We start from the raw sequence: 55,670 nt of genomic DNA, 5'->3' as shown, positions 1-55,670 counted from the left end.
TCCCAACTCCATGCGGCTGATCTTCGATTCAGAAGCGCGGATCGAGTAGCCCGCCGCCTCGCGGGTGATGCCCCGCGACTCCCTCAGGCGCCTCAGTTGCGAGCCCAGCAGGATGCGCCGTACCACCGAGCCGCTCGACTCCCCAGCGGTCACTTCGCTCAGTCCTCCCCAAGGTGTGAGACCCGCAGTCTGCCATTAAACGCTTCAGGCCGTACTCGTTCGGTTACGGAAAGGGAAAGCCTCCGGAAGGTCTGCACAAGAAGTCGTAGGAAGAAATGGGCAAGAAGCAGCCTAGGAACGGTCAAGTCCGGCGCGTGCACGTGCATCTGCCCTTGCATCTGCTGTACGCATTCGGAACCATGGTCCGCGCGTCACCGCTGCGCCATCGCTGTGCCGCCCGGCTGTACCGACCGCGCCACCGCTTCATCGCTTTGTACCGCGAACCGCGAAAACCGGGGAGTGCCTCGCATGGGGACGAATGGATCGACCATGCTCGAGCCGTTACGGCAGGGCCTTCCTCCGCTCGACCCCTCCGCGGTCTCCAGTGCGGCCTCCTGCGCTCTTCCCGCCCGGTACGAAGCCGTGGGCAGCGCCCGGCAGTTCACCCGCAAGACGCTGGTGTCCTGGGAGCTGGAGGAGCGGTTCGACGACATCGCGCTCGTCGTCTCCGAACTCGTCACCAACGCCCTTCGGCACGCCCTGCCCGCGGACACCCCGCGGGCCGCGTGTCCGGTCGGCGCCACCGAGGACGCGCCCGTGCGGCTGCACATGATGCGCTGGACCTCACGGCTCGTGTGCGCGGTGCGGGACCCCAGCGACGACAGTCCGGTCGCGCGCGAGGAGGCGGAGGACGACTTCTCCGCGGAGTCGGGCCGCGGGCTCTTCCTGGTGGACTCCTTCAGCGACGGCTGGGGCTGGCACCCGCTCGCGGGCGCGCTGAACGGCAAGGTGGTGTGGGCGCTGTTCCAGCTGGCGTAGTGCCAGGGGAACAGCCCACCCCCGTTTCTCTCCCGCGATCCGTCACGGTGTCCTGTACAGCGGGGTCGAGCCGCTGAGCAGGACCACCGGCGGTGGTCAGCCGCCGATCAGGCCGTCGAACTCGCCGTCCTTCATGCCGAGCAGCATGGCCTCGATCTCGGCGCGCGTGTAGACGAGTGCGGGTCCCTCGGGAAACCGCGAGTTGCGGACGGCCACGTCGCCGCCCGGCAGCCTCGCGAACTCCACGCAGGCGCCCTGCGAGTTGCTGTGCCTGCTCTTCTGCCAGACCACCCCGTGAAGATCCGTGGCCGCCATGCCGTTGAACACGTGGTGCACAGGTCGCTCCCCGGTGGTGCCGTGGCTGTCGTTGTAGCCGTCAACTGTCCCGGATCATAGCCGTGTTCATGTGCCGATGCATGGGCAGATGCACGTGCACGCGCCGTGGTGAGCTGGTTACAGCCCTCCCGCCGCTTCCCCAGTGCCCGCACGACATGCGAACGACGGCCCCCGTCCATGATCTTCCGCGCCAAGTTCCGCGCCGGGTTGTCCGGATCGAATACCTCGTGCACTTGGTACAGACGCCGTGGGAAGCGAAACGGCTGCGTTTTTGGCCGAAGACGCGGTGAGTACGTGTGCAAACGGGGGCGAAAGGGCGCGCTTCAACGGGAGGCGGGCGGAAGCAGCGCCATCTCGCGGGCGTTCTTGATGGCCTTGGCGAGCTGCCGTTGCTGCCGCACAGTCACCCGGGTGACCCGACGGCTGCGGATCTTGCCCCGGTCGGAGACGAACTTCCGCAGCAGATCGGTGTCCTTGTAGTCGATGTACGTGATTCCGGCCTGATCCAGTGGGTTGGGGCGGGACTTGAGCGGCTTGCCGCGGTCGGTGCGGCGCGCGGACGGCGAGGGGGACGAAGGGGACACGGTCAGACCTCCAGGAGGGCGTCGAAAGCGGGGGTGAGGGTCTTCCAGGCGGCGCGCCCCGCGGCGTACTCCTCGTCCGTGAGCAGGCAGGACTCCAGGACCTGGGCGAGCCCGTCGCGGTCGAGGCCGGGCGAGGTGAAGACCAGGTGCTGGCAGCAGTCCCCGTGCTCGGGGTGCCAGTCGAGGGCGGCGGCGGCCCGGCGCACCGGCGGCACCATCTCCCAGGCCGCGTCGGGCAGCGAGGCCAGCCACGGCCCCGCGTTCTCCACGCACAGCGCACCGCCCGCCGCGTCCCAGGCGAGCAGTGTGTCGGGCCGGTCGGCGAGCCAGAAGCGGCCGCGGCTGCGGGCGGCGGCGCAGGTCAGGTCCTCCAGGGCGGCGAAAAGCCGCTCCGGGTGGAAGGGCCGTTCGCGGTGCCACACGAACGTGCCCACCCCGCTCTCGTCGGCCTCGGTCGGCAGCAGCGCGCAGGCGGGGTGCTGGGCCGCGGCCGCCGCCTGCACGTCGAAGCCGCCGAGTGCGGCGCCCACCCCCAAGCTCTCAAGGAGCAGGGAGGTACCCCCGTGGTCACCGTGGCCGATCGGGACCTGGCGGGCTGTCGGGTGGAGCTGCGCCAGCAGGGCCCGGTCCTCTTCATCGGCGACCTCGGACTCCAGGACGGCGAGCACGGGCGGGTATTCGAGCTGGCGCGCCCAGGTGTCGGCGACGGTGCGCTGGTCGGAGGCGGCCGCGGCGATCCCGGCGTCGGCGAGGTCGTCGCCGTTGGCGAGGCAGGGCAGCAGCAGGCTGGGGTCGACGGCGGTGACGACGCCGCTCAGGCGCAGCGCGTCGGAGCCGTGCGCGGCGATGACCTCGGCCATCGCCTTCGGCTCGACGGAGTCCCACAGTTCGACGACGGCGAGCCGGGTGAGCCCGCTCTCGGCGAGCCGCTCCAGCTCGGGCACCAGGTCCTCGCGAAGGGCGCAGCAGGCGCAGTCGTTGACCAGCGGCGCCTCACCGGTGGAGAGGATTCCGCTCGCGTCGCGCAGGGTCCGCGTGACGGTGCCGTGCGCGGCGGTGGACAGGTCGTGGTGCAGGGCGACGCTGTCCGGCACGGTGGCGAGCAGCCGGTCGACGGTGGCGGCGCGGGCGTCGGTGTGCATCCCCGCGACGACGGCGACGTCCATACGGCCGGGGGTGCCGTAGGGGCGGCCGGGGCCGTGGGGGCCGCCGGATCCTCGGGCGCCCATCAGCGCCCGCCCCCGTACCGCCGCTCGAACCGCTCCACGCGGCCCGCGGTGTCGAGGACGCGCTGCTGCCCCGTGTAGAAGGGGTGGCTCGCGGAAGAGACCTCGACGTCGATGACGGGGTAGGTGTTGCCGTCCTCCCACTCGACGGTCTTGTCACTGGTCGCGGTGGAGCGCGTGAGGAAGGCGAAGTTCGCGGCCTTGTCGCGGAAGACGACGGGCCCGTACGGCGGGTGGATTCCGGGTCGCATGGGTCAGCGCTCCTCTCGGAAGTCGACGTGGCGGCCGGCCACCGGGTCGTACTTGCGCAGGGTCAGGCGGTCGGGGTCGTTCCGGCGGTTCTTGCGGGTCACGTACGTGTATCCCGTTCCGGCCGTGGACCGGAGCTTGATGACGGGGCGGAGTTCATTGCGAGCCATGAGGGCTAGTATATGAAAATGAATCCCGTTTCCAAATGGACGGGGCGAATCCGACCGAGAGGTGCGTCACCATGTCCGCCCACTGCCAGCTCACCGGCGCCAAGCCCGGGTTCGGCAACCACATCTCGCACTCGCACCGGCGCACCCCGCGCCGCTTCGACGCGAACATCCAGCGCAAGCGCTACTGGCTGCCCAGCGAGGGCAGGTACGTGCGCCTTCGGCTGAGCGCCAAGGGCATCAAGACCGTCGACACCATCGGGATCGAGGCCGCCGTGGCCAGGATCCGTGCGCGTGGGGTGAAGGTCTGATGGCCAAGAAGAGCAAGATCGCGAAGAACGAGAAGCGGCGCGAGATCGTCGCGCGGTACGCGGCCCGGCGGGCCGAGCTGAAGGAGATCATCCGGCGCCCCGGCACCCCGGACGCCGAACGGCTCGCCGCCCGGCGGGAATTGGAACGCCAGCCCCGGGACGCGAGCGCCACACGCGTGCGCAACCGCGACAGCGTGGACGGGCGTCCCCGCGGATACGTAGGCACGTTCGGGCTCTCCAGGGTGCGGCTCCGCGCGCAGGCCCACGCGGGATTCCTGCCCGGCGTCCGCAAATCCTCCTGGTAGCTTGGCGCGCGATTCGACGGGCCACGGCCCGGAACAGCGCTCCACATAGGGGGACTTCAGTGCAGACCCGTGTCCGCAGCACGACGATCGGCGCCGCGGTGGCCGCGCTCGCCGCCGCCCTCGTCCTGACCGGTTGCAGCAGCGACGGCGACGACAAGGCCGACGGCGACAAGGGCAAGGACAAGGGGGCGTCGGACAGCGCCTCCAAGACGCCGGGCGACTCCGGCTCCGACGACGGCGCCGACTCCGACGGCGCGGGCGCCTCGGGCAAGGACCTGGAGGGCAGCTGGGTCGCCACGACCGGCGGCAAGCCGGTCGCCCTGGTGATCACCAAGAACCGCGCGACGCTGGTCGGCGAGCACGTCTGCAACGGCTTCGCCGCGGTCGGCGGGGACCGGACGATCAAGCTGAAGTGCGCCGACGGGGACATGGACCGCACGAAGGGTCGCATCGACTCCGTCGACGGCAAGACGCTGAAGATCACCTGGGAGGGCTTCGGGAAGGACGAGTTCCTTCGGACGAAGGGCGGGAAGCTGCCGGAGGGGTTGCCGACGGCGGACATTCCGCAGTCCTAGCGCAGGTACGCCGGGGCACCGGCTCATCGGGTCGTGGGGTCCTCCGGGCCCTGCGGCCCGTCGGCTTTTCCCGTCCGTACGTTCGTGTCCGTGCCGTCGACCAGCATCGGTGCGGCCGCCGTGTCCAGGGCGTCGGAGAGGTCGGCGAGGGCGCGCAGGAGGAGGGTGCCGCCGCGACGGACGACGCGGTCGGGGGCCTCGCCAGGATCCCAGGCGTCGAGGGCGTCGCGGACCGCGTCCCACTCGGGTACGCGGCGCTCGCGCACGGCCTGCGCTCCGCGCTCGGTGGCGGTGCGCAGGGCGTCCGCGAGGGCCGCGGCGGCCGGGACCGGGGGTGTGCCGCGGTCCGGGAGGTGGGCCTCCAGGAGCATGGCGACACGGCCCAGTTGGGACAGGGCCTGCCCGGCGTCGGCGGCCGCGGCGCGGGAGAGGCCGCGGTGGCGTACGGGTTCGTGCTCGGCGCGTTCCAGGGCCTCCTGCCAGGAGGCGCGGGCGGTGCGGGCGGCGAGGAGGGCCGTGCGGACGTCGGGGCAGTTCCTGCCCGCGGGGTCGGCGTAGTGGGCGACGACGGCCGCGGCGTAACGGCCGTTCGCGGCGAGCCAGTCGGCGAGGCGGGTGCGCAGGCGCGGGGTCTCCCAGGCGGGGTACAGGGCGTACGCCGCCATGGCGAGGATGCCGCCGATGAGGGTGAGGACGACGCGTTCCGGGACCGTCTGGGTCCACTGTTCGCCGCCCATGCCGAGGAGGAAGACCACGTACGCGGCGACGCAGGCCTGGGCGGCGAACTGGCCCGTGCGCATCAGGAGGTACATCAGGCCCGCGCTCGCCGCGGCGAGGGCGCCCGAGAGGTAGGTGCCCGGGTGGGCCAGCTGGACCAGGGCGGTGGCCAGGGCCACGCCCACGAGGGTGCCGCCGAAGCGGGCGACCGCGCGGGCGTAGGTCTGGGAGAAGTCGGGGCGCATGACCATGACGGCGGCCATGGGGGCCCAGTAGCCGTGGCCCAGGGGGAGGAGGGTGCCGGCGGCGTAGCCCGTGACGGTGACCGTCGTGACGCGCAGGGCGTGGCGGGTCACCGGGGAGCGGGGGTTCAGGTCGGTGCGGATTGCCTTCGAGGCGGCGGGGACCAGGGCGGTCAGGCCTGGGCGGACGAGGTTGCCCTGGGGCGGGGTGGGGGGCCGGGGGCGCCCCTCACCCGACGTCACGGCACCGTCGAACGGGGCTGTGCCCACAGAGGGGGGCGGACGGTGGCCGTCGGCCACGGCTGAGGTGGCCGGGGAAGTCGGGGTGGGTGGAGAGGTGGGGGCGCCTGTTGCCACCTCTACTACGTCTCTGAGGAGGGTGCCCAGGCGGGTTGCTGCCCGGTGGGGTGGGCCCTTGAGGAGGGCGCCGGTGTCGGGGGTGCGGAAGGTGGAGATCGCCGCCGGGGGGAGGTCGACCGGGGTGCCGTGGCGGACGGCGCGGGCGGCCGCGTCGAGGATGGCGCCCGCGGCGGCGAGGAGTTCGCGGACCCGGTCGCGTTCGGGGCCCTCCGCCGGGGCGCCGAGGGCCGGGTCGGCGAGGGACGCGAGGACGGGGCGGATGCGTTCGGCGAGGCCGCGCGCGCCGTGGAGTTCGGCGGGGCGGGTGCGGGCCTGGCGCGGGGTGATGTGGGCGGCCGCGCGGGCCGTCATCAGCGGGGCCGGGTCGAAGGGCGCCACCGGGTCGTGGCGCAGGCGGCGGGCGTAGTCGGCCTCGGCGGCCAGGGCGTCGGCGAGGGCGTCGCGGTGGGCGCCCCAGCGGCGTACCGGGAAGACGATCACCAGGGCGGCCTGGACGGCGCCGCCCACGACCATCATCGCGGCGTGCCCGGCCGCGGCGGCGACGGACGTCGGCAGGGTGATCGTGACCAGCATGATCGCCACGTTGGAGGTGGCGATGAGGCCGATGGTCGGGCCCGCGGACCAACTCAGGCCCGCGAGGAAGGTCCACAGGGCGAGGAGGGCGAGGAAGAGCAGGAGGTGGCTGCCGGTGAGGTAGCCGAGGAAGGTGGAGATCGCGAGGCTGGTGCCGGAGGCGATGGCGAGTTCGGGGCGGGGGCGCCAGCTGCGCTGGAAGGTGGCGATGGCGGCCTGGAACGCGCCGAAGGCCGAGCTGGCGGCGACGGCGGGGCCGAACAGGGCGAGGCTCACCCCGATCACGATCGCCAGACCGGCGGCTCCGCGCAGGGCGACCAGCGGTTCGAGGCGCGTGCGCTCCACGGCAAGCCCCGAGCGCGTGGTCTGTCGCAGCGCTCGCCACCAGGTCACGGTGTGATCGTACGGGTGGGGCCGGGGGTGCGCCGCGTCCGACAGCACGGGGCGGGTGGGTGGGAGAGGCCGCCGCGGAGCGGCGGGCCGGGGAGGGCGCAGGGGGCCGCGCGGACGAGGGCGCGGTGGGGCGGGCAGGGCGCCCGGCCCGAGGCAGGACGGGCAGAGGGCGCCGACGGGCCGAGGGTCGGGCGGGTCAGGCGGGCTGGTCCAGGCGGGCGCGGACCGCGTCGAGGTATTCGATGATCGCGTCCCGGTTCCGGGTCAGACATTCCACCCGCCGCGTCATGCTGTCCCGCTCCCGCTCCAACGTGGCCAGCATCTCCGGCGTGGCGTCCGGGAAGTGGATGACCCGGGGCTTGTCCAGGCACGGCAGGATCTGCTTGATGAGCCGCGTGGGCAGGCCCGCGTCGAGGAGCCCCCGGATCTGCAGGACCCGGTCGACGCACGCCTCGTCGTACACGCGGTACCCGTTGGCCGCCCGATCGGCGACGATCAGCCCCTGCTCCTCGTAGTAGCGCAGCAGCCTGCGCGGTGTGCCGGTGCGTTCCGAAAGCTCCCCGATGCGCATCCGCGTACTCACCCCTGAACCCCCTCCTCCGCTCACCCTTGCCTCACCCCTGCCTCACCCTTCCCGCCCGGAAAGCCTCACACGCGTGTGCAGGCTGGCGTTCGTGGCCGCCGCGGCCCCCTCGGCCCAGCCCGCGCCGTCCCGCACGCCGCGTACCCGCGTGGTCGTCGTCTCCGGGAACATCCGCTCCGCCCGGTCGGTGACGGCGACGTCCCGCGCGGCGAGGACCGGAAGCAGCGCCCCGCCCCCACCGGCCTCCTCGTGGGTGACGGGCGCGGCGGCGGCCTCCAGGCGGGCACCGACGCGCTGGGCGTACGCCATCCAGAAGGCCTGCCGGAACGTCTTGGTGCGCTTGCGCCCGCCCGCGCGCTGCCCGGCCTCCGCCGTCGTCATGGCGGCGAGGCCCTGCACGAGCAGGGAGGTGTGCAGCAGCTCCACCACCTCCAGGTCGGCCTCGAAGCCGACGACCGTGCTGAAGCCGAACGCCTCGTTCCACACCGCGCGGCAGCGGTTCGCCCCGGCGACGGCGTCGAGGAGGATCGCCTTGGCGGTCTCGTACGGGGCGTCGACACCGATGCGGCAGGCCCCTGGCGCGTCCGGGCGGTGCGTACGGGCGGCGAGCAGCGCCTCGTCGACGCTGTGCCGCGCCATCAGCTCCTGCGCCTTCGCCGTGAGCGCCTCCGCCTCCTGCGGATAGCCGGTCGCCTCGGCCTTGGCGAGCAGCGCCCGGATGCGGGTGAGGGCGCGCGGCTCGTCGTCGCGGTGCGGCGGCGGTACGTGCAGGGGCGTGCCGGGCGCCGGGCCGACGGGCTCGATCGGGGGCAGCCTCAGCAGGAGCCGGTAGAGGGCGAGCACGGCGGTGGCGTGCGTGAACCGGTCGGGCCCCCGCCAGGGCTCGTGGGCGTCGAGGGCGTCGAGCTGCGCGGGCCAGCGGGCGGGCAGCAGGCCGGGGGCGTAGCGGAGGGTCTCGGTACGGATCAGGGCGGCGGCGAGGCGTACGTGGGGCTCGTCGAGGTCGCGCCGGACCAGGCGCAGGACGTCGGCGGGCTGCCAGCCGCGCTCCCAGGCCCGCCGCAGCAACTCCTCGCCCCGCGCGGCGAGTTCGGCGTCGGCGGTGGGGTCGGCGGCGAGGAGGGAGGCGCCGGTGTCGAGGCCCTCGTCGGCGTGCGCGTGGCGGCCGGCCCCCGCGTCCGCCCCGTACAGCGCCGCCGCGAACGCCCTGTCGATCACCGAATCCATACCCCTAAGGGTAGGCCTGGCCCTACCTTCGACCGGCCCGCCAGTGGTCGTGAGCGCGCGGCCCCGGGGCGGTTGGCTCAAGGCATGGTTCTTGCGTCACTACGGGCCCGGTGGGCCGGATTCCTGGGTGCCTTCGCCGCCGTCGCCCTCGGCGTGGCCCTGATCGCCGCGACAGGGGTGGGGCTCGCGGCGAGCGTGCGCGCGCCGGAGCGGGAGCCGGTGCGGTTCGCCGACTCGCCGGTGGTGGTGACGGGCCGGGACACGCTGACGGTGCCGGTGCTACGCGGGCCCGAGACCCGTCACGTCACGAAGCGGCTCGCTCATCCACACCCTGTGGACAACGAACTGCTGCGCGAACTCCGCCGCCTCGGCCCGCTCAGCCCCGGCCGGACCCACCCCGCCCAGACCCGTACAGACCGTACGGCACCGGACGCCGTCGGCCTCGACGCGCCCGCCGCCCGGGTGCGCGCCGTCGTCGCCGCGTCCGGCACCGGCGCCCGCGTCCTGACCGGCGCCGACCGCCGCCGGGTCGACCCGGACACCGAACGGGACGCGCGGGCGCTGGTCGCCGTGAACGCGTTCCTGGGCACGGCGGGCGGGGTCGCCGCGTTCGTGTCGGTGTTCGTGACCGCGTCGACGTTCGCGTTCGTGGTGGCGCTGCGGCGGCGCGAGTTCGGGCTGCTGCGGGCGGCCGGGGCGAGCCGGGGGCAGGTGCGGCGGTGGCTGCTCGCCGAGGCCCTCGCGGTGGGCGCGGTCGCCTCGGCGGCCGGGTGCGCGGGCGGGGCGTGGGCGGCGCCCGGCCTCGCGCGGGCTCTGGTCGACGCGGAGGTGGCGCCGCCGTGGTTCACCGTCGACGGCGGTCCCTCCGGCTTCGCCTGGACCTGGTGGCCGTACCAGCTCGCCTTCTGGACCGGACTGCTCGTCGCCCTCGCCGGATCGTGGAGCGCGGCGCGCCGGGCGGGCCGGGTGAGCCCCGTGGAGGCGCTGCGCGAGGCGTCGCTCGACACCGGCGTGATGCCGCTAGGCCGCCGGGTCGTGGGCGCGGTGCTGATCGCGGGCGGGGTGGGGCTGCTCGCGTGGACGCTGTGGACGGAGCCGTCGGAGCTGCTCAAGCGCAAGACGTACACGACGCAGCCGATGATCCTTTCGACGGGGGTGGCGGCCCTTTCTCCTCTCCTCGTACGACATGTGGTCGCCGCGTTCCGCCGTCCGGCGTTCTTGGTGCGGCGCCCGGCGTTCTTGGCTGGCCGTCCGGCGTTCCTGGCGCAGCGCCCCGCGTTCGTGGCCCACCACCCGGCGGCCCCGCCCCGCCGCCCCTCCCCCCTGAAGCGCCGCCCCGCCGCAGCCCTCACCCTCGCCCGCCTCGCCCGCGCCAACGCCGCCGGCTCCGTGCGCCGTACCGCCGCCGTCGCCGCCCCCGTCCTCGTCACCGTCGCCACCGCGGGCTGCCTGCTCGGCTCCGCCGCGACGGTGGGCGCGGCGAAGGCGACCGAGGCGAGGGACCGTACCGCCGCCCAACTGGTCGTCACCGGCGACGACTTGAGGCAGCCGGAGCGGATCCCCGGCGCGACGGTCGCCGCGTCGGCGAGCACCGCCGTCTTCGTGCGCGAGGACGACGACACCGCGCTCCTGCGGGCCGAGGCGCGCGCCGTGACCGACCCGGCGGCGTTCGCGGCGACGCACCGGCTGCCCGTGGTCGCCGGTGACGTACGCCGGCTCGACGACCGCTCGATCGTCGTCAACGAGGAGTGGCAGCGGCACCGCGTCGGCGAGCACGTCGACGTGTGGCTCGGCGACGGCCGCCGGGCACGGCTGCGGATCGCGGCGGTCCTCGCGCGCGGCACGGGCGACAACGGGGCGTACGTGACGGCCCGCAACGCCCCCGCCGCCCCGCTCGACCGCGTCGACGTGCGCCTGCGGGACGGCGCCGACCCCGCGGCCGTCGCGGCGGCGCTGCGGACGACCGGCGGGCAGGTGCGCACGGCCGGGGAGTGGCTGGCCGCCGAGTACCCCGGCATGAAGCACCAGACGCGCCTCGGCCTGCACATGCTGCTCGCGCTCTGCCTCGCGTACACGGCGATCTCACTCGCGAGCACCCAGCTGATGACGGCCCCCGTACGCGCCCCCGAGCTGCGCTCCCTGCGCCTCCTCGGCGCCGCGCCCGGCCAGATACGGCTCGTCGTGGCCGCCGAGGCGGTCCTCGCGGTGACGGTGGGCGCCGTACTCGGCCTCGCGGTGACGCTGGTCGGCCTCGGCGGCCTGAGCGCGGGGCTCGCGCGGCTCTCCGCACCGGCGGGGGTGGTGGTGCCGTGGGACGTGATGGGGGTGTGCGTGGGGGTGCTCGCGGTGGTGGCGGTGGGGGCGGGGGTGATGGGGTGCCGGAGGCCGGCGGCTTGAGGGCGCGCCCTGGTCGGCGTGAGCGTCCCCCTCCCCGGCGCAGGAGTCCCCACCTCCCCGGGCAGGAGTCCCCACCTCCCCGGCGCAGGAGTCCCCCGCCTCCCAGGCCAGGGAGTCCCGCCTCCCGGCCTAGGAGTCCCCGCCCTCGTCGATCAGCCGCCGGACCTCCCGGTCGACGAGGCCGAGGCGGGCCTCGGCGACGAGGGGCACCATGCGGCGCTGACGGCGGGCCTCATGGACGTCGATGTCGACGGTGACCAGTGCCTGTTCCCACTTCGGGGCCTGTGCGACGACCGTGCCGCGCGGGTCGACCACCCGCGAACCGCCCCAGAACGTGGCGCCGTTCTCGTTGCCGACACGGTTCACGAAGACGACCCAGCACTGGAGCATGCGGGCGGTGTACGACAGCAAGGTGTCCCAGTACAGGCCCGTGTCCATCGCCTCCGGGTCGAGGCTCGCGGCGCTGTTCGTCGGTACGACGATGACCTCGGCGCCGTCCTGCACGGCGAGCCAGGGCAGGACCGGCTGCCAGGCGTCGTTGCAGACGAGGGTGGCGGCGCGGCCGTGGTTGCCGGGCAGGTCGTACGCGCGCAGGTGCTGGCCCGGGCTGACGTGCTTGCGCTCCTCCCAGGCCAGGTAGTTGGGCAGGTACAGCTTGCGGTGGGCGTGCAGGAGGGAGCCGCCCGCGTAGTAGGCGGCGGTGTTGTACGCGCGCAGGCTGGTGTGCTCGTGCAGCCCGACCAGGACGTCGGGGCCGTCGGGGCCGTGCAGGGACAGGCCCAGGAGGCGGGGGTCGTCGACCGCGAGGGAGGTGTCCCTGCGCAGGGCGCCCAGGTGGTACCCGTGCAGGCTCAGCTCCGGGAACACGACCAGGTCGGCGCCCTGAGCACCGGCCTGCGCCACCTGCTCCCGGGCCACCTCGAGATTCTCGTCCACCTCACCCAGCACACAGTCCGTCTGCGCCAACGCCACTCGCATGCACTGAGCCTGGCAGCGGGGGCCCTGGGCGGCATGCGGACGGGGGCCACCTGGGTTCGCGTCGTGTGGGGGCGTTGTCAGTGGTGGGTGGCATCGTCGGGGGTATGAGTGGTGGGCGGTGGGCGGTGGCCGAGGCGGGTGGAGGGGTGAGCCTTGCCGTGCCTGTGGGTGAGGACGGGGGGCCCGTCGGCGCGGTCGAGCGGTTCGGCGGTGTCGCCGAGGCCGTGCTCGCGCACCCGGAGGTGGAGCGGTGGGTGTGGCAGTCCACGGCGACCAGCTATCCGCGGGTCCTCGCGGCGGGCGCCCGCGTGGAGCGGTGCTACGACGTGGAGGCGGCGGAGCTGCTGCTCCTCGGCCACGAGGGCCGCCTCGGCGAGCCCCGTTCGGCCGCCGCCGCCTGGGCCCGCCTGCACCGAAGACCCGTACCGCCCGATCCCCCGCCCCGCGCCGCCGAGCCGGGCTCCCAGGACTCCCTCTTCGAGCCGGTCCCGGCCCCGCCCCTGCCCCTGGAAGCCCTCCTGGAGGTGTACGCCGACCAGCTCCGGCGGCACGACGCCACCGCCCACCCGGGCCGCATGCGCCTGCTGACGGCCGCCGAGTCGGCGGGCATGCTCGTGGCCGCCGAGATGAACGCCGCGGGCCTGCCCTGGCGCGCCGACGTGCACAAGGACGTCCTGCGCGAGCTCCTCGGCGAGCGGTACGGCGGCAGCGGCGAGCCCCGCAGGCTCGCCGAGCTCGCGGACGAGGTGTCCGCCGCGTTCGGCCACCGCGTGCGCCCCGACCTGCCCGCCGAGGTCGTGAAGGCGTTCGCCCGCGCCGGGATCCGGGTCAAGTCGACGCGGAAGTGGGAGCTGGAGGAGATCGACCACCCCGCGGTCGGGCCCCTCCTGCAGTACAAGACGCTGTACCGCATCTGGACGGCCCACGGCTGGTCCTGGCTCCAGGACTGGGTCCACGACGGCCGCTTCCGCCCCGAGTACACGCCGGGCGGCACCGTCTCGGGCCGCTGGACCACGAACGGCGGCGGCGCCCTGCAGATCCCCAAGGTCATCCGGCGTGCCGTCGTCGCCGATCCGGGCTGGCGCCTGGTCGTCGCCGACGCCGACCAGATGGAGCCGCGCGTCCTCGCCGCGATCTCCCGCGACCGGGGCCTGATGGACGTGGCGGGCAGCGAGGAGGACCTGTACACCCGCCTCTCCGACCGCGCGTTCTCCGGCGACCGCGAGCACGCCAAGCTGGCGCTGCTCGGCGCGGTGTACGGCCAGACGTCCGGCGACGGCCTGAAGAACCTCGCGGCGCTGCGCCGCCGCTTCCCGCTGGCCGTCGCGTACGTCGACGACGCCGCGAAGGCCGGCGAGGAGGGCCGCCTCGTACGGACCTGGCTCGGCCGCACCAGCCCCCCGGCCGTCGGGGCGGCGGACGACGACGGCGGCGAGGCGGGCATCCCCCAGGAGCAGGAGAGCCTCCAGCAGGCCTCCCAGGACAACGAGTTCACCCCCGGGTACGCCTCCACCGACTCCCGCGCCCGCGGCCGCTTCACCCGCAACTTCGTCGTCCAGGGCAGCGCCGCCGACTGGGCCCTCCTCATGCTCGCCGCCCTGCGCAGGGCCACCGCCGGGATGCGCGCCGAGCTGGTCTTCTTCCAGCACGACGAGGTGGTCGTGCACTGCCCCGAGGAGGAGGCCGATGCCGTCGCCGCGGCGGTGCGGGACGCGGGGGACCTGGCGGGCCGGATCGCGTTCGGCGAGACGCCGGTGCGGTTCCCGTTCACGGTGGCCGTGGTGGAGTGCTACGCCGACGCCAAGTGACGCCCCGGTCCCGGGCAGTTCACGCCAGCCGTTCCTTGAGCTCCGCGACCACCTTGGCGTTGACGCCGTCCAGGGATGCGAGGGCGGCGAGGGCCGCCTCCCACTGCGCGTACGCCTCCCGCGTGCGGCCCTCGGCGTGCAGCAGCAGCCCGTGCTGGTGGCGGGCGAGCCCGGCCATGTGCGTGTCGCCGCGGTGCTCGGCGCGGTCCAGGAGCAGGGCGCACTCGCGTGCGGCGTCGGGCGCGCGGGCGAGTTCGCGCAGGGCGCGGACCAGGCCGAGGCGGGACTGGGACTCGCCGTGCCAGTCCTGGTACTCGCCGTGCAGCCGCAGCGCCTCCTCGAAGTGGCCGCGCGCGGCGGCGGGTTCGCCGAGGGTGAGCCGGGCGTAGCCGATGTTGCAGTGGGCGGACTGGCGCACCACGAGGTGGCCGATGCGTTCGCCGATGGCGAGGCTGCGCTCGTGGTGGGTGATGGCGGCGCGCGCGTCCGTGTGCTCGTACAGATTCCCGAGATGGCTGTACGTGATGGCCTCGCTCAGCGGGTCGTCGAGCCCCCGGGCCAGGTCGAGGGCCTGCCGCAGGGCGGCCGCGGACTCGGCGTGCCGGCCGAGGCCTTCGAGGAGCAGCCCCCGGTGGTTCAGGGCCCGCCGCACGGAGGAGGTGTCGCCGAGGGCCCGCCACAGGTCGAGGGCCTCGTCGTTGAGCGCCAGGGCCTCACCGGCGCGCCCCGCCATGAAACGGTGCCCCGCGAGGTCGGACAGCGCCTGCGCACGGGCCCCCGGCTCCCCGCGCCGCCGCGCGGCCCCCACGGCGAGGCCACACAGCCGGTCCAACTCGGTGAGCCTGCCCCGGCGTTGCAGATACGGAAACAGGTACCGGACGAGCCGCGGCACGAGCCCGCTGCCGTCCCCGGCGTGTCGCTCGACGAGCCTGACGACGTTCCCCAACTCCTGATCGGCCCAGGCGAAGGCCTGGTCGGGGGTGGGGAAGGTGAGGGTGTGCGGGTCGGGTTCGGCGCTTGCCCCGGCGTCGCTGCGGGCGTCGGCTTCGGTGCCTGGCTCGGCACGGCCGAGGGCGCCGGCTTCGGTGTGCGGCCCGGCGCGGCCGATGGTGTCGTCGTCGGCCGAGGCATCGGCGTGCGCGGCGAGGGTGCCGGACGCGTGGGGGTGAGCAGAGGCGGCTGCGGCGTCGGCGGGCGTTCCGGGGGTGGGTGCGGGGCGGGGATCGGGTGGGCCGAGGCGGTCCGTCTTGTCCTGGCCGTCGGGCATGATCGTGAGGAGGGCGTTGCGGGCCGTGGCCGTGTACCAGGCGAGGGCCGCGCGGTCGGCCGACTCCGGGGGCGGGGAAGCGTGTTCGCGGGCGAAGTCGCGGACCAGGTCGTGGGGCGCGTAGCGGCCGTACGCGGTCTCGTCGAGCAGGGCGACGTCGACGAGGCGGTCCAGGGCCGACTGGGCGCGGCGGCGGGGCAGGGCGAGCAGGCGGGCCAGCAGCGGGGCGCCGTACTCCGGCAGGTCCAGGGCGCCGACGGCGCACAGGGCGCGGGCCGCGTCCCGGTCGCCCTCGCGGTCGGACGTGCGCAGCGAGGCCAGGGCCACGTCCAGGGAGCGGCGTACGCTCAAGTCGTCGTGTTCCAGGTGGTGCAGCCGGTCCCCGCACTCGGCGAGGAGCCCCGCCAGCGCGTCCGGCGTGAGCGCGCTGCGCGCGGCGAGCCGGGCCGCGACGATGCGCAGCGCCAGCGGCAGGCGGCCCGCGAGCGCCACCAGCGGGTGGTCGGCGGCGAGCCCCTCCCTGCCGGACGCGGCCCGCAGCAGCGCCGCGCTGTCCGCGTCCGACAGCGGCCCCAGCGGGAAGCGTGCCGCGCCGTCGAGGGCCGTCAGCTGCGAACGGCTCGTCACGATGACCGCGCAACCGGGCCCGCCGGGCAGCAACGGCCGCACCTGCGCGGCGCTCGCGGCGTCGTCCAGGACCAGCAGTGTCCGGGTCGGCGCGAGCAGCGACCGCAGCAACGCGGCCGCCGCGTCCGGGTCTTCGGGCGCGTGCCGCGCCTCCGCGCCGAGGTCCCGCAGGAGCGCGGCCAGGGCCTGGCCGGGCGGCAGCGGGGGCATGCCGGGGGTGGCGCCGTGCAGGTTGAGGTAGAGCTGGCCGTCGGGGAAGTCGGCGCGCAGCTCGTGCGCGGTGTGGACGGCGAGCGCGCTCTTGCCCACGCCTGCCATTCCGGCGAGTACGGCCACTCGGGGGCGGCCTTCGCGTGCCGCGGGCCGGGGGCGGGCCTCGGCCTCCGCTCCGGCGTCGGCTTCGACTCCGGCTCCCGCTCCGGCTTCTACTTCGGCTCCCGCTCCGGCTCCGGGTACGTCGTGGTCTGCCGTCAGCAGTTCCCGGAGCCTTCGGGACTCGGATGTGCGGCCGGTGAAGTGGGGTGGTTTGGGCGGGAGTTGGGCGGGGCGGGGCAGGCGGGTGGGGGCGGAGGCGGTTTGTCGGCCGCCTGCCAGGAGGGCCCGGGGCGGTCCCGGGGGCTGTTTCGCCGTCGAGGGGGACGGCTGGGGCGGCTCGGGCTGGTGGGGGCTCCGGCTCTGCTGGGGTTTCCGGGGCGGGGTCTCCGGGTGCGGCTTCCGGGGCGGAGTCCCCGGGCGGGGCGGTGGCTGTCGCTCGGGGGCGGTCCGCGCGGCGGGCTCGGCGTGCGGGTGCGGTCGGTCGGGGGGCGGGGTGGCGCCCGTACGCAGCGGGGCCGCACCCGTACGCAGCGGGTTCGCGTCGTCCGGCGCGGCGCCCCCGGCCGCCTCCCCCCGGAGCACCTCCCCGTGCGCCTCCCGCACCGCCTCCCCCGGCTCCACGCCCAACTCCTCCACGAGGCGGCGGCGGAGCGCGCGGTGGACGGCGAGGGCCTCCGCCTGGCGGCCGGTGCGGTGCAGCAGGAGCATCAGCTGGCGGTGGAAGGTCTCGCGGAGCGGGTGCTCGGCGACGAGGGAGGCGAGTTCCGGGGTGCGGAAGGCGAGTTCGGCGAGGTGGCGGCCGGGTGCGCCGGCGGCGGCTTCGAGGAGCGCGTCGTAACGGCACTCCAGGAGCAGGAGGCGGGACTCCTCCAGGCGTTGTACGAGGGCGTGGCCCGCGGTGGCCGTCGGCAGGCCGGACAGCGGGGTGCCGCGCCAGAGCGCGAGGGCCGCGCGGGCGGCCTCCTCGACGGCGGGCCAGTCCCTTTCGGCGTGCGCGGCGCGGGCCTGCGCGAAGCGGCGTTCGAAGACGCGTACGTCGAGTTCGCCGTCGTCGACGCGGAGGCGGTAGCCGGAAGGGACGGCCCGCAGGCGGTCCGGGTCGTCCAGGAGGCGGCGCAGGCGGGTCACGTGGTTCTGCAGGGAGGCGTGCGCGGAGGCGGGCGGGCCCTCGGCCCACAGCGCGTCCTTCAGGGCGTCGGCGGAGACCGCGCGGTCGGGTTCGAGGAGGAGCGCGGTGAGGAGGGCGCGGGCCTTGGGGCTGCGGACGGGGTGCGGTTCGCCTGCGGCGTCGTACACCGCGGGCACGCCGATGAGACCGAACCGCAGTTCGTTCGCCATGCTCGCCCAACTCCCCGTTGCCGCCGGTCCGGCCACCTGCCGGATTCCGGCCCGCCGCGCCTTCCGAACGGCCGTTGGGCACATGTTAGCGATCTGTTGGCGGTGCCTGATGGGATCACTACATCGGACCTGGCCCCGCCGGTGCGTGCGCTAAGCGCGTGGCTCGGGGGAGTGTCGCCGGCGCGGTCGGGTCCGCCCAAGCTGGCCTCTGGCCTTGGGGGACGTCCCACTTGCTGTGGGACGGGGCTGGGTTGCCCCGTCGGCCCCTTCTGGTGGGACAGCCTCCGCCGGATCGCGCTCCGCGCTCGTCCTCAAACGCCGGACGGGCTGGAATGCCCCCGTCGTTCGCCTCGGGTGGGACCAAGCAGCCCCGATCGGCCTGCGGCCTCGTCCTCAAACTCCCCCAAGCTCTTAAGGAGCAGGGGGGACCTCCACGACGGGCTGGAATGCCTGGCGGGAGCCCCTGGGTCATCGGCGGCTATGTCACCGGCAGCCTCACCGTGAACACGGCACCCTTGCCCCGTTCGCTCTCCACCTCCACCGTTCCGCCGTGGGCCTGGACGAGGTTGCGGACTATGGCGAGGCCCAGGCCGCTGCCGCCGGTGGCGCGGGTGCGGGACTTGTCGGCTCGCCAGAAGCGGTCGAAGACGTGGGGGAGGTCGCCGGGGGCGATGCCGGTGCCGGTGTCGGCGACCTCGATCAGGACGCCCGCGTCGCGCCCGGTGTCGTCGGGGGTGTTCCGGCAGAGGACCGTCACCTCGCCGCCCGCGGGGGTGTGGCGGATCGCGTTGGAGACGAGGTTGCCGATGGCCTGGCGGAGGCGGAGGGGGTCGGCGGTGAGCCAGGGGTCGCCGGTGGCGCGGGCGGTGAGGCGGACGCCGGCCGCGTCGGCGCGGGCCTGGTGGGCGGCGACGACCTGGTCGGCGAGTTCCACGGCGCGGACGGGCTCGCGGTGCAGGCGCAGGGTGCCCGCGTCGGCGGCGGCGAGGTCCTGGAGGTCGTTGACGATGTGCTGGAGGAGCAGGGCTTCTTCAAGGAGCGAGGTGACGAGTTCCGGGTCGGTCGCGACGACGCCGTCCTCCGCGGCCTCCAGCCAGCCGCGGATGTTGGACAGCGGTGTCCGCAGCTCGTGCGCGACGTCGCTGACCATCGCCTTGCGCTGCTCCTCCAGGGCCTTGCGGTGCGCGGCCATGTCGTTGAACGCGGCGGCGAGCTGGCTGATCTCCCCGGCGGAGCGTGCGGGTACGGGCTCGGTGGCCTCGCCGGTCTTCATGCGCTGCGTCGCCGTGGTGAGGGCCCGCAGCGGCCGGGTGAGCCGGGTCGCGGCGAACGCGGTGGCGGCCACGGTGACGGCGAGGATCGCGGCGGCGAGCCCGACCAGGCGGGTGGTGTTGGCGCCGGACAGCTGGAAGCCGCTGTCGGAGGGGCGGGAGCCGTCCGGGCTGGTGATGAACAGGAGCGCGGGCGAGGACACGTACGGGCCGAGCTGCTCGCGGCGGGCGCTGTCGACGCAGTTGGCGGCGAGCGCCTCCTCGGCCTGCTCGGCCTCGCTGCGGGGCCACTTGGCCTTGCGGGCGAGGTCCTCCTCGCGGCGCAGGGACTCCGCGGCCTTGTCCGTGGGCGGGGGCGGCGCGCCGGTGGGAGCGGACGGCGTCGGCTCGGGCTTCACCATCGGGATGCTCGCCAGGTAGAGGCGCGGGGTGCCGCCGCGGCCGATGGTGAGGCCGAACTTCACCGGCTCGGAGCCCTTGCGGCGCATGCAGGCCCAGGCCAGCTTGTTGACCTTGTCGAGCGCCTTGCGTTCGGTCGCGGTGATGTTGATCAGGTCATGGGGGCCGCACCTGTACTCCGAGACGCGGCTGTCGGCGTCCTCGGGCACCTGCACCTGCGGGCGCCCGCTCGGCCCGATGACGAGCTTGGCGTCGACGCCCTCGTCCCGCAGGCAGGCCACGTTCTTGTCGGCGATGGCGCGCAGCGTGCGACGCTCACCGGCGGGCAGCCGGAAGGGGCCGACGGCACGCGGGTCGATGCGGTCGACGGCGCCGGTCCCGGTGCCGAGGCCCGCGCCGGTGCCGAGGCCGCTGCCGCCGACGTCGCCGCCCACGTCGCCGCCGGTGCCGAACCCGGTGCCCCCGCCGACGCTGTCGCCGACGGCCCCGTCGGCGCCCGGCGCCCGCACGTCCTGCTTCGACGGCTCGCTGGGCACGGGCGCGGGGTCGGGCTCGGGGGTGGCGCCGGTGCCCGAGCCCGAGACCTCGTCCTTCCGGCCCGCCGCCAGCGTCGAGTCGACGGCGAGCGGGTCCACGACGGCGGAGGCGCGCGCCGGGAGCCGCGCCCCGCGCTCGCCGCCCGGCCCGGCGGAGTCGGCGATGACCTTGCGGTTCTCGGTGGTGAGGGCGATGCGGCGGCCGGTGTCGGCGGCGAGGCGGCGGACCGTGCGGTCGGCGTCGCGCCAGTTGGGGCGGGTCGCGGCGAGGCCGAGGAGCTTGTCGTAGATCCGGGCGTCGTCGGCGAGGACCTGCCCCTGCTCCTGCCGGATCGCCCCGGAGGTGGTCTGCGCGGCGAGCCAGGCGGTGGCGGCGATCGACATCACGGAGACGAGGACGGAGACGGCGAGCAGCCGGGTCAGCAGGCTCTTGCGGACGGGGACGCGGGTACGGGCGGCGCCGCCGGTGTCGGACCCTGCGCCGGTGCCGGTGCCGGTGCCGGTGCCGGACCCGGGCCCGGGCCCGGTGCCCATGCCGGTGTCGGTACCGGAGGCCCCCCTCTTACGCCTCATGCCGGGCCGCCGCCCCGCCGTGCCCCTCGGCCCCGGCCCCGCCGTGCCCCGCCTCGTGGTGCGCCACGAGCTTGTACCCGACGCCGAACACCGTCACGAGCCGCCGCGGCGCCCGCGGGTTCGCCTCGATCTTCTTGCGCAGGTTCAGTACGTGCACGTCGACGGTCCGCGCGGATATGTACCCCGACGAGCCGTGGATCCGGTCCAGGAGCTGCGGCCGTGTGAACACCCGCTCCGGTTCGGCGGCCATCGCGGCGAGCAGTTCGAACTCGCCGGGCGTGCACTCGACCCGGCGCTCGTCCACGGTCACCTCGTGCCGCCGCTCGTCCACGACGAGGCCCCCGGCCCGCAGCACCCGGGCGTCCGGGTCGGGCGGCGGCAGATGGGCGGTGCCCCCGGCGCGCCGCAGCAGGGTGCGGACGCGGGCCATCAGCTCGCGGGGGCTGTAGGGCTTGGTGAGGTAGTCGTCGGCGCCCAGGTCGAGGCCGAGGAGCAGGTCGTCCTCGGTGGAGCGGGCGGTGAGCATGAGGATGGGCAGGGTGCTGGCGCCGGGGGCCGCGCCGAGCCCCGGGTGCTCCCCGGGCCTGGGCCCCGCCCGCAGCACGCGGGTGACGCCGAGCCCGTCGACCTCCGGCATCATCACGTCGAGGATGAGCAGGTCGGGGGCGTGCCGCCGGACCTGTTCGAGCGCGGCCCGGCCGTCGTGGACGACGCCGACCGTGTGCCCCTCGCGCTCCAGATAGCGGCGGATGAGGTCGGCCTGTTTCTCGTCGTCCTCCGCGACCAGGACAAAAGCGCACATGCGCCCGAGCATAAGTGGACCTCCCCGGTCCACGGCCGTCCCGGGAACGCCCTGACAGGAATCACACAACTCGGCCCGCGCCGGAGCCCGGCCGCCGCGCACGGCCCGGCAGGCGAGCCGAATCCTCCGCCCCACCCCCGCCGACGGCGCCCTCCGTCCCCTCCCCACCCCCCGGTTATCCTGGGCTCTTTCCGTCGGAAGAGGTCGCACCAGTGGAGTTCCGGCTGCTCGGAGCGGTGTCCGTCGCCACCGAGGCCGGTGAGGTGCCGCTGGGTCCCGCGAAGCGCCGCAGCCTGCTCGCCACCCTGCTCCTGCGCCCCAACTACCCCGTCTCCGTGCAGCGCCTCACCGAGGCCCTGTGGGACGACGAGCCGCCCGCCCGCGCCCGCGGCGTCATCCAGGGCCATGTGTCGCGGCTGCGCACGCTGCTGGTCGCCGCCGACGCGGAGATGTACGGCGTGGAGCTGGTCACCCAGGGCACGGCGTATCTCCTGCGGATGCCCGAGACCCTGATCGACTCCCACCGCTTCGAGGAACTGGTGACGCTGGCCCGCGGGCAGCGCACGGTGGCCGACGCGGTGACGATGTACGAGGAGGCGCTCGCGCTGTGGCAGGGCCCGGCGCTGACCGGGGTGCACCCGAGCCCGTCCCTCCAGGCGGCGGCGCAGGCCCTTGAGGAGACCCGGCTCGCGTCGGTGGAACACCTGGCCGCCGGGTACGGGCAGCTGGGCGAGCACGCCCGCGCCGCCGCCCTGCTGCGCGCGGAGGCGACGGCCCACCCGCTGCGGGAGTCCCTGTCGGCGGCGCTTGTCACGGCGTTGCGGCGGGCCGGCCGCCGCTCGGAGGCCCTGGACTGGTTCCACCGCGCCCGGCGGCTGCTCGCGGACGAGCTGGGCCTGGACCCGGGCCCGGAGCTGGCGGACGCGTACGCGCTCGCGCTGCGGGGCGAGTGCGAGGAGCCGGTGCCCGCGAGGGCCCGCCCCGGTTCCCCGCCGCGCCCGACGACACCCGCGCCCCCGCCGGACACCCGCGACACGGCAGTCCCCCTCACCACCACCGCCCCGACACCCTCACAGCCCCAGCCGCATCCCCAACCCCAGCCGCACCCACACGCACATCCCCACCCCCAGGCCCCCCTCGCACCCCCCACCCCCATCGACCTCCTCCCCCGAGCCCCCCGCGGCTTCCACGGACGCGCGGCCGAGTTCACCGCGCTGTCCCGGGCGGCCGCGGGCGAGGCCCCGGTGTGCCTGGTCACGGGCCCCGCGGGCGTCGGCAAGACCGCGGTCGTGGTGCAGTGGGCGCACCGCAACCGCGCGGCCTTCCCCGACGGCCGTCTCTACGCCGACCTGCGCGGCTTCGCGGACACGGGCGAACCGTCCGTCCTCGACGTCCTGCGGGAGTTCCTGCCCGCCCTCGGCGTGCCGCCGCGCCGGATACCGGAGTCGGCGAACGGCGCGGCCGCGCTGTTCCGCTCCCTCGCCGCCGAGCGCCAACTCCTCGTCGTACTCGACAACGTACGAGATTCCGAGCAGGTCAGACCGCTGCTTCCGGGCGGTGCCCGGTGCGTCACCGTCGTCACGAGCCGGAGCCGGCTGCGCGGCCTGATCGCCAGTGACGCGGCCCGGCCGCTGCCCGTGGACGTCCTCGGGCCGGAGGACGGCACGGCGCTGCTCGCCGGGGTGCTCGGCCAGGAGCGGGTGCTCGCGGAGCCGGTGGCCGCGCGCCGCCTCGCGGAGCTGTGCGGCGGTCTTCCGCTCGCGCTGCGGGTGGTGGCGGCGCGGCTCGCGGACCACCCGCAGTGGACGCTGGCGGCGATGGCCGCCGAACTGTCCGACGAGTCGCGGCGCTCGGTGCTCCTGGACGTGGAGGACACCGGTGTGCGGGCGGCGCTGCGGCTGACGCTGCGGCAGCTCCCCGAGGCCGTCGGGCACCACTTCGCGCAGCTCGGCCGCCACCCGGGCACCCACCTGGACCGGTACGCGGCGGCGGCGCTCGCGGGCACGGACCCGGACACCGCCGAGGCCGCCCTGGAGCGGATGGCCGGGGCCCACCTCCTGACCCGGACCGCGCCGGACCGCTGGACCCTGCACGACCTGGTGCGGCTGTACGCCCGCGGCCTGGACGCGGACCCCGAGGCGCTGCCGCGCGTCCTCGACCACTGGGTCGCCACGGCGCTCGCGGCAGCCCAAGCTGCCGAGCCCAGCGACGAGCCGTGCTTCGCGCTCCCGGACGACTTCCGGGAGCCGCGCGCGGTACGGGAGTTCGCGGACCGGGCCGCCGCCATGGACTGGTACGCGGCCGAGCGCGAGGACCTGGCGCTCGCGGCGGGCGCGGCGGACGCGGCCGGTCTGCACGACCGGACCTGGCGGATCGTGCTCGCGCTGTGGCCGCTCGTGGTGTGGCGGGTGCGGGACGGCTGGGCGCCGCTCCTGCAGACGGCGCTGCGGGCGGCCCGCGCCGCCGACGACCCGTACGCGCAGGCGCGGGTCCTCGCGCTGCTCGGCTGGGTCCTCACGGAGGAGGGCCGCACGGCCGAGGCCCTGGCCCACCTGGAGGCGGCACCGCCGCTCGCGGCACGGGCGGGGGACCCGCGCGGCGAGGCGACGGCGCTGGTGAACCTGTCCCTCGCGCAGGCGGCCCTCGGCGGCACGGACGAGGCCGTGCAGGGCTGCCTGCGGGCGGCGGAGCTGGCCCGCACGGCCGGTGACGGCAACACCGAACGCCTCGCCCTGCACCACCTGGCCCGCCTCCAACTGGACGCGCGGGACTGGCAGTCGGCCCTGGACACGGCGCACGCGGCCCTGGCCCTCACGCCCCCGCGGGAGGACCCGAGCGCGGGCCGGGTCCTCCTCGTCACGGCCGCGGGCGAGGCGCTGCTCGGCCTCGGCGACGAGGCGGAGGGCATCCGCCGCCTGGACGCGGCGGCGCGCGAGGCGGAGTCGAGCGGCTTCGACGAGGGCGCGGTGCGGGCCCTGGAGGCGCTGCTCCGGGTGTCGGCGCAGGATGGTTTCCGGGAGCGGCACGGGGCGGCGGCGCGGCGGCTTGCGGCGGCCGCGGATCCGGGCTGACCAGCCGGTTCGCCCCCGTCCGCGCGACGTGAGCGGGACGGCAGCGGCGCGTGAGCGGAACGAAAGCGGCCGGGCCCAGTCTGGTGTCAACGGCGGGAACGACCGCCAGGACCGCACCACCCCAGGGGGAGCACCATCATGCGTACGTCTCGGATCCGCACCGCCGCACTCGCCGCCACCACCGCCGCGCTGGCCCTCGCCACACTGACCGCCTGCGGCAACTCGGACGGCGGCGACGACGCGAAGGGCGCGGGCAAGAGCGGGGGCGCCGTCGTCTCGGAGAAGGCGAGCGGAGGGAAGTCCGGCGCGGCCGAGGGCGGCACGGGCACCGGGGGCGCGACCGTCGACGCGGCCAAGGGCACGGACGCCGGGTCGTCCTCGACGGAGGGCGCGACGGTCAACGCCCGCAAGGGCTCCGGGTCACAGGCCTCCGGCTCGAAGGGCTCCGGCTCGCAGGCCTCCGCCGCCGGGATCCGGGCGTGCGACGGCCAGGAGATCTCGTACTCCGTCACGCACCGCTTCGCGAAGCAGCGCGGCGAGCACCTGCTCATCACCGCCACCAACGCGGACTCCAAGGCGTGCTACGTCACGTCGTTCCCGTCGGTGATGCTCGGCGACACCGCGAACGTCCTGCCCCACTCCGCGAAGGACACCCCCGGCGGCGGCAAGGCCCTCACGATCAAGCCCGGCGGCAAGGTCTACGCGGCCGTGAACCTGTTCACCGACAGCGCGCGGACCCACACCGCCACCGGCCTCAGCATCGCCCTGACGGACCACACCGGCGACACCGGCCCCGGCGTCGACCAGGAGGCCTTCGCCAAGGGCGTGCCGTCGAAGTTCACGTGGTCGACGGCCGACGTCACGAACTGGAACACGGCGAAGCCCTACAACTTCTGACCTCCCGGCACTCCTGCCCTCCGGCACTCCTGCCCTCCCGGTACTTCTGATCGGCCGACTCCCCCAGAAGGCGATCAGTCGCAGGAACGCCCCCTGTCGCGCGTGTGCGCGGCGGGGGGCGTTCTGGTTCCCGGCCTCGCGGGAGACGGGGGCTACGCGGCCTCGTGCGGTACGACGACGACCTGCACGTCGTCCTCGTACACGATGCGGCCGGGGTCGGCCGAGCGGACCGTGCGGCAGGGGACGCCGTGGGCGGCGAGGATGTCCAGGTAGCCGGGGACGCGCTCGATGAGGTGGGTGGCGGTCGCCTTGAACCAGGCGACCGCGCCGGGGTTCGCCTCGCGGTCGTAGGCGTCGGACGGCGTGGTGTACGCGGCGTCGTACCAGTCGTTGTTGGCGCGCCAGAAGCCGCGCTGCTCAGGGGTGAGCTTCCCTTCCCGGGCGAGGCTGTTCACCAGGAAGAACACGCCCGGGTGCACCCCGCGTTCGTGCAGGGTCGGGGACTCGAAGCGGATGTACGCCGTCTCTGTGGCGGCCCTCGCGGCCGTACTCGTCTCGTCGGTCACCGGCGCATCCTCGCATCGGCGGCGGCGAGCCAGTGGGGCGCCCCGGCCCGCTCGGCGAGGACGCGCGCCTGCCGGTGGTGCCGGGCGGCGGCGTCCGGCCGCCCGAGGGCGGCGGCGAGGTCACCGAGGTAGAGGGCGACGGGCTCCAGGGTCAGGACGCCGCTCCCGGCCCCGGCCAACTCGCCGCCTGCGGGCAGCAGTTCGCGATACAGGCCGTCGAGGACGTCCGGCGGGGCGGTGCCGGAGCGGAGGGCGGCGCGGGCGCGGAGACAGAGGCGGGCTTCGAGGAGTTGGTCGTGGGGGTCCGCGCCCGCCGGGCCCACCACCACACCGACCTCGCCGACCTCGCCGTCCTCGCCGTCCTCGCCGTCCTCGCCGACCCCGCCTTCCTCGCCTCCGCTCTGCACGCGCAGACACAGCAGGGCCAGCTCAAGGAGCCCCGCACTGCCGCCCTCGCCCGCCTCTCCGACTCCACCCACCCCCTCCCCCTCCATCCCGCTCATCCCCCCGCCCCGCATCCGCGCCGCAGCCGCCCGGCACCCGGCCTCCGCCTCCGGCACCCGTCCGGCGACGGCGGCACGCAGCGCCGCGTACCACTCCGTGAACACCCCGGCCAGCGGCAGCCCGTGCCGTTCGGCGAGGCGGTCGACGGCGGCGGCGTGGCCGTCCGCGCGGCCGAAGTCGGCGAGCGCGGAGTGGGCCTGGAGCAGCATCAGGTGGCCGAGGACTTCGAAGGCGACGAGGTCGTGGCGGGCGGCGAGGGTGGTCAGCTCCTCGCCGATGCGGGCGCGTTCGGGGGCGAGTCCGGGGCGGTGGAAGGTGTGCAGGTAGCGGGCGTTGAGGGCGAAGGAGAGGAGCGCGGCGGAGTCGGCGCCGCCGCGCGGGGCAGCCTCGACGGCTGCGGTTCCCGCTGCCGGGTCGGCTTCCTCACCGGCACCGGCATGGGCACGGGACTGGGACTGGGCACCGGCCCGGGACTGCGCACCGGCCCGGGACTGGGCACGGGCCCGGGACTGCGCACCGGCCCCGAATTGGGCACGGGCGCCTGCGCCGACAACCGCCCCGGCGCCGAACTCGCCCGCTCCGGCGGCCTCCCCGACCGCCCGCGCCAGCCTCTCCGCCTCCCGGGCCGCCTCAGCGCCGCGTTCCGTGCGGGAACCGCGCGTCTCCATGCCGACGGTGCTGAGCAGTCGGCTGCGGGTGGCCCGGCGGGCCGGGGTGCCGTCGTCCGGGAGGGCGTCGAGGGCGCGCAGGGCGGCGGCGACGATGCGGCGGGAGAGGGCTTCGTCGTCGTTGCGGGCCCAGATGCCCGGTACGTCGAAGGCGCCGATGACGCGGGCGGTCAGCTCGGGGTCGCCGGTCTTCTCGGCGGCGGCGAGGGCTTCGGCGCGGTACCGGCGGGCCTCGGCGAGTCTGCCGGTGACGGCGAGGTTCCGCACGAGCCCCATGACGATCCCGAGCCGCGCCCGGCCCCCGGCCGGATCACCCGACCGCCCCTGCCCCTCGGCCGAGGCGACCGACCTCCCCTGACCCTCGACCGACTCCCCACCCCCACCCCGGTCGTACGCCTCCAACGCCGCCCCCCACAGCCGCACCGCCTCGTGCGGCGCGAACGCGTTCTCGGCGCGGCGGGCCGCCCGCGCGGCGAAGTCGGCGGCGCGGGCGGCGACTTCGCGGGTGCCCGCGCCGAGGTAGTGGTGGGCGATGGCTTCGACGGAGTCGGGCCGCAGGTCTTCCAGGAGTTCCGCGACGGCGGTGTGCAGCCGGGCGCGGCGGGGCGCGGACAGGTCCCGGTACAGGGTCTCCCGTACGAGCGCGTGCGCGAACTCGACCCGCTCGCCCTCGCTCTCGCCCTCCCGCTCGCCCGCTCCGTGCCCTTCCTGGGCTTCCCCGACGAGGAACCCCGCCGCCACCCCGGCATCGACCGCCTCCAGGACGGCGTCCTCGTCCCCGGTGAGCGCGGTCAGCACGTCCAGGTCGACGGCGGGCCCGATCAGCGCGGCGCGCAGCAGCACCGCGCGGGCCCCGGCGGGCAGCGCGCCCAGCCTGCGGCGCACGATGTCCCGTACGCCCGCCGGGACTTGGGAGAGGGCGGCGGCCCCTTCGGCGGCGTACAGGCGGACGATCTCGCGTACGAAGAAGGGGTTGCCGCCGCTGCGCCGGTGCACGGTGCGGAGGGTGGCGGCGTCGAGGGGGCGGGGTGAGACGGTCCGCGCGAGGTCGGCCACGGCGGGCTCGGCCAGCGGTCCGACCCGCACCCGCGTGGGCTCGGCGCGGGCCACGCGGCCCAGCAACTCCCGCATCCCGTCAGCCACTTCTCCGTCCCGGTACGTCGCCACGACCAGCACGGGCCGCTCAAGGGGCCGCTCCACCAGCGAGGCCAGCAGTTCCAGCGTGCCGTCGTCGGCCCAGTGCAGGTCGTCGAGTACGAGCAGCAGGGGGTGGCGGTCGGCCGCCCCGGTGATCAGCTCCCCCACCCGCCGGTACCACGAGAACCGGTCCCCGCCCGCGTCGCCCTCGTCGGAGACCCCCAGTTCCCCCAGCACCTCGGCCCAAGGCCACCCGGCGGGGACCCCGCCCTGCTCCGAGGCCCGCCCCCAAGCGGCGACCCACCCTTCTTCCGAGAGACGCCCCGCCAACTCCCGCACCAGAGCGGTCTTCCCGACGCCGGCGTCTCCGGAGACCAGGGCCAGAAGGAGCCGCCCTTCCCGCACAACGCCACGAGCGGAAGCCTCCAGGTCGCCCAACTCCGCCTCACGCCCGACGAGCTCGCTCCCCCGCCCGGCAGGGGAACCGTCGAACCGGGCTGTGCCCACAGCAGGTGGCGGCATGGACCACGGTGCCGGAGCTGCGGCTGACGCCGAGCGTGCGCACGGTGTGACGCCAGTCCCCGCCCCGAGGGCACCCCCACCCCGCTGCCCCAGAATCTCTCCCTCCAGCCTCCGCAACCCCTCCCCCGGTTCCACCCCCAGCTCCCCCACAAGCCGCTCCCGAGCCCTCCGCAACACCCCCAGGGCATCCCCCTGCCGCCCCGCCCGGTAGAGGGCGACAGCCAGCAGCTCCCAGGCCTCCTCCCGCCAGGGATGCCCCTCGACGTGCGCCTCCAGGTCGAGCACGGCCTCCCCGGCCCGCCCCAGAGCCAGCGCGGCGGACGCCCGTCGCTCCACGGCGAGCAACCGCAGCCCCTCCAGCCGGGCAGCCTCCCCCCGAGCCCACTCCTCGGAGGCCCACTCCGCGTACGCGGGCCCCCGCCAAGCCGAGAGCGCCTCGTCGAGAACCCCCAGGGCCACCCCGGCACCTCCGCCGGACAGCGACCTCGCGGCCTCCCCCACAGCCCCCTCGAACCGCCAGGCGTCCACCGCCCCACCGCCCGCGAGCAGCGCGTACCCGGGCCCGGACGTCACCAGGAGCCGTGCGGGCGCCCGCCGGGCCCGCCCCGGCTCAAGGACCTTCCGCAGGTCACCGACGAACGTCCGGATCGCCCCGACGGCCCTCGGCGGCGGCTCGTCCCAGAAGTCGTCGACCATCCAGTCCACGGGAACGGTCCGCCGCCGGGCGATGAGGAGGCGGGCGAGGACGGCACGGTGCCGGGGCCCCTTGAGGTCGAGGGGGCGCCCGTCCGCGTCCCGGGCGGCAAGGGCCCCGAGGACCTGGAACGTCACGTCACCGGCCCCCGGCCCGGCGCTCTCCTCCTGCGGCACCCCTTCAACGTACCGCCCGTCACCTGCATGGACCCGCTGCTGATCGGTTGCTGATCCGGGCCGCGCAGGCTGAACCCATGGCACCCAAGACACCCGGGACACCCGGGACACCCGGGACACAGACCGCATCCCGCCCCGAGCCCCGCATCGAGGGCTTCAGCTACGACCGGATCCCGGTCGGCGACGGCGGCGTCCACCTGAACGCCGCCGTCGGCGGCGACCCCGACCGCACGCCCGTCGTGCTCCTGCACGGCTTCCCCCAGACCCACCTCATGTGGCGCCACGTGGCGGCGGACCTCGCGGCGGACCACCACGTGATCTGCCCGGACCTGCGGGGCTACGGCGCGAGCGACAAGCCGCCGGAGGCGGCGGACGGCCAGACGTACGCCAAGCGGACGATGGCGGCGGACGTGGTCGCGCTGGCGCGGGCCCTCGGGCACGAGCGGTTCGCGCTGGCGGGCCACGACCGGGGCGCTCTCGTCGCGATCCGCGCGGGTCTGGACCACCCGGACGCGGTCACGCACCTGGCGTCCCTGGACGTGCTGCCGACGCTGGACATGTGGGACGTCATGCGCGGCACGTCCGCCGCGATCGGCTTCCACCTGTATCTGATGGCGCAGCCGCCGGGCCTGCCGGAGCGGATGATCTCGGCGGACCCGGACGGGTTCTTCGGCCACTTCCTGGACGTGTGGTCGGCGTCGCCGGGCGCCGTGCCGCCGGACGTGCGGGCCGCGTACCTGCGGGCGTGCCGCGAGGCGGTCCCCTCGATCGTCGCGGACGTCCGGGCGTCGGCGTTCGCGGACGTCGAGCACGACACGGCGGACCGCGTCGCGGGCAACGCGCTGCGGATGCCGGTCGCGGTCCTCCAGCAGGACTGGGGCGCGGCCCTCGGCTTCGACGCGGCGGACCTGTGGCGCAGGTGGGCCCCGGACCTCACGCACCGGACGGTGTCGTGCGGCCACTTCATGGCGGAGGAGGCCCCGAAGGAGGTCACGGCGGCCCTGCGGGACCTCTTCGCCCGCTGAGGACGGGGGCTCCGGCCGGCCGGGGGTGGATCTAGCCTGACCCCATGCCAACGAACCGGCTCAGCAACGGAATCCAGCTCTCGTACGACGACCACGGCGGCCACGGCGATCACGACGGCCGCCCGGGCCGGGGCGTCCCCCTCGTCCTGGTCCACGGCCACCCCTTCGACCGCTCCCTCTGGGACCCCCAGGTCAGCGCCCTCTCCGGCACACACCGCGTGATCACCTTCGACCTGCGCGGCTACGGCGCCTCCGCCGCCCCCTCGGGCGAGGCCAACGCCCCCGTCACCGACTTCGGCGACTTCGCCCGCGACCTCCTGGCCCTCCTTGACCACCTGGGCGTGGCGCGCTGCGCGCTGGGCGGGGTGTCGATGGGCGGCCAGATCGTGATGGACGCCTGGGCCCGCTTCCCGGAGCGGATAGCGGGGGTTCTGCTCGCCGACACGTCCCCGGCGACGGACACGGAGGCGGGGAAGGCGTTCCGCAGGGAGACGGCGGAGCGGCTTCTGGCGGAGGGCATGAAGGGGTACGCGGAGGAGGTGCTGCACAAGATGGCGGCGCCGTACAACGAGGAGGCCGCCGCGCACGTGCTCCGCATGATGCTGGCGGCGTCCCCGGAGGGCGCGGCGGCGGCCCTGCGCGCCCGCGCCGAGCGCCCCGACTACCGGCCGGTGCTTCCGGGCGTCACGGTCCCCGCCCTGGTGGTCGTGGGCAGGGACGACACCTACACTCCGGTCGCGGACGCGGAGGCGATGCACGCGGCGCTGCCCGACGCGCGCCTGTGCGTGATCGAGCGGGCGGCGCACCTGCCGAACCTGGAGCGGCCGGAGGAGTTCAACGCGGCGGTGCGGGACTGGCTGGCGCGCGTCGCCTAGGCGGGCGTCCCCGGGGCGCCGACACCCCCGGCACCCCCGACGCCGACAGCACCGGCGCCCCCGCCCGCCAGCCGCGCCGCGATCTCCTCGGCCGTCAGGACGAGCGCGAACCCCTTCCGCAGCACGGCGAGTTCCGGCTCCTGCCGGGACTCGTCGTCGGTGGCGGTGACGTCGCCACGAAATCCATGGCCGAAGAGGGGAGTTTTTACCACTGCCTTCCGGCCACGCCGCTTTCGATAATGCGTACATGAAGAGCACACGACAGAACACCGACGCGGCCCCGGGCGGCTTCGAGGCCGCGGGCGGCATCACGGCCTTCCGCCGCTCCCTGACCCTGTGGTTCCAGGCTCACCGCGCGATGTGCCTGTCGCTGTGGATCGGAATCGTCTGGTCGACGCTGCGCGGCCCGGTGGGCCTCAAGCTCCTGCCGGGCACGGTGCGCAGGGTGCGGGCCCTCGCGGACCGGCAGCGGGCGTACGCGGCGCGCTGGTCGGGCGTCGACATCCCCGCGGTGTACCCGGAGCTGCCCGCGTCCGGCGCGGAGCGGGCGAAGGCGCTGCGGTCCCAGCTGCTCGACAAGGGCAACCAGGTGCACCGGGACTGGCGCTGGGTGCACGTGCACGCGTTCGTGGGCGGCGCGATCGCCTTCGGCCCGCTGGCCCTCGCCCTCACCGGCGCCTGGGGCATCTGGACGGCGGCGATGGGCACGGAGCTGCCCGCCGAGTGGGACAGCATGTGGTTCCTGTTCATCCCGGTCGGCGACCCGGCGACGGCGGCGCTCGCGGGCGTGCTCGGCACCGCGCTGCTGCCCCTGTCGGTGTTCTGGGCGGCCCCGTTCGCCCTGCGCCTGCACGGCCGCTATCTGAACCTGCTGCTCGCGCCCAGCGAGGCCGAGCTGCTCGCGGCCCGCGTGGAGCACCTGAAGGAGACCCGGTCCGACGCCGTGGACAGCCAGATGTCGGAGATCCGCCGCATCGAGCGGGACCTGCACGACGGCGCGCAGGCGCGGCTCGTGGCGATGGGCATGACCCTGAACGCGGCCGAGCACCTCCTGGAGACCAACCCGGACGCCGTCCGCGACCTCCTCGTCGAGGCCCGCCAGTCCTCCACGGCCGCCCTGAAGGAGCTCCGTGACCTGGTGAAGGGCATCCACCCGCCGATCCTCGCGGACCGGGGTCTCGGCGATGCCGTACGCTCCCTCGCGATGATCAGCCCGCTGCGGACCGAGGTCGTGATCGACCTGCCGTCCCGTCCCGAACCGCCCGTCGAGTCGGCGATGTACTTCGCGATGTCGGAGATCCTCACGAACGCGGCCAAGCACTCCGGCGGCGAGCGCTGCTGGATCGACCTGCGGTACGAGGCCGGGGCGCTGCGGGCGTCCGTCGTGGACGACGGGCAGGGCGGCGCGGACGTGTCCGCGGGGACCGGGCTGCGCGGGGTCGAGCGGCGTCTCGCCCACTTCGACGGGATCCTCGCCGTGAGCAGCCCGCCGGGCGGCCCGACCCAGATGACGATGGAGCTGCCGTGCGAGTTGTCCTCGCCGAAGACCACTTCCTTCTGAGGGACGGGGTCACGCGCCTCCTCCAGGCCTTCGGCCACGAGGTCCTGGCCGCCGTCGACAACGGCCCTCTCCTCCAGGAGGCCCTGACGTCCCTGCGGCCCGACGTCGCCGTGGTGGACGTCCGCCTCCCGCCGACGTTCAGCGACGAGGGGCTGCGCGCGGCGGTCGCGGCCCGCACGGAGGTGCCCGGCCTGCCGATCCTCCTCCTCTCCCAGTACGTAGAGCCTCTGTACGCCCACGAGTTGCTGGCCACCGGCTCCGAGGGCGTCGGCTACATCCTGAAGGAACGCGTCTCCAACGGCGCCGAGTTCATCGCGACGATTCTGCGGGTCGCGGGCGGCGGCACGGCGATGGACCCCGAGGTGGTGTCCAAGCTCGTCACCGGCAAGTCGCGGGACGAGCCCCTGAACTCCCTCACGCCGCGCGAGCGCGAGGTCCTGGAGTGCCTGGCGCAGGGCCTGTCGAACGCGGGCATCGCGGAGGCGCTGTTCGTGACGGAGAAGGCCGTGGCGAAGCACGTGAGCAACATCTTCATGAAGCTGCGGCTGCCGCCGGCGGAGTCGGCGAACCGGCGGGTGCTCGCCGTACTGGCGTACTTGGACCGCTAGGGCCTGTCCGGTGGGTCGGCGTGGAGCACAGGTGGGGAGCCGGTGGCAGCGCCGCGGGTACGCGTGTCTCCGGGTGGGCCCGGAAGCCCTCGATCATGTACGCGGCGAAGCGGCGGGATGCCGCGAGCCGGGTCTCGGGCGGGGCGTCCTGGATGCCCTGGTGGGCCATGAGCATCAGCATCAGGTCGTCGACGACGAACCCGGACCGAAGGTGTCCTGATCGCTGGGCGCGGCGGGCGAGGTCGGTGACGGCGAGGAGAGCGCGCTGCCGTTCCGCGACGAAGTCGTCGCCCTCGGGGAACGCCGCCATGAAGGCGTCGGCGAACCCCCGGCTGCGGGCGTGCAGTTCGAGGATCTCCTCGATCAGGCGCCGGAACCCGCGCCACGGGTCCGGGTCCGCGAGGGCGTCCCTGACGATGGCGTGGCAGGCCCGCCGCTGCTCGGCGTAGGTCGCCCCGATCAGGTCCCGCTTGGTCGGGAAGTGCCGGTAGAGCGTGGCGGGGCCGACGTCCGCGTGCCGGGCGACCTCGCGCATGGGCGCGGCCAGGCCCTCCTCGCTGAAGACGACGCGGGCGGCGTCCAGGATGCGGGCCCGGTTGTCCCGGGCGTCGGAGCGAGTCAAATGGTCAGTCATGGCGTCTCACTTCGGCTGAACGCACGGCGCGGCCCGTTACGTTCCGATGGCGGTGGTGCGACCCGCCCGGTCGCCCCGCGTCCACCCCTTCACCACCCCTGAGGAGCCGGGATGAAAGCTGTCGTGATCAAGGAGTTCGGGACCGCCGACGGCCTGGAGGTGGTGGACCTGCCCGTGCCGGATCCGGCGCCGGGCCAGGTCCTGATCACCACGGAGGCGATCGGCGTCGGCGGCGTGGACGCCATGCTCCGCCGTGGCACCCTCGGCACCTTCGGCTTCGAGCCGGGCCACGTCCTCGGCAGCGAGGTCGCGGGCCGCGTGACCGCGCTGGGGGACGGCGTGGACACCTCATGGCTGGGCCGCCGCGTATGGGCGTTCACCGGCCTCTCCGGCGGGTACGTCGAGCAGGCCGTCGCCGACATCGAGGAGGTCGTCGTCCTACCCGACGACCTGAGCGGCACCGAGGCGGTGGCCCTCGGCAGCTCCGGCGTGGTCGCCCACTTCGCCCTGGAACGGGCCGGGTTCACGCCCGGCGAGACGGTCCTCGTACGCGGGGCGGCGGGGAGCATCGGCGTCAGCGCCGTCCAGCTCGCGGCCCGGGGCGGCGCGGCCGCGGTGGCGGTCACCACGTCATCGCCGGAGCGGGGGGCGCGGCTGCGCGAGCTGGGGGCGACGCACGTCCTGGACCGCGCGGGCGCGGGGGACGCGCCTGCGGGGTTCGACGTGGTGGTCGACATCGTGGGCGGCGCCCAGCTCCCCCTCTTCCTGGACAAGCTGAACCCCAACGGCCGCTTTGTGGCCGTCGGCCTGATCGCCGGACTCCCCCCGGCCGACTTCGGGGCACGCCTGCTGGCCGCGTTCCGCAGCTCCCTCTCGTACGCCACGCTGAGCCTGGACACGGTGCCCGTTGCCGCCAAGCAGGCGGTGCGGTCGGCCCAGTTCGCCGAGGCGGCGCGCGGGGAGCTGCGCGGGGTCGTGCATGAGGTGCTGCCGCTGGGCCGGGCGGCCGGGGCCCATCGCGCGATGGACGAGGGTCAGGTCTTCGGCAGGGTGGTGCTGGTGCCGTGAGTTAGAGGGAGGCGATGAACGCCGTCCAGGCGGGTGCGCCGAAGAGGACGGCGGGGCCGTGGGGGTTCTTGCTGTCGCGGACGGGGACGCCTGCCGGGCGGTGCGCGTCGTTGACTTCGAGGCAGTCGGCGCTATCGGCAGCGCTGTAGCTCGACTTGCGCCACTGTTCATCGGTGCTGTTCATGCTCGAATTCCTCCGCTACGGACCTGATCAATGCCAGGGACTGAGAGGACGACATGGCGTCACCCACGCTCCGATCGTAGGCGACTTGGCAGCTGAGCACCGCTGACGGAAGTTCCAGCACCTTTCCTGCTTTCAGCGCCTCCACGTAGGCGATGGGTGGAAGGTCGTCGAACCACATCAGCGACACGAAGCCCTCCAGCAACGGGTAGTAACCCACGGAGAAAGGCATCACATGCACACGGATGCGGCGGCTGAGCGCCAGCTGCTCAATGTGACGTAGCTGCTCGCACATCACAGCCGCACCACCCACCGGGCGCCGGATCACCGCTTCGTCGAACACGAACCAGACTTCGGGGGCATGGAAGTTCTCCAGGATGCGGGCACGCGCCAGCCGCGTCTCGACAACCTTGTCGACCTCCTCGTCCGTCCGGGGAATGCATCCGTCCAGGAACACGCTCCGTGCGTAAGCCCGCGTCTGCAACATGCCGGGAATGAGCTGCGACGCGAACGTACGGATCATCGTCGCCCGCTTCTCCAGCTCCAGGACTTCCGCGAAGTGTTCGGCGACGCGCCCCTCCGCCTTGACCGGAAGGAACCGGACGAACACACCCCCCGCGTCCAGCACGTCGTCCAGACGCTTCGCGTCGTCCAACGAAGGCCGCCTGCGCCCCGCCTCAATGTGGGCGATATGCGTCCGCGACATGATCGCCCGCACACTCAACTCCTCCTGAGTCAGCCCCGCGCCCTCCCTCCGCGAGCGCAGCTCCTCCCCGTACCGCAGTCGTGACTCCGGACTGTCCTCGATGGCCATCCCAACGCCCTCCCGTGCCAGCACAGTTGTCAAGCGCTACCTACTGGCGAGGCTAGCCCTGCCGACCGCACTGTGTGATCGGAACGGCACACAGAGCGAGAGGCAGCCCGATGGAAACGGACCAGCAACAGCAGCACACGGAGGGCGCGTACGTGGCGCACGCGAGCACGGACATCTACGGCCCGGGACGGGTCCTCTCGCAGGACGGCGAGTTCCGCCGCGTCCGGTTCACCCACTTCGTGGCGACGATCCGCGTGGGCGACCTGCGGGCGGCGACGCCGGTCGAGGAGAGCGAGATGAAGACGTGGTGGCAACGGAAGACGGAGCTTTACGGGAACGACTGGTAGGCGCCACGCCCGCCTCGTACGCTGACGGCGTGACGACGGCGGGAGCAGACGAGGGCGCGCGGCTCGTCATCGTGGGCGTGGACGCGTACTTGGACGGCCTCTGGGAGCGTTACAACGTCGCCGCGCGGGTTCGCCACCATCGCCTGCGCTCCCTCCTCTCGGTGCTGACCGACACCGTCCGCTTCCACGAATACCTGGAGAGCCAGCCGGACGGCGCCGCGTCGGAGCTGCGCGCGACGATCGCGCGTACGGCCGAGAGGGACACCCGCCTGCCGCAGGCCACGGCACCGTCCATGCACGGCGCACGTGACCCGTTCCGCATGGTGGACAGCGCCGAGTTCGCCGAGGAGGCGCGCCGCCTGGCCGACTCGATGTGCGCCCTCATCGCCCTGATCCGCGCGGACTTGGCGAAGGCGCTCGTACCAGTCGACTACGCGTACGTGGACACCGTCCCAAGAAACGACCGTTCCCCCTGCGGCGTGGTCCGCCTGACCACACCCACGATCCCGCGCGCGCCCGGACGGCCGAACTCCCCATCGATCACGACTCGATGGGGCGTCTCGGCCGCGCGCCCCCAGGGAGAGGCACAAGCGGCGTAGCCGACACGCCCCCGGCTCCGGCTGGGAAGGCCAGCGATGTCTCTGCTCGACCTGCTTCAGGGCGCTCCATGGTGGGCGGTCTGGATCCTCATCCTCCTGGTGGTCGTCGCGTACTGCGTCGCCCGCGTGGCCAAGGCCGTCCTGCCGCCCCCGCCGGACCGGGGCCAGTGGTGGCGGGACTTCTGGAACCGCCGCGAGCGGTGACCCCAGGTGCCGGAAAGGGCAACGCCCCACGGCCTCTGGGGCAGGGACAAGGGCCCACGGGTGCAGGAAGGGCGCCGCACCGCCCGGCCAGGGCCCCGTGCCGGTTAGCGTGAATGATCAAGCAGACGAGGAGCGTCGCATGCGGGACAGGGCCGAGCGTGGTGAGCGATCGGGACAGGCGGCACGAGCGTCGGCCACGGCCCGGCAGGGCTCCCCACGGCAGACGGCCACGTCCTCGCAGCACGCACGCTTCCTCGCACTCCACCCGAAGGCCGGGAACGCGGCGCTGAGCCGGGCCGTCGCGGTGCAGCGGGCGTCCGGGCGGGACGGGGGGAGCAGCAGCAGCTCCCGATCCACCTCGCCGGACGCCGACCTCGCGTACGGCTCGGACCACGAACGGCCCCCGCGGGGGCGCGGCGCCGACCGGCGGTCCGACGACGACGCGCTCGCGTACGGCGAGTTCCACAACGAGGGTCCGTACAGCGGCACGGTGGGAGGCGTGAGCTTCCAGACCGAGCGGGACGGCGGGCTGATGAAGGAGGTCCGCGACTTCGTCGCCCGCGTGTCCCCACACTTCCAGGAGGAACTCGCCGCCGCCGGCAGCGTCACGGTGCGGTTCGGCAGGGCCGACGGTGGAGGCGTGGGCGTGTGGAAGCCGGACAGCCGGACGGTCGTCCTGAACCACCTGCAGGCCGACGTACGCAGGGCGGGCCCGGGACGCCTCTTCGGCGCCGCCGTCTTCGAGCTCCTCAACGCCTCCAAGCAGCGCCGCCGGGCGCGCCTGGACCACCAGGTGAAGAGCGGCGAGTTCGACAGGCTGGCGGAGCGGGAGGGTCTGCCTCCGGAGAAGTACTACGGTCGAAAGGTCGAGTACATCGAGTGGAAGAACGTCGTGATCCACCGCCGGGTCATGAAGGACGCGCGCCTGAAGGGCTCAGTCGCCGACATGTTCTCCGCCGAACCCGGTGACTTCGAGTCGTACTACAAGCGCCAGGTGGAGGGCCGCCACACCCACGGCTACGAGTTCTACTACAACCTCCTCAGGACCCAGGCCCGGGCGCGCGCCGAACGGGGCGAGCCCGGCTCGTCGACGCCCACGTCACCCTCGTCGTCCGACTCGGAGTAATTGAGGGGTGAATAACGGCCGAAACCGGGCCGTATCGGGATCACGGCTTCCGCTTCTAGGCTGACCGCTGCGCACCGCCGGTGCGTGCCCGACCCGACGTTCCGGGAGGTCGACCGTGGCAGCACAAGCAGGCCAGTCAGCAATGTCCGAGGGCATCTACCTCATCAAGAACGAGGCGAGCGGACTGTACGCGGGGGTGCAGCCGGGAGGTGGCGCCAAGCAGGGCGCGAAGGTCGTCCTGGAGGACCTGCACGCCGAAGGGGTGGAGCGGCACCGCCAGTTCTGGCACCTGAAGCCGCACAGCGCGCGCGAAGGCGCGTGGACGCTGCAGAACGTCCACAGCACGCTGCGCATGGACATCATGGTGAACCGGGGCCGCGCGGGCGCGGCGGTGCAGCAGTGCCCGCCGGAGTCGCGGGAGGACCTGCTGGTCACGCAGTTGTGGCGGCCGGAGCGGATCGGCGACGACCGCTACGCCTGGGTGAACGTGAACAGCGGCAAGCACCTCGCGGTGCGCGGCGAGCGCGGGGACGCGGGCGCCGAGCTCGAGCAGGGCGAGCCGAGGACGGGCGAGGACCGCGGCACGCAGGTGTGGCGCCTGGAACCGGCGCCCGCGCGCGGCGAGTCGAAGGCGTTCGACGCGCTCACCGCGCAGATCGTCTCGCCCGGCACCCTCGCGACGCCCGGGAACGTCCTTGCCTCCGCGGTCAAGGGCATCCTGGACGCGGGCGGCGGTGTCTTCGAGACGATGGCCAAGACCGTCCCGGACCCGCGGGCGCCGTATCTGCGCTTCGACGGCTTCCGCGGCGACGAGTTCATCCGCTTCTCGCCCCGGCGCGGCATCGAGTCCGGGCCGAGGAAGGCCAGCGAGCAGTTCCAGCGGCTCCCGCACGGGTTCCCGTCGGCCGCCGCGGACGTCATCAACACCCGTAAGGGCAGCCCCTACACGCACACCGCCGTGCTCGGCCATGAGCTCCGGGAGTTCTCGGAGCGGTCCGCGGACGACCGGGGGCGGCTGCTTCCCGCGAACCTCCAGGGGGCGCAGATCAAGGCCGCCACCGCTGCCGACTCCAAGGGCGATCGCGTCGTGTACTTCCTTGAGGACCGTGCCGTGCTCACCAAGCTCGACGACCCGGAGTTCAACGAGGAGTTCAGGCTGCCGCACGCCCCCGACGCGTTCGTGTACGACCTCGACACCGCCACCTCCGCCCCCTTCGACGACGCCATGCACTACTTCCTCCTCAAGGGCGACCAGTTCGTGATCGTCACCGAGGGCAAGCTGGTGCAGGGGCCGACGAAGCTCACGGACGCCTACCCCTTCCTCACCGGGGTGTGGCTGTAGCGCGCGGCCGGGTCACACCACGGACCGCAGCCAGCTCACCAGGATCCCGTTGACCTCCTCGGCCCGCTCCTGCTGCACCCAGTGCCCGCAGCCCTTGAGGATGTGGGACGCGGCGAGGCCGGGGAGCGTCACGGGATACGCGTCGAGGGCGGCCGACAGCCACTGAAGGGACGGGTCGAGCTCGCCCGCGACGAACAGGGACGGCTGCGTGAGGGCCGCCCCGTCCCACGCGGCCAGGTCCGCCCAGTCGCGGTCCATGTTGCGGTACCTGCCGAGCGGCCCGCTCATGCCGCCCCGCTCGAACTCGGCCGCGTACACGTCCAGTTCCTCCTCCGACAGCCACTCCGGCAGCGGGCCGCCCTGCGGGAGGCGGTCGCGCATCCGGCCGCCCTTCGGCACGAAGTGCGGGCTCGGGGTGTCCGGCGGCGGCATGGTGTCGCCGGACAGGGCCGTGTAGAAGCCCCGGATCCAGCCGCGCACGTCCGGCTCCATCTCGGCCTCGGCGCGGCCCGGCTCCTGGAAGTGGCTGATGTAGAAGTCCTCGTCCCCGGGGATCGCGGCGAACGCGTCGGTGGGCCGGGGGCCGCCCCGGGGCGCGTACGGCACGCTCATCAGGGCGGCGGCCCGGAAGACGTCCGGGCGCAGGAGCGCGGAGTTCGCCGCGATGGGCGAGCCCCAGTCGTGGCCGACGATCACCGCGCTGTCCTCGCCCAGGGCACGGACGACGCCCACGTTGTCGGCGACGTGCGCGAGCATCCCGTACGCCGCCGCCTCGCGCGGCTTCGACGAGCGGCCGTACCCGCGCACGTCGATCGCCACCGCCCGGTACCCGGCCGCCGCGAGTGCCGGGAGCTGGCGCCGCCACGAGTACCAGGTCTCGGGGAAGCCGTGCACCAGCAGGACCAGCGGGCCGCTGCCCTGCTCCACGGCGTGGATACGGATGCCGGTGCTCTCGGGCAGCTCCAGCAGGCTGTGCTTCACGTCGAGCGCGGTCACGGTCATGGCTCCTCCGGATGTGCGGGGTGGCTCGTCACGAGTCTGTACGGGAGCGGGGGCGGACGCCGAGGGTTGTTGCCGGTCCGGCAAAAACGGCCCCGGGCCGGGCGGTCCCGGCAGGGCGGCCTACTCGCGCGGCTTCGCCGCCAGGAGGTGCGCGTGCTGCGTGCGCTCGCCCTCGTACGGCTCCCGGAGCAGATATCCGTGCGCGGCGAACCCGGCTTCCCGCAGCAGCTCCGTGACCTGCTCGGGCCGCCGGCGCTGGAAGTCCAGGTCCACCTCGTGCCCGAACGCCTCGTCGAAGTGCCGGATGTCGTCGCCGACCTGGAAGCCGAGCAGGAGCTGGCCGCCGGGGGCGAGGACGCGGTGGAACTCGGCGAAGACCTGCGGCAGGTCGGCCGGCGGGATGTGGATCGTCGAGTACCACGCGACCACCCCGCCCAGCTCCCCGTCCGGCAGGTCGAGGGCCGTCATCGAGCCCTCATCGAACGGCAGGTGCGGATACTTCGCGCGAGCCAGCGCCAGCATCCCCGGCGACAGGTCGATCCCCCGCATCCGCAGCCCCAGGGAGCTGAGGACGGCGCTCACCTCGCCGGTCCCGCACCCGATGTCGGCGACCGTGCCCCCGCCCGCGTCCCGCACCAGCTCCGCGTACGCCGCGAACATCGCCCGGGCGAGCGGCCAGGAGTCCAGCTCGCCCCGCCACTCCTTCTCGACGGCCTCGGCGATGGTGTCGTAGGAGGTCCGGGTCTTGGTCACGTACGCGTCTTCTGCCATGCGGCGACGCTACTCGGACCCACTGACAACGCCCCCCAAGTCCCGCCCCCGGGGCCCTGGTCCGCCTCAGACCTCCTGCGCCGCCACCGACGGCAGCGGGAGCAGCGGCGCCGACGGGTACGCCGACGGCGCGCCGCCCGCGAGCCGCGACTTCGGCAGCCAGAGGGAGAGGATGCGGCTCGACCGGTCGAAGTACCGCTCGGGCGCGAGGGATTCCGGGAGCAGCGCGCCGAGGGACGGCGCGGCCTCCAGGTCGGCCGGGGTGAGCCCGGTGGCCACCGTGTGCAGGCCGATGAGGCGCTGCTCCGGCTGGTGCAGCAGCCACACGGCCGCGAGCCCGCGCGCCCCGGCCTCGTCGCGGACCGTCCCCCACGCCCGCTCCAGGGCCGCGTCCCCGTCGCCCTCGTACCGGAACCGCTCGAACCGGCTCACGTGGTGCGCGTCCAGGGGCAGGAAGTTGTGCGCCCCCGCGACCCGCCACACGAACCGCTCCACGTCCTGGAAGAACGGGCGGCTCCAGAACTTCACGCCCGGCTCGAACTCAAGCTCCTGGCTGGTGAACCGCTCGTACTCGACGACGTCGGCCCACGTCTCGAAGAGGTACCGGCCGCCCGTGTAGTGCCGCCCGGCCGCCTCGTCGATCCGGCTCGGCATGTACTTCGCGTACATGCCGGGCCGTACGTCCATGACCCGCCGCTCCACCTCCTGCTTGTCCACGATGTCCTGCACGTCCGCCGCGCCGATGCCCGCCGCCAGCGGGAAGTCCGACGTGAACGCGGCCGCCATCGGGATCGGGCCGATGTCGTAGCCCTTGATCGGGCCGGGTCCGTACGTGTGCGTGGTCATGCCACACCCCTTCGCTGCTGCGGGTTGCTGGATGTGCCAGGACCATAGCTCGAACACCGGCCAATTTCCAAACACCGTTCAACCTTTGCTCGCCGTACCATGGAGCCATGCCTGCTGCGAGCCGCCGCGAACGCCATCGCGCCCAGACCACCGCCGAGATCAAGGCGACCGCCCTGAAACACCTGGTGGAGGAGGGTGCCGAGGCCGTGGCCCTGCGGGGCATCGCCCGCGACATGGGCATGGCGCCCGGCACCTTCTACAGCTACTTCGACACCCGCGAGGCCCTCCTCGCCGCCCTCGCCACCGACGCCTACCGCGACCTCGCCGCCCACCTCCGCACTGCCCGCGAGGCCCACCCCGCGACGGACCCCGCCGCCCGCGCCCTGGCCCACGGCCTCGCCTACCGCGCCTGGGCGCTCGCCCATCCCCAGGAGTTCCGGCTCCTGTTCAGCGGGCGGGCCAGGGCGCCGCGCGCGGACACGGCCGAGAGCGCCGAGGCGGAGTACGAGCTGTGCCTGGGGATCGTGGAGGTCGCGACGACGGCTCGGCCCGCCGGGGGTGGCAGTGCCTACGCCTGGGGCGACTTCGACCCGGCGTTCACCGCCGTCGCCCGCGCCGCCTTCCCCGGCCTCACCCCGGCCGTGCTCGCCCTGTCGCTGCGGGTGTGGGGGCGGATGCACGGGCTCGTGACGCTGGAGATCGACGGTCTCCTGCGGCCGCAGATCGACGATCCGGCGGTGCTGTACGGGGACGAACTGCGGGATCTGGTGCGGGGGTTGGGGCTCTGAGGTCAGCGCGGGCCCCTTGGGCGGCTCGGCCTGCTCGGCCTGCTCGGCCTACTTGAGGCCGAGGACCAGCTTCGCCGCCACCGCCGCCCCGTCGTCGATGATCGCCGCCGCCACGGCCGCCGCCCGGTCCCGGGTTTCCGGGGCGAGCGCCGCCGACAGCGCCGCCGACAGGGACGCGAACGTCGGTGTCGGCCCGTCGTGCGCCACGCCGATGCCCAACCCGGCGACCCGGCCCGCCCAGTACGGCTGGTCCGTCGCCTGGGGCACGACCACCTGCGGCGCACCCGCCCGGGACGCCGTCGTCGTGGTACCCGCCCCGCCGTGGTGGACGACGGCCGCCACCCGGCGGAACAGCGCCTGGTGATTGACCTCGTCGACGGCGAAACAGTCGTCCTGGTCGTCGATCAGGGCCAGGTCGGCCCAGCCGCGCCGGATCAGGACCCGGCGGCCCTGAGCGCGTACCGCCTCGATGGCAACCCGGGCGACGTCGTCCGAGCCGTGCATCGGCATGCTGCCGAAACCCACGTACACCGGGGGCGCGCCCGCGTCGAGGAACTCCACCAGGCCCTCCGGGAGCGGGCGTTCGTCCGGCAGGACCCACGCGCCGGTCTGCACGACGTCGAAGCCGAAGCCCGCGCCCTCGGCGGGACGCCAGGGGTCGAGGACCGGGTCCGTCGCCAGCCACGGCCGGTCGCCGATGACGTAGTCGCGGACGCCGGCCACAGGCGGCAGGCCGATCGACGCCCGGTTGCTGTTGACCGCGTCCCCGAACAGGACGTCGATGCTGCGGGCGTCCAGGTCCCACAGCACGCTGTTGTCGGTCACCTCCGGCGGGAACGGGCGGCCCGGGTACGCCAGCGGCGCGTGATGCGGCGACGGCAGCGTGAGCTGCTGGAACGTCACCGACACCGACGGCACTCCCAGCTTCTCCGCCACCGACCGCGCACCCGCGACGGCGGGCATCATGCCGGTCGCCACCAGGGCGTCGCACCCCTCGGCCGCCGCCGTGACCGCGTCGAGCTGGCTCGCGATCAGCTCGGCCGCGCGCTCCGGCAGGGACTTCGGCTGCCGCGCCGTCGTCGTCAGCTCCCGAGCCGAAAGGCCGACCGGCACCATCTCCACCCCGACACCGGCGAGGCGCGCGGCGAACTCCTCGTCCGGCGGCGCGCACACCCGTACCTCCGCGCCCTGTTCCCGCAGCCGCACCGCGAGCCCCACCAGCGGCTCGACGTCCCCACGCGACCCGTACGTCGAAAGGACCACACGCATTTCGCCACTCCTCAAGTCCGCCCGCCGAGGCCGCGGTTCCCGGCCTCGGCGGGCGATTCTGCGGCACCACGGGGGCCTTGCCGCAAGCCCCCCGGTGCGCTATACGTTGAGAGTGGCGGGGAGAGGGTGCCCGCCTTTTTCTGTGCCCGGGTGTGTGTACGGGCGCGGGTACGGGGAGCAGACAGGGCTCAGACGCCGGGCGCAGGCCCCGCCGCCCCGTCGAGGCTAATCTCCCGCCGCAGCACCTTCCCCGCCTCCGACCTCGGCACCCGCTCCCGGAACTCGATCACGCGCGGCACCTTGAACCCGGCGAGCGCGCCCCGGCAGTGCGCGGCGAGGCGGTCGGCGAACGCGTCGTCGCCCACCGTCCCCGGCTCGGGCTGCACGACGGCGGCGACCCGCTGCCCCCACTCCGCGTCGGGCACCCCGACCACGGCCACGTCCGCGACGTCCGGGTGCGCGATGAGGACGGCCTCGACCTCCGCCGGGTACACGTTCACACCCCCCGAGATGATCAGGTCGGTGCGCCGGTCCCGCAGGTACAGCCAGCCGTCCTCGTCGACGTACCCCTCGTCCCCCGCCGTGAAGTACCCGTCCCGCATGGACCGTTCGGTCTTCTCGGCGTCCTTGTGGTACGCGAACGGAACGGCGGGCCTGAAGTACACCCCGCCGGTCTCCCCGGCCGCGACCGGCCGCCCGTCACCGTCCAGGATCCGCACCTCGGTGCCCGCGAGGGGCCGCCCCACGGTGCCGGGCCTGGCCAGCCAGTCCGCGCTGTCCGCGGCACAGACCCCGCCCTCGGTGGCGGCGTAGAACTCGTACAGGACAGGACCGAGCCAGTCGATGGCGCGCCGCTTCACCTCGGGCGGGCAGGGCGCGGCGCCGTGCACGACGGCGCTCAGGCTCGACACGTCGTACCGCCCGCGCGCCTCGGCGGGCAGCCGCAGGAGCCGGTGCAGGACCGTCGGCACGGCGAACAGCGCGTCGACCCGATGCCGGTCGACCAGCTCCAACCAGTCCTCCGTACCCGGCCGTTCGGCGATCACGGCCGTGTGCCCGAGCTGCATCGCCATGTTCGCGAACAGGCCGGGCGCCGCGTGGTACAGCGGGGCGGCGCACAACTGCGTGTACGCCCCCGCGCGCACGCCGACGCGCGCCATGAAGTCCAGCTCGTACGGGCTCGGCCCCGGCGGCGCATCGGACAGCGCGCGGCGGACGGCCTTGGGGCGGCCGGTGGTACCGGAGGTGTAGAGCATGACGGCGCCGGCGCGGGGTTCCGGGAGCGGGGTGGTGGGGGCGGTCGCGAGGAGGGCTTCGTAGTCGGTCCAGCCCGGGGGCGGCTGCCCCGTCCCCCACACGAGCCGCCGCTCCGCCGGGATCCCCGCCGCGTCCAGGGCGGGCCCCGCCACGTCGAGCAGCGAGGCGTCCACGACCACCACCCGCGCCCCGCTGTCGGCGACGACGTGCGTCACCTCGGCGGTGGTGAAGTGGTGGCTGAACGGCGTGAAGTAGAGGCCCGAGCGGCCGGTGGCGAGCCGCAGTTCGAAGAAGGCGCGGTTGTTGGGCAGCATCGCGGCGACACAGTCCCCCGGCCCGAGCCCGAGCCCGGCGAGGGCGTGCGCGAGCCGGTGCACCCGGGCGGCGAGCTCCCCGTACGAGAGCGTGCTGCCGTCGGGCTCGACGAGGGCGGTCCGGTCGGGGTGCGCGGCGGCGACCGCGCCGAACCCGGTCTCCGTGCCCGCTCCTGCGCCCATGTCCGCCTCCTCCTCGCGCTGTCGTGCTGCGTCCATGGCGCATCGTAGGCATCGGGGGGTGGGCTTGGCATCAGGGCGTAGAGGTGGTCTGAGCTGGGCGGGGCCGGGCTCGCCGGTCGGCTCGGGTGGGGCGCGTCCGGCTCGGGTGGGGCGTCCGGCTCAGGCGGGTCCTCCGGGCGGGAGCCGCTGGATGCTGGTGCTGAGCATGCGGGCGCTGCGCCGCGCGACCTCCGTGGTGTGCGCGAGGCGGCGCGGGTCGGGCACGGCCACGCCCACGGCGGCGACGATCTCGCCGGAGGCGGCGTGCACGGGCACCGCGAGACAGAGCCGTTCGCCGCCCCACTCGTACTGGTGGAGGTCGAGGCCCTGCTCACGGGCGGTGCGCAGCCGCCGGGCCCACTGGTTCGCGGTGTGGTCGGGCGGGGGCGGAGGCGGGGGCGTGCGGGCGGACGGGGGCGCGCCCAGCGCCGCGAAGACGACGTCGGCCGCGCTGTCGGGCGGGAGGGTCTGTCCCGGCAGGTGCGGGAAGAACTCCCGGGCCGCGGCGGCGATCCCGGTCACGACCGTCATGCGCCCGCCGGACGGGATGGCCACGCACACCGTGGCCCGGGTCTCCAGGGCGAGGTGCCGCAGCGGCCCGGCGGCGCTCCGCGCGAGGAACCGGTGCGCGGTCCACGACCGCCCGAGCCGGGCGAGGGTCACGCCGACGCGATAGCGGCCCTGGTGCTGCTCCACGGCACCGAGCTCGACGAGCTGCCCGAGGAGTCGGTGCACGGTGGTCTTCGGCAGCCCGGTCCCGGCGGCCAGCGCGCTCGGTCCCGCCTCGCCGACGCGCGCCATCTCCTCCAGGAGCACGAAGGCCCCCGCGAGCACACCCCGCCCGCCCGGGGCTCCGGCCTCCCCGCCCGTCCCGCCCGCACACGTGCCACGCCCCTGCTCCATGGTCCCCCCGGTGCTCCGTGGCGAACCACATTAGGTGTGCAGGGCAAGGGACTTGGAGTCCCAGACAAGCCGAATGCGAAGGCCCCCGCGACGAAGCGGAGGCCTTCTGTTCAGGTGGCTGTTCAGGTGGCTGTTCACGTGCCTGTCCAGGTGCCTGTCGTGGTGCCTGTCCAGGTATTGACCGGCTCGACTACGGGTTGACGATGAAGTAGTCGATGGGCACGCCGAGCGGGCTGCCCCAGTCGATGTGGACGCGCACCGAGATGACGCCGTTGTCGGGCGCCACGTTGTACACCAGGTAGCGCGCGTCGCCGACGAACTTGCCGCCGCCGCCCGTCGGTTGACTCACGGCCACGAACACGCGCGTGTTGGCGGTGAAGCTGGAACTCGTGAGGTTGAAGCGCACGAACCCGTTCCACGTGCCCCAGTCGTGCCGGTAGGTGTAGCCGTTGCCGGACAGCTCCTGCGGGCTCACCTTGCCCGTCTGCCCGACGACCCGGATCTCCGATTCCTCGAGCTTGGCCTCGACGACCTGCTCGGGTCCGTGCGGCGTCTGCTGGTCTGCCATGTCGCTCCCCCCTCGCCACCCGCCGTCCCCGGCGAGCGCCGAATCACGCGGACTTCCTACGCGTTCGAGGCTGCCCGCGGGCGCGGAGCCCGGGCAAGCGTTGTTCCGCTGACCGGACCGGCAGGACCAGGCCGCCCGCCTCACGCCGTCTCGCCGTCCCCGGCGTAGAGGTAGCCGCCGGGGTGGGCCGGGTCGGCGATCAGCAGGACCTGGTCCCCGGTGCGCGGGATCCTCAGCTTGGACACGAGGGTCTGGAGGGCGATCCGGTCGGTGCCGGCTCCGGACGGCTGGAGGACCAGGTCGACGACCGGGTCGAAGTTGACCAGCTTGCCGGTGTCGCTGATCGACACGACGACCGCGGGCACGGTCGGAGCCCCCGCCGCCAGCAACTGCCGCACGGTGACGGCCGAGTTGTGCGCGCCGATCGACTGCTGGACCTTGGCGAAGTCCTCGCCGCCGAGGAACGCCTTCGTCGTACGCCCGTAGAAGCCCTTGCCGCTGGCCACCTTCCCGGCGATCTCGGCGGCCCGCTCCTCGCGGGTCCTGCGCTTTCCGAAGAGTCCCATGGTGTGCCTTCCCCCTCTGGTGGGCTCTGGTGCGGGCGCTGGTGCTTGTGACCGGTGGTGCTGCCCGGCGTCGTCGAGGGGAACGCTAGGAGGCGGCCCTCGCCTACCGATCCCAGGTTCGACCGCCTGTTCCCCGACGACGTAATCTCGGGCCATGCCGTCCGCGAGCACGCTGCCGAGCGACGGGCACCGTCCGCGTGCCATGGTCATCGACGAGGCTTGGCGTGGGATCGGGGCGAGCCCCGGGACGAGGGCGGGGGCGGGGCACGGCTCGGCCTCGGGGCTCGCGTCGCTGAGCGGGCCCGGGGGCGCGCCCCTGACCCGGACGGTCAAGCTGATCGTGCTGCCGCTGATCGTCAGGCCCGCGCTGCACCCGGAGCTGGCGGCCGACTTCCTCAGCCCGCGCGAGGCCGACCGCCTCACCGCGCTCATCCGGGAGTCCGGCGCGCTCCTCGCGGCGACCGCCCAGTGGTACACGCTGCTCAAGAAGACCCGCCGGGCCCTCGGAATCGTGGCGGGCAACCCCCAAGACCTGTACTTCCAGCGCTGCTTCGAGCTGGCGACCGAGCACGGGACGCCCTCGGCCGCCGCGGGTGCCGTGGCCAGGGGTGTGGTCGAGGAGATCGCGGAGGCGGCCGGCGGGCGGACCGTGGCGGCGTTGAAGGAGCATCTGGGGGACGAAAGCCGGTGGGCGCGGCTGGACGGGGAGTTGGCTGCGGCGTGGGGGGCGGGCGACGCGGACTCCGGTGCAGGTGCAGGTACGGGTACGGGCCTGGCAGCGGTGGTCGGCTCGGCCGGGGAGGTCCTTGAGGCGTGCGGTGCGGGTGGGCGCCCGGACGCGGGGCCGCTTCCGGCGGAGGGCTCGTCGGCGTTCGCGGACATGGTCGAGGGCGGGCACGGCAGCCTGCTCGGGCGGGCGCTGCGGACGTGCGCGAGCGGCGTCTGGGGACGTGACGACGTACCGACGCACCTGGCACTGACCGCGCACCGGACACCGCCGCGTCCCGAGGTCGGCCGGAGCGCGTCGACCGCGACGCTCCCCGCACCGCTCGACCGCACGCTCTTCGAACGGCTCTTCACCGTCCTCCAGACGTCCACGCACCGCGAGGAACTGCCGCCGGTCCCGGAACTCGTACGGCGGGAGGTCGGCCGCAGCTGCGCTCCGCTCGGCCTGTACGACGAGAGCCTGCGGGTGGCCGTCGTGCTCGGGGGACGGCTCGCGGTGGGGCTCGACCCGTTGGGCGGCGGAGGGCCGGGCGCCGGGGAGACGGCGGCCCACCGCGTCGTCAACAGCCGCTGGCAGCGCGAGGCCTCGGTCCTGCGGGCCCGCCGGATGACCGTCTCCCCCCGCCCCGACCCGGACGGCGGCACGCTGGAAGCCCTCGCCCACGACCTGCGCACCCCGTGGTCGGCGTACATGCGGCGGCTGTGGGTGCGGCTGCACGGGCGGGACGTCCGCGCCGCGGGACTGCCGGACGCGGCGGCGGCGTGGGCGGTGCTCGACGGGGTCGTGCGGTCGGTGATGATGGACCATCGGGCGCGGGTGCGGGCGGCGTTGCGGGGGTTGGGGGCCGGGGTCGGGGCTGGGGGGTCCGGCGCCACCTCCGCCGACCCCCGGTCCACCACCACCGCGCGTGCCGCCGAGCCGAGGAGCGCCTGATGCCGGAGCCGCAGGCCGGCCTCCCCCTCACCCGGGCCGATGACGGCACCGTACTGATCGGCGCCCCGGCCACCGGGCCCGCCTGCGCGCTGGCCGTCCTCGACGTCGCCGGTGCCGTCCTGACCTGGTCCGTCCTCGGCGCCCCGGGCCTGCCCGCGGCGGAGATCCATGATGTGGGGCGGGCGCAGGGGTGGCTCTGGGCGGTGTACGGGGAGGGGGTTGCCGCGGCCGTGCGGGGGCTGGCGGGGGCGCCTTGGGGTGGTGGGGTGGGCCTTTCCGGCGGGGCGGGCCTTGCCGGTGGGGTGAGCCATTCCGGCGGGGCGGGGCTTCCCGGTGAGGTGCCCGCGGCCGGTGACGTGCCCCCGCCCGGCGAGGTGGCCCCGCCCGTCCACGTACCCCGGCCGGAGCACCCCACCCCCCTCGCGCACCGCGCCGCCCGCCTCGCCCTCGGCCACTGGGCGGCCCGCTGGTGGCCCACGTCCCACCTCGACGCGATACCGGCCCTCGAACCCGACGTACTCGGCCTGGAGTTGGCCGCCCTCACCCACGCGTGCCAGCAGCTCTTCGACGACGCGGCGGACCAGCCGGACGGTGACGCGGCCGTACTCCTCCAAGAACATCGAGCGGCGCTCGACCCGCTGATCGCGTGGTGGCACGCCGAGCGCCGGACGACGCCCGCAGGGAGCCGACTCGACAGCGTCCTGCGGCTGCTCGACGACGCGGCGGACAACACCGGGGTGGACGGCGAGGGTTGGCACCGACTCCGTACATCCCTGGAATCCGGCCCCGACCCCACCGCCGACACCGCCCCCACCCCCGGCGACGCCCCCACCACCCCCCTCGACCTGACCACCCTCTTCCTCCCCCGCCCCCACGCCTACGCCCTCACCGCCGGAGCCCCCCTCCCCCCGGGCGGCCGCGTCCTCGCCCGCGGCGCGGGGACCAACGACTGGCACCGCTACCCACCCGGCTGCGTCGACGCGTCCGAGACCGCCGTGTCCTGGACGGCGTACGCCCTCGGCGCCGGACGTCGGATCGAGGTCGAGGTGGTCGCCGACGCCGCCGCACCCACCGGCGGCGTACTCCTCGCGGCGGAGGTCGAGGTGGACGGCGGCCCGCCGAACCGCGTCCCGCTGGCCCGCAGCGACGACCTGTGGACCGGCCGGGCGGACCTCGACGTCCCGGCCGCCGCGACGTCGCCGCGCATCGAGGTCGGCGTACTGCTGCCCGGGTTCGACCCGGGCCCCGGCACCGACGACAGCGCCGCCCGCACGGCGGTCCGCGCCCTGGCCAGGCGTCGGCTCACCGTCGCGGCGGGGCCGCGCGACGGCGAGGGCACGGACACGGAGCCGTTCCTCGCGGAGATCGCGGCGTCCGCCGTACAGGAGGACTACTAGCGGATGCCGGAAGACGAGACAGAACACGCGGGACCGCCGCCGGAAGCGCCGACGGCACCCCTGGCCGAAGCGCGGTCCGCACCCCCGGCCGAATCACCGTCCGCACCCCCGACCGAAGCGCGGTCCGCACCCCCGGCCGAATCACCGTCCGCACCCCCGGCCGAAGCGCGGTCCGCACCCCCGACCGAATCACCGTCCGCACCCCCGACCGAAGCGCGGTCCGCACCCCCGACCGAATCACCGTCCGCACCCCCGGCCGAAGAGCAAGCCGAGGCACACGCCGAAGCCCCGCCCGCCCCCCTCAGCTACGGCGAACCCTTCGACACCGGCTTCGCCCTCGCCGAACACCACCAGCTCACCCCCGACCTCCCCGCCGCCCGGGCCGTCTACGCCGAACTCCTCGCCCTCGCCGAGTCGATCGAGGACACCCCCGACGTGCGGCTCCTGCGCGGCCACCTCCTCTCCGACCTCGGATCGGTGCAGCTCACCGCCACCGACCTGCCCGGCGCGACCGACTCCGTCGAGCGGGCCCTCGCCCTGGTCCGGGGAGTCGCGTCCGCCCCGATGGGCCCGCGCGGCCGCCAACTCTGGCTGGAGGTCCTGCTCAAGACGCTCCTCGCCAGGGCCGAACTGCTGCGCAGGACCGGCGACCTGGACGAGGCGCAGGCGACGGCGGACGAGGCGGCGGCCCTGCTGCCCGAGTTCACGGACCCCGAGGGTCTGCGGGGCGCCGAGGTCGGCACGGCCCGCGTACACCTGCTGCTCGACCGCAGCGAGTGGGGCGCGGCCGAGGAACTGGCGTCGGCGCTCCTCGCCACGTCCCCCGCGATCGAGCCGCACCTCTTGGACTGCCTGGGCGTCATCTGCGCGTCGACCCAGCGCTTCGAGCTGGCGGAGGACTACTTCGCCCGCTCGGAGGAGGGCTACCGCGCCCTCGGCCAGACCTCGGGCCAGCAGCAGCTCCTCTCCCACCGGGCGTACGCGGCGATGCGCGCCGGGGAGTTCGACCGGGCGGACCGGCTGTACGCCGAGGCCGCCGCGGTCTTCGAACGGCAGGGCCAGTTCGAGGACCTGGCGGTCTGCGAGCAGGCCCGCGCCGCCCTCGCCGGGTGGCGCGGCGACACCGCCGACGCGCAGGACCTGACGGCGTCGAGCCTGGCCCGCTTCGAACGCCTCGGCGCCGCCGTCGCCGCCGCCGACACGATGCTGATGGGCGCACGGCACGCGTACGAGCGGGGCGACATCGACGAGATGAAGCGGCTCGCGCAGGGCGCGCGGGACGTCTACCAGGAGCGCGGCGTGTACGAGCGCTGCGCACAGGTCGACCTCATGCTGGCGAAGACCCTGGAGGACAACCTCAACCGCACCGACCACGGCGCCCACGAGCGCACGTCCCTCGCCGACGCGCTCTCCCTCGCCCTGCCCGCCGCCCTCACCCTGGAGGCGGCCCGCTACGACTTCGCCGGCGCGCACGCCCGCAGCCAGTGGCATCAACTCGCGGACGACGCAATGCAGTTGGCGTTCCGGCTTGCGGTGCGCGCCGGGGACCAGGGCTTGATCTTCGAGCTGGTGGAGCACCGGTGCGCGGGGGCGTCGCTGGTGCTGAGCCGCGGGGATCGTGCGGGGAGTACGGGGAGTACGGGGAGTACGGAGCGCACGGGGAGTACGGAGCACACGGGGCGTACGGAACACCCGGACGGCACAGACCCCTCGGCACGCCTGGACCGCACGACACCGATCTTCCCGGACGCGGCCATGAAGACGTACCCCCTCGACCAGACCGCCGAGGGCGGCTCCGCGACGCCCCTGGCGCTGGGCGGCGTGGCGGCGGAGGCCGCGGCCTCGGTCGGCCTGCGGGTGGCGCCCCCGCCCCGGATCCTGATGTCGGCGGAGACGGGCCGCATCGCGCTCCAGCAGTACATCGAGGCAGCCGAGTTCCGCTATCACCGGCGGATCGTGAGCGAGGAAGAGGTGCCGTTCTGGCCACCGAGGACGACCTGACCACCGCCGGCGACGACCTGACCACCGCCGACCGCCCGGTGGTCCAGGTCCGCCTGGCCGACGCGGGCGACCTCCACATGACGTGGACGTGGACCTCCGGCGCCCGCGGCTTCGGCACGGGGCACGCCCCGGCGCGGGAGGTGGATGAGGCGGTGGCCGCGCTGACGGCGGCGCTTCCGGGTGGGGGCGGTTCCGGGGAGGGAGACGGATCCGGGGAGGGAGGCGGTTCCGGGGAGGGGAGTGGTGGGGGCGGCGGGGGCGGCGCGGGCAACGGCTCGGCGGCGGGGATGCGGCGCGCGTTCGAGTCCGGGGCGCTGGCCACGTACGAGGACGAGCGCCGCCTCGCCCGCGTACTGTCCGAGGCGCTGTGGCCCCCGGGCCTGACGGACCAGATCCACCAGGTGTCGGCACACCACGGCCGCCGCCCCCTGATCCGCCTCCAGCCCTCCCCCCGGGTGGCCCAGGTCCCCTGGGAACTCCTGTCCCTGGACGCACCCGACACCACGACGGACACCCGCCTCCTGGACCTGGCGGACATAGCCACGACAACCCCCGCGTCCCTACGCGCCCCCACACCCTCAGCCCCCCGAACCCCTGACTCCCCCACCACCCTCGACACCCCCAGCACCCCTAACTCCCCCAACTCCCCCAACTCCCCCAACTCCCCCAACTCCCCCACTGTCCTGATCCTCGACCCCCGGATCCCCGGCTTCCGGGCGGACTCCCCTCTCGGCTCGGTCCTGGGCCCTCCGGGCAGCGACCCCGCCCTCCTCTCCCTGATCGAGCGCCGCATGATGACGAGCCCGATCGCCCCCGCCATCACCACCCCAACAGAGGCGCTGCGCCGCACGGACGTGGACCGCGACTGGCTGAGCGAAGTGCTGCGCAAGGGCGCGCGCCGTCTCCTGTACGTGGGTCATGTGAGCGGCGCGCCGCTGGAGGCGGGCCAGAGCGAGGACGTGACGCTGCACCTCACGTGCGGCCCGGAGACAACAGGCCTGACGCCCCCGATCCGCACCCACCGCCCTCTGTCGGCGAAGGACCTGCTCCTGGGCACGCTCCCGCTCCAGCCGGACGGCGTACCGGGTGCGCACCTGTGGCCGGCGCCGCCGAGGGTGGCGCTGATCGGGTGTGAGAGCGGCGGGGATCTGCGCTTCACGGAGTCGTTCGGCCTGGCGACGGCGATGATCCACAACGGCGCGGAGCTGGTGACGGCGACGCGCTGGGTCCTGCCGACGAGCTTCGCGTTCCACAGCCTGGCAGGGACACCGGATCGGATACGCCCGCTCACCGAGGCGGTGATCGCGGTGGACGAGGCGCACGAACACCCCGACCCGATCAACACCTTCACCCGCTGGCAACGCACCCAACTGGACGCCTGGCGCACCAAGCACACCCCGGAGAACGCCCCGCTCCTCTGGGCGTCCCTGACCAACATAATCAACTAGAAGAACGCCCAAACCCCCGGGTACAGCAGGGAGATCACCCCCACCGCGACGGCAAGGCCTCCCCCGCAGAACACCCCATGAATGAACCGAACGGCAGCGGCACGCTCCCGCCGATCATGTTCAAGGTCGGGCGTGAAAACGGCAGGATCCCCGGGCGCGTAATGCACAACGAGATGCCGTCCGAGGGAAGACCGAGGATTCGCGATCCCGTCCCGACAAAGCGCGGTAACCGTCACACCCTCAAGCGTGTCGAACTGAACAACAGGGGCGTGATTGACGACCTCACCCCCTTCCCCATCGGTGTAGACATCCCGAGTGACGCTCACAACCCGCCCAGGAACGGCAACGGCATCCGCCAACAAAGCCCCCCGCTGTCGAGCAAGCGCGATATCGGGACTGATCACCCCGAAAACACCCAACAACCCCCCGACCCCAAGAAGCCCCACCCCATACCCCCACACGAAAAACGCCTGAACGACCAACCCCACAAACGTCAGAAACACCAGACAGTTGGGCCCACCGAGCCCCCGCGTCTCCCCCGCCGACTCCTCCAACACCCGAAACCGCTCAGTCCGCCCCCGCGGAAACCACACCGCCAACTCCTGCCCCACCCAGGCAACATCCACCACATGCCCCCGCTCCCCCACATGCCGCACCCGCACCTCCCGCTCCCCCACGGGATCCCAAAACACCACACTCACCCCCACCCCACCCCGCTTGGACTCCCCATGCCCAGGCACATGCACCCCCACCACGGCCCCCACCACCCACACACCCCGCTGCACCCGAGTAACCCCACCCAAGGAACACGCATACCCCACGAGGGCAATCCCCCCAGACACCACCCACCACCACCCCAAGATCCCCTGTATCCCCATCCCCGAACGGTCCCCGCCCCAGAC

51 protein-coding genes (1 of these 51 only partly in view) are annotated in these 55,670 nt (G+C 74.4%); 23 read left to right on the top strand and 28 right to left on the bottom strand.

The window, feature by feature from the left end:
* A protein-coding gene (locus AB6L24_RS26875) for a helix-turn-helix domain-containing protein (protein ID WP_405659317.1) crosses the window boundary here: on the bottom strand, window positions 1-153 show its 5' portion. It extends 771 nt beyond the left edge of the window; only the first 153 of its 924 coding nucleotides appear in the window; its start codon is at window positions 151-153; its stop codon lies beyond the left edge, outside the window.
* A gap of 315 nt (window positions 154-468) precedes the next feature.
* Here AB6L24_RS26875 and AB6L24_RS26870 point away from each other — a divergent pair, with 315 nt between their 5' ends.
* Window positions 469-978, top strand: a complete 510-nt coding sequence (locus AB6L24_RS26870) for an ATP-binding protein (protein WP_380842081.1) — start codon at window positions 469-471, stop codon at window positions 976-978.
* 96 nt (window positions 979-1,074) lie between these two features.
* On the opposite strand, the gene AB6L24_RS26865 is transcribed toward AB6L24_RS26870, so the two are convergent.
* The 5 genes from AB6L24_RS26865 to rpmG form a co-directional block, all read right to left on the bottom strand.
* The gene (locus AB6L24_RS26865; protein WP_190118079.1) at window positions 1,075-1,314 is read right to left on the bottom strand and encodes a DUF397 domain-containing protein; all 240 of its coding nucleotides are present in this window, start codon (window positions 1,312-1,314) and stop codon (window positions 1,075-1,077) included.
* Between the two features lie 323 nt (window positions 1,315-1,637).
* On the bottom strand, window positions 1,638-1,898 hold the full coding sequence (rpsR, locus tag AB6L24_RS26860; RefSeq protein ID WP_405659314.1) for a 30S ribosomal protein S18: 261 nt from the start codon (window positions 1,896-1,898) through the stop codon (window positions 1,638-1,640).
* A gap of 2 nt (window positions 1,899-1,900) precedes the next feature.
* The gene (locus AB6L24_RS26855; RefSeq protein WP_405663351.1) at window positions 1,901-3,064 is read right to left on the bottom strand and encodes a CobW family GTP-binding protein; all 1,164 of its coding nucleotides are present in this window, start codon (window positions 3,062-3,064) and stop codon (window positions 1,901-1,903) included.
* A 62-nt stretch (window positions 3,065-3,126) separates the two neighbouring features.
* Window positions 3,127-3,375 (bottom strand): type B 50S ribosomal protein L31, encoded by a 249-nt coding sequence (locus tag AB6L24_RS26850; protein WP_030361074.1) that lies wholly within the window; start codon window positions 3,373-3,375, stop codon window positions 3,127-3,129.
* A gap of 3 nt (window positions 3,376-3,378) precedes the next feature.
* Window positions 3,379-3,543, bottom strand: a complete 165-nt coding sequence (rpmG, locus tag AB6L24_RS26845; RefSeq protein ID WP_030361075.1) for a 50S ribosomal protein L33 — start codon at window positions 3,541-3,543, stop codon at window positions 3,379-3,381.
* A gap of 71 nt (window positions 3,544-3,614) precedes the next feature.
* Between rpmG and rpmB the strand changes: the two genes are divergently transcribed.
* From rpmB to AB6L24_RS26830, 3 genes are read left to right on the top strand one after another with little or no spacing between them, the layout of a single operon-like run.
* Window positions 3,615-3,851, top strand: coding sequence for a 50S ribosomal protein L28 (gene rpmB / locus AB6L24_RS26840; RefSeq protein ID WP_030361076.1), 237 nt, complete (start codon window positions 3,615-3,617; stop codon window positions 3,849-3,851).
* Window positions 3,851-4,156 carry a 30S ribosomal protein S14 gene (gene rpsN, locus AB6L24_RS26835; RefSeq protein ID WP_380842090.1) on the top strand — a complete coding sequence of 102 codons (306 nt, stop codon included), beginning with the start codon at window positions 3,851-3,853 and terminating at the stop codon, window positions 4,154-4,156. The genes rpmB and rpsN overlap by 1 nt, the downstream gene beginning before the upstream one ends.
* A gap of 59 nt (window positions 4,157-4,215) precedes the next feature.
* A complete protein-coding gene (locus tag AB6L24_RS26830) occupies window positions 4,216-4,731 on the top strand; it encodes a hypothetical protein (protein ID WP_405659310.1) in 516 nt (171 codons plus the stop codon).
* Between the two features lie 23 nt (window positions 4,732-4,754).
* Here the strand turns inward: AB6L24_RS26830 and AB6L24_RS26825 are convergent, their stop codons facing one another.
* The 3 genes from AB6L24_RS26825 to AB6L24_RS26815 all read right to left on the bottom strand — a co-directional run bounded on the left by AB6L24_RS26825 (window position 4,755) and on the right by AB6L24_RS26815 (window position 8,826).
* Window positions 4,755-7,016: an FUSC family protein gene (locus AB6L24_RS26825; protein WP_405659307.1), complete on the bottom strand. Its 2,262-nt coding sequence runs from the start codon at window positions 7,014-7,016 to the stop codon at window positions 4,755-4,757.
* Window positions 7,017-7,212: 196 nt separating this feature from the next.
* Entirely contained in the window at window positions 7,213-7,587 is a 375-nt protein-coding gene (locus AB6L24_RS26820) for a MerR family transcriptional regulator (protein WP_405663348.1), read from the bottom strand.
* Between the two features lie 54 nt (window positions 7,588-7,641).
* Entirely contained in the window at window positions 7,642-8,826 is a 1,185-nt protein-coding gene (locus AB6L24_RS26815) for a DUF2786 domain-containing protein (protein WP_405659305.1), read from the bottom strand.
* A gap of 84 nt (window positions 8,827-8,910) precedes the next feature.
* Between AB6L24_RS26815 and AB6L24_RS26810 the strand changes: the two genes are divergently transcribed.
* The gene (locus tag AB6L24_RS26810; RefSeq protein ID WP_405659303.1) at window positions 8,911-11,223 is read left to right on the top strand and encodes an FtsX-like permease family protein; all 2,313 of its coding nucleotides are present in this window, start codon (window positions 8,911-8,913) and stop codon (window positions 11,221-11,223) included.
* 129 nt (window positions 11,224-11,352) lie between these two features.
* On the opposite strand, the gene AB6L24_RS26805 is transcribed toward AB6L24_RS26810, so the two are convergent.
* Window positions 11,353-12,201: a nitrilase-related carbon-nitrogen hydrolase gene (locus tag AB6L24_RS26805; RefSeq protein WP_405659301.1), complete on the bottom strand. Its 849-nt coding sequence runs from the start codon at window positions 12,199-12,201 to the stop codon at window positions 11,353-11,355.
* 104 nt (window positions 12,202-12,305) lie between these two features.
* On the opposite strand from AB6L24_RS26805, the gene AB6L24_RS26800 reads away from it, so the two are divergent.
* On the top strand, window positions 12,306-14,009 hold the full coding sequence (locus AB6L24_RS26800; protein WP_405659299.1) for a bifunctional 3'-5' exonuclease/DNA polymerase: 1,704 nt from the start codon (window positions 12,306-12,308) through the stop codon (window positions 14,007-14,009).
* Between the two features lie 19 nt (window positions 14,010-14,028).
* Here the strand turns inward: AB6L24_RS26800 and AB6L24_RS26795 are convergent, their stop codons facing one another.
* The 3 genes from AB6L24_RS26795 to AB6L24_RS26785 form a co-directional block, all read right to left on the bottom strand.
* Window positions 14,029-17,556 (bottom strand): BTAD domain-containing putative transcriptional regulator, encoded by a 3,528-nt coding sequence (locus AB6L24_RS26795; RefSeq protein ID WP_405659296.1) that lies wholly within the window; start codon window positions 17,554-17,556, stop codon window positions 14,029-14,031.
* 478 nt (window positions 17,557-18,034) lie between these two features.
* Window positions 18,035-20,146 (bottom strand): sensor histidine kinase, encoded by a 2,112-nt coding sequence (locus tag AB6L24_RS26790; protein ID WP_405663347.1) that lies wholly within the window; start codon window positions 20,144-20,146, stop codon window positions 18,035-18,037.
* Between the two features lie 178 nt (window positions 20,147-20,324).
* The gene (locus AB6L24_RS26785; protein ID WP_405659293.1) at window positions 20,325-21,137 is read right to left on the bottom strand and encodes a response regulator transcription factor; all 813 of its coding nucleotides are present in this window, start codon (window positions 21,135-21,137) and stop codon (window positions 20,325-20,327) included.
* Window positions 21,138-21,349: 212 nt separating this feature from the next.
* On the opposite strand from AB6L24_RS26785, the gene AB6L24_RS26780 reads away from it, so the two are divergent.
* On the top strand, window positions 21,350-24,208 hold the full coding sequence (locus AB6L24_RS26780) for an AfsR/SARP family transcriptional regulator (RefSeq protein WP_405659290.1): 2,859 nt from the start codon (window positions 21,350-21,352) through the stop codon (window positions 24,206-24,208).
* Window positions 24,209-24,346: 138 nt separating this feature from the next.
* A complete protein-coding gene (locus tag AB6L24_RS26775; protein ID WP_405659287.1) occupies window positions 24,347-25,105 on the top strand; it encodes a DUF4232 domain-containing protein in 759 nt (252 codons plus the stop codon).
* 152 nt (window positions 25,106-25,257) lie between these two features.
* Here the strand turns inward: AB6L24_RS26775 and AB6L24_RS26770 are convergent, their stop codons facing one another.
* Both AB6L24_RS26770 and AB6L24_RS26765 read right to left on the bottom strand, forming a co-directional pair.
* Window positions 25,258-25,671 (bottom strand): hypothetical protein, encoded by a 414-nt coding sequence (locus tag AB6L24_RS26770; protein WP_405659284.1) that lies wholly within the window; start codon window positions 25,669-25,671, stop codon window positions 25,258-25,260.
* Window positions 25,668-29,372 (bottom strand): BTAD domain-containing putative transcriptional regulator, encoded by a 3,705-nt coding sequence (locus tag AB6L24_RS26765; protein ID WP_405659281.1) that lies wholly within the window; start codon window positions 29,370-29,372, stop codon window positions 25,668-25,670. The genes AB6L24_RS26770 and AB6L24_RS26765 overlap by 4 nt, the downstream gene beginning before the upstream one ends.
* A gap of 77 nt (window positions 29,373-29,449) precedes the next feature.
* Between AB6L24_RS26765 and AB6L24_RS26760 the strand changes: the two genes are divergently transcribed.
* The gene (locus AB6L24_RS26760; protein ID WP_405659279.1) at window positions 29,450-30,397 is read left to right on the top strand and encodes an alpha/beta fold hydrolase; all 948 of its coding nucleotides are present in this window, start codon (window positions 29,450-29,452) and stop codon (window positions 30,395-30,397) included.
* A gap of 44 nt (window positions 30,398-30,441) precedes the next feature.
* A complete protein-coding gene (locus AB6L24_RS26755; RefSeq protein WP_405659276.1) occupies window positions 30,442-31,272 on the top strand; it encodes an alpha/beta fold hydrolase in 831 nt (276 codons plus the stop codon).
* Here the strand turns inward: AB6L24_RS26755 and AB6L24_RS26750 are convergent.
* A complete protein-coding gene (locus tag AB6L24_RS26750; RefSeq protein ID WP_405659273.1) occupies window positions 31,269-31,484 on the bottom strand; it encodes a hypothetical protein in 216 nt (71 codons plus the stop codon). The genes AB6L24_RS26755 and AB6L24_RS26750 overlap by 4 nt on opposite strands.
* Before the next feature lie 35 nt (window positions 31,485-31,519).
* Between AB6L24_RS26750 and AB6L24_RS26745 the strand changes: the two genes are divergently transcribed.
* Together AB6L24_RS26745 and AB6L24_RS26740 are read left to right on the top strand one after the other, a co-directional pair.
* Window positions 31,520-32,833 (top strand): sensor histidine kinase, encoded by a 1,314-nt coding sequence (locus AB6L24_RS26745; protein ID WP_405659270.1) that lies wholly within the window; start codon window positions 31,520-31,522, stop codon window positions 32,831-32,833.
* The gene (locus tag AB6L24_RS26740; RefSeq protein ID WP_405659268.1) at window positions 32,797-33,441 is read left to right on the top strand and encodes a LuxR C-terminal-related transcriptional regulator; all 645 of its coding nucleotides are present in this window, start codon (window positions 32,797-32,799) and stop codon (window positions 33,439-33,441) included. The genes AB6L24_RS26745 and AB6L24_RS26740 overlap by 37 nt, the downstream gene beginning before the upstream one ends.
* Here the strand turns inward: AB6L24_RS26740 and AB6L24_RS26735 are convergent.
* A complete protein-coding gene (locus AB6L24_RS26735; protein ID WP_405659267.1) occupies window positions 33,365-34,075 on the bottom strand; it encodes a TetR/AcrR family transcriptional regulator in 711 nt (236 codons plus the stop codon). The genes AB6L24_RS26740 and AB6L24_RS26735 overlap by 77 nt on opposite strands.
* 111 nt (window positions 34,076-34,186) lie before the next feature.
* Here AB6L24_RS26735 and AB6L24_RS26730 point away from each other — a divergent pair, with 111 nt between their 5' ends.
* Window positions 34,187-35,143, top strand: coding sequence for a zinc-binding dehydrogenase (locus AB6L24_RS26730; protein ID WP_405659264.1), 957 nt, complete (start codon window positions 34,187-34,189; stop codon window positions 35,141-35,143).
* 1 nt (window position 35,144) lies between these two features.
* Here the strand turns inward: AB6L24_RS26730 and AB6L24_RS26725 are convergent, their stop codons facing one another.
* Together AB6L24_RS26725 and AB6L24_RS26720 are read right to left on the bottom strand one after the other, a co-directional pair.
* A complete protein-coding gene (locus tag AB6L24_RS26725) occupies window positions 35,145-35,327 on the bottom strand; it encodes a DUF397 domain-containing protein (protein ID WP_405659261.1) in 183 nt (60 codons plus the stop codon).
* Window positions 35,311-36,138, bottom strand: coding sequence for a Scr1 family TA system antitoxin-like transcriptional regulator (locus AB6L24_RS26720; protein WP_405659258.1), 828 nt, complete (start codon window positions 36,136-36,138; stop codon window positions 35,311-35,313). Before AB6L24_RS26720 ends, AB6L24_RS26725 begins: the two co-directional genes overlap by 17 nt.
* A gap of 110 nt (window positions 36,139-36,248) precedes the next feature.
* Between AB6L24_RS26720 and AB6L24_RS26715 the strand changes: the two genes are divergently transcribed.
* The 5 genes from AB6L24_RS26715 to AB6L24_RS26695 all read left to right on the top strand — a co-directional run bounded on the left by AB6L24_RS26715 (window position 36,249) and on the right by AB6L24_RS26695 (window position 39,756).
* On the top strand, window positions 36,249-36,485 hold the full coding sequence (locus tag AB6L24_RS26715; protein WP_380842144.1) for a hypothetical protein: 237 nt from the start codon (window positions 36,249-36,251) through the stop codon (window positions 36,483-36,485).
* Window positions 36,486-36,514: 29 nt separating this feature from the next.
* Window positions 36,515-37,084, top strand: a complete 570-nt coding sequence (locus tag AB6L24_RS26710) for a hypothetical protein (protein ID WP_405659256.1) — start codon at window positions 36,515-36,517, stop codon at window positions 37,082-37,084.
* A 36-nt stretch (window positions 37,085-37,120) separates the two neighbouring features.
* Window positions 37,121-37,288, top strand: a complete 168-nt coding sequence (locus AB6L24_RS26705) for a hypothetical protein (protein WP_405659254.1) — start codon at window positions 37,121-37,123, stop codon at window positions 37,286-37,288.
* Window positions 37,289-37,427: 139 nt separating this feature from the next.
* Window positions 37,428-38,414, top strand: a complete 987-nt coding sequence (locus AB6L24_RS26700) for a hypothetical protein (RefSeq protein ID WP_405659253.1) — start codon at window positions 37,428-37,430, stop codon at window positions 38,412-38,414.
* 142 nt (window positions 38,415-38,556) lie between these two features.
* Window positions 38,557-39,756, top strand: coding sequence for an RICIN domain-containing protein (locus tag AB6L24_RS26695; protein ID WP_405659250.1), 1,200 nt, complete (start codon window positions 38,557-38,559; stop codon window positions 39,754-39,756).
* A gap of 12 nt (window positions 39,757-39,768) precedes the next feature.
* Here AB6L24_RS26695 and AB6L24_RS26690 read toward each other — a convergent pair whose 3' ends face one another.
* The 3 genes from AB6L24_RS26690 to AB6L24_RS26680 form a co-directional block, all read right to left on the bottom strand.
* On the bottom strand, window positions 39,769-40,758 hold the full coding sequence (locus AB6L24_RS26690) for an alpha/beta fold hydrolase (RefSeq protein ID WP_405659248.1): 990 nt from the start codon (window positions 40,756-40,758) through the stop codon (window positions 39,769-39,771).
* A 120-nt stretch (window positions 40,759-40,878) separates the two neighbouring features.
* Window positions 40,879-41,529 carry a class I SAM-dependent DNA methyltransferase gene (locus AB6L24_RS26685; protein ID WP_405659246.1) on the bottom strand — a complete coding sequence of 217 codons (651 nt, stop codon included), beginning with the start codon at window positions 41,527-41,529 and terminating at the stop codon, window positions 40,879-40,881.
* 66 nt (window positions 41,530-41,595) lie between these two features.
* Window positions 41,596-42,375, bottom strand: a complete 780-nt coding sequence (locus AB6L24_RS26680) for a hypothetical protein (RefSeq protein ID WP_405659243.1) — start codon at window positions 42,373-42,375, stop codon at window positions 41,596-41,598.
* A gap of 107 nt (window positions 42,376-42,482) precedes the next feature.
* Here AB6L24_RS26680 and AB6L24_RS26675 point away from each other — a divergent pair, with 107 nt between their 5' ends.
* Window positions 42,483-43,163, top strand: coding sequence for a TetR/AcrR family transcriptional regulator (locus AB6L24_RS26675; RefSeq protein WP_405659241.1), 681 nt, complete (start codon window positions 42,483-42,485; stop codon window positions 43,161-43,163).
* 48 nt (window positions 43,164-43,211) lie between these two features.
* Here AB6L24_RS26675 and AB6L24_RS26670 read toward each other — a convergent pair whose 3' ends face one another.
* From AB6L24_RS26670 to AB6L24_RS26650, 5 genes are all read right to left on the bottom strand, one after another.
* Window positions 43,212-44,432, bottom strand: a complete 1,221-nt coding sequence (locus tag AB6L24_RS26670; RefSeq protein ID WP_405659238.1) for a glycosyltransferase — start codon at window positions 44,430-44,432, stop codon at window positions 43,212-43,214.
* Window positions 44,433-44,620: 188 nt separating this feature from the next.
* Window positions 44,621-46,222 carry an AMP-binding protein gene (locus tag AB6L24_RS26665; protein ID WP_405659235.1) on the bottom strand — a complete coding sequence of 534 codons (1,602 nt, stop codon included), beginning with the start codon at window positions 46,220-46,222 and terminating at the stop codon, window positions 44,621-44,623.
* 123 nt (window positions 46,223-46,345) lie between these two features.
* Window positions 46,346-47,128 (bottom strand): helix-turn-helix domain-containing protein, encoded by a 783-nt coding sequence (locus AB6L24_RS26660; RefSeq protein WP_405659232.1) that lies wholly within the window; start codon window positions 47,126-47,128, stop codon window positions 46,346-46,348.
* Between the two features lie 190 nt (window positions 47,129-47,318).
* Window positions 47,319-47,696, bottom strand: a complete 378-nt coding sequence (locus AB6L24_RS26655; protein WP_405659230.1) for a hypothetical protein — start codon at window positions 47,694-47,696, stop codon at window positions 47,319-47,321.
* A 140-nt stretch (window positions 47,697-47,836) separates the two neighbouring features.
* Window positions 47,837-48,262 (bottom strand): hypothetical protein, encoded by a 426-nt coding sequence (locus AB6L24_RS26650; RefSeq protein WP_405659227.1) that lies wholly within the window; start codon window positions 48,260-48,262, stop codon window positions 47,837-47,839.
* Window positions 48,263-48,416: 154 nt separating this feature from the next.
* Between AB6L24_RS26650 and AB6L24_RS26645 the strand changes: the two genes are divergently transcribed.
* The 4 genes from AB6L24_RS26645 to AB6L24_RS26630 are packed head-to-tail and all read left to right on the top strand — an operon-like array spanning window position 48,417 to window position 54,768.
* Complete coding sequence (locus AB6L24_RS26645; protein WP_405659225.1) at window positions 48,417-49,922, top strand: hypothetical protein; 1,506 nt, start codon at window positions 48,417-48,419, stop codon at window positions 49,920-49,922.
* The gene (locus tag AB6L24_RS26640) at window positions 49,922-51,319 is read left to right on the top strand and encodes a hypothetical protein (RefSeq protein WP_405659224.1); all 1,398 of its coding nucleotides are present in this window, start codon (window positions 49,922-49,924) and stop codon (window positions 51,317-51,319) included. The genes AB6L24_RS26645 and AB6L24_RS26640 overlap by 1 nt, the downstream gene beginning before the upstream one ends.
* Window positions 51,320-51,322: 3 nt before the next feature.
* The gene (locus AB6L24_RS26635) at window positions 51,323-53,320 is read left to right on the top strand and encodes a hypothetical protein (protein ID WP_405659222.1); all 1,998 of its coding nucleotides are present in this window, start codon (window positions 51,323-51,325) and stop codon (window positions 53,318-53,320) included.
* A 38-nt stretch (window positions 53,321-53,358) separates the two neighbouring features.
* A complete protein-coding gene (locus tag AB6L24_RS26630) occupies window positions 53,359-54,768 on the top strand; it encodes a CHAT domain-containing protein (protein WP_405659220.1) in 1,410 nt (469 codons plus the stop codon).
* On the opposite strand, the gene AB6L24_RS26625 is transcribed toward AB6L24_RS26630, so the two are convergent.
* Entirely contained in the window at window positions 54,765-55,379 is a 615-nt protein-coding gene (locus AB6L24_RS26625) for a DUF3592 domain-containing protein (RefSeq protein WP_405659218.1), read from the bottom strand. The two genes, AB6L24_RS26630 and AB6L24_RS26625, sit on opposite strands and share 4 nt — an antisense overlap.
* Between the last annotated feature and the right edge of the window lie 291 nt (window positions 55,380-55,670).

Origin of the sequence: Streptomyces sp. RK9 (genome assembly GCF_045070545.1) — a bacterium.
GTDB classification, from domain to species: Bacteria; Actinomycetota; Actinomycetes; order Streptomycetales; family Streptomycetaceae; genus Streptomyces; species Streptomyces alboflavus.
This window is presented reverse-complemented; position numbering and strand designations above follow the sequence as displayed.

Excerpts from the sequence above, each read along its gene's own strand:
- AB6L24_RS26690 (WP_405659248.1), bottom strand. The coding sequence starts at position 40,758 with ATGACCGTGACCGCGCTCGACGTGAAGCACAGCCTGCTGGAGCTGCCC.
- AB6L24_RS26810 (WP_405659303.1), top strand. The coding sequence starts at position 8,911 with ATGGTTCTTGCGTCACTACGGGCCCGGTGGGCCGGATTCCTGGGTGCC.
- AB6L24_RS26675 (WP_405659241.1), top strand. The coding sequence starts at position 42,483 with ATGCCTGCTGCGAGCCGCCGCGAACGCCATCGCGCCCAGACCACCGCC.
- AB6L24_RS26680 (WP_405659243.1), bottom strand. The coding sequence starts at position 42,375 with ATGACCACGCACACGTACGGACCCGGCCCGATCAAGGGCTACGACATC.
- AB6L24_RS26700 (WP_405659253.1), top strand. The coding sequence starts at position 37,428 with ATGCGGGACAGGGCCGAGCGTGGTGAGCGATCGGGACAGGCGGCACGA.
- AB6L24_RS26755 (WP_405659276.1), top strand. The coding sequence starts at position 30,442 with ATGCCAACGAACCGGCTCAGCAACGGAATCCAGCTCTCGTACGACGAC.
- AB6L24_RS26820 (WP_405663348.1), bottom strand. The coding sequence starts at position 7,587 with ATGCGCATCGGGGAGCTTTCGGAACGCACCGGCACACCGCGCAGGCTG.
- AB6L24_RS26660 (WP_405659232.1), bottom strand. The coding sequence starts at position 47,128 with ATGGAGCAGGGGCGTGGCACGTGTGCGGGCGGGACGGGCGGGGAGGCC.
- AB6L24_RS26635 (WP_405659222.1), top strand. The coding sequence starts at position 51,323 with ATGCCGGAAGACGAGACAGAACACGCGGGACCGCCGCCGGAAGCGCCG.
- AB6L24_RS26715 (WP_380842144.1), top strand. The coding sequence starts at position 36,249 with ATGGAAACGGACCAGCAACAGCAGCACACGGAGGGCGCGTACGTGGCG.
- rpsN (WP_380842090.1), top strand. The coding sequence starts at position 3,851 with ATGGCCAAGAAGAGCAAGATCGCGAAGAACGAGAAGCGGCGCGAGATC.
- AB6L24_RS26665 (WP_405659235.1), bottom strand. The coding sequence starts at position 46,222 with ATGGACGCAGCACGACAGCGCGAGGAGGAGGCGGACATGGGCGCAGGA.
- AB6L24_RS26650 (WP_405659227.1), bottom strand. The coding sequence starts at position 48,262 with ATGGGACTCTTCGGAAAGCGCAGGACCCGCGAGGAGCGGGCCGCCGAG.
- AB6L24_RS26735 (WP_405659267.1), bottom strand. The coding sequence starts at position 34,075 with ATGACTGACCATTTGACTCGCTCCGACGCCCGGGACAACCGGGCCCGC.
- AB6L24_RS26640 (WP_405659224.1), top strand. The coding sequence starts at position 49,922 with ATGCCGGAGCCGCAGGCCGGCCTCCCCCTCACCCGGGCCGATGACGGC.
- rpmG (WP_030361075.1), bottom strand. The coding sequence starts at position 3,543 with ATGGCTCGCAATGAACTCCGCCCCGTCATCAAGCTCCGGTCCACGGCC.
- AB6L24_RS26670 (WP_405659238.1), bottom strand. The coding sequence starts at position 44,432 with ATGCGTGTGGTCCTTTCGACGTACGGGTCGCGTGGGGACGTCGAGCCG.
- AB6L24_RS26655 (WP_405659230.1), bottom strand. The coding sequence starts at position 47,696 with ATGGCAGACCAGCAGACGCCGCACGGACCCGAGCAGGTCGTCGAGGCC.
- AB6L24_RS26725 (WP_405659261.1), bottom strand. The coding sequence starts at position 35,327 with ATGAACAGCACCGATGAACAGTGGCGCAAGTCGAGCTACAGCGCTGCC.
- AB6L24_RS26720 (WP_405659258.1), bottom strand. The coding sequence starts at position 36,138 with ATGGCCATCGAGGACAGTCCGGAGTCACGACTGCGGTACGGGGAGGAG.
- AB6L24_RS26745 (WP_405659270.1), top strand. The coding sequence starts at position 31,520 with ATGAAGAGCACACGACAGAACACCGACGCGGCCCCGGGCGGCTTCGAG.
- AB6L24_RS26815 (WP_405659305.1), bottom strand. The coding sequence starts at position 8,826 with ATGGATTCGGTGATCGACAGGGCGTTCGCGGCGGCGCTGTACGGGGCG.
- AB6L24_RS26800 (WP_405659299.1), top strand. The coding sequence starts at position 12,306 with ATGAGTGGTGGGCGGTGGGCGGTGGCCGAGGCGGGTGGAGGGGTGAGC.
- rpmB (WP_030361076.1), top strand. The coding sequence starts at position 3,615 with ATGTCCGCCCACTGCCAGCTCACCGGCGCCAAGCCCGGGTTCGGCAAC.
- AB6L24_RS26760 (WP_405659279.1), top strand. The coding sequence starts at position 29,450 with ATGGCACCCAAGACACCCGGGACACCCGGGACACCCGGGACACAGACC.
- AB6L24_RS26850 (WP_030361074.1), bottom strand. The coding sequence starts at position 3,375 with ATGCGACCCGGAATCCACCCGCCGTACGGGCCCGTCGTCTTCCGCGAC.
- AB6L24_RS26795 (WP_405659296.1), bottom strand. The coding sequence starts at position 17,556 with ATGGCGAACGAACTGCGGTTCGGTCTCATCGGCGTGCCCGCGGTGTAC.
- AB6L24_RS26870 (WP_380842081.1), top strand. The coding sequence starts at position 469 with ATGGGGACGAATGGATCGACCATGCTCGAGCCGTTACGGCAGGGCCTT.
- AB6L24_RS26775 (WP_405659287.1), top strand. The coding sequence starts at position 24,347 with ATGCGTACGTCTCGGATCCGCACCGCCGCACTCGCCGCCACCACCGCC.
- AB6L24_RS26705 (WP_405659254.1), top strand. The coding sequence starts at position 37,121 with ATGTCTCTGCTCGACCTGCTTCAGGGCGCTCCATGGTGGGCGGTCTGG.
- AB6L24_RS26790 (WP_405663347.1), bottom strand. The coding sequence starts at position 20,146 with ATGTCGATCGCCGCCACCGCCTGGCTCGCCGCGCAGACCACCTCCGGG.
- AB6L24_RS26695 (WP_405659250.1), top strand. The coding sequence starts at position 38,557 with ATGTCCGAGGGCATCTACCTCATCAAGAACGAGGCGAGCGGACTGTAC.
- AB6L24_RS26730 (WP_405659264.1), top strand. The coding sequence starts at position 34,187 with ATGAAAGCTGTCGTGATCAAGGAGTTCGGGACCGCCGACGGCCTGGAG.
- AB6L24_RS26785 (WP_405659293.1), bottom strand. The coding sequence starts at position 21,137 with ATGTGCGCTTTTGTCCTGGTCGCGGAGGACGACGAGAAACAGGCCGAC.
- AB6L24_RS26645 (WP_405659225.1), top strand. The coding sequence starts at position 48,417 with ATGCCGTCCGCGAGCACGCTGCCGAGCGACGGGCACCGTCCGCGTGCC.
- AB6L24_RS26805 (WP_405659301.1), bottom strand. The coding sequence starts at position 12,201 with ATGCGAGTGGCGTTGGCGCAGACGGACTGTGTGCTGGGTGAGGTGGAC.
- AB6L24_RS26855 (WP_405663351.1), bottom strand. The coding sequence starts at position 3,064 with ATGGACGTCGCCGTCGTCGCGGGGATGCACACCGACGCCCGCGCCGCC.
- AB6L24_RS26685 (WP_405659246.1), bottom strand. The coding sequence starts at position 41,529 with ATGGCAGAAGACGCGTACGTGACCAAGACCCGGACCTCCTACGACACC.